Here is a 56754-nt window from a genome sequence, read left to right as displayed (position 1 = left end):
GCCGTGGCCGGCCTTGGTCTCACCGCGCAGGTAGATCGGCGCATCGGGCCATTTCGCCCGCGCCCTGGCGACCCATTTGGCGGTCATCCACGGTGCGACGCGGCGATCGTTCAGGCCGATCATCATCAGCGTCGGCGGCGGGGGGGCGGGGCTGGTTGTGATCATGTGGTAGGCATCCATCGCGATGAGGTCGCGGAACTGCTGCGGATCGGACGGATCGCCGATCTCGGCGAACTGGTTGGCGCCGTTCTCGGCCGCGCCGATACGCGCCGGATTGACGATGCCGACACGGGTGACCATCGCCCCGAAGGCTTCGGGATGGCGCAGCGTGGCGGTGGGCACGAGGACGCCGGCCATGCTCGCGCCGGTCACCAGCGGGCCGCCTTCGGGCGCGATACCCATCGCGGTCAGCGTTTGCGCACAGGCGGCAAGGTCTTCCATCCCGCGCGGCTTGTTGGGGCCGCGCCCGCCTTCGTACCAGTCGCGCCCGCGCTCGCCCCCGCCGCGCGTGCCGCACCAGGCGAAGGCCCCGCCCTTGTCGAGCCAGGCCATCTGTTCGCGGACATAGACCGGCTCAACATTGTCGGTGGCATAGCCGCCATAGCCCTCGACGATGGTCGGGGTGCGCCCGCTTGCGCCCTTGCGGCGCAGCACGACCATCGGCACGCTGGTGCCGTCCTTGCTGGTCGCCTCGACGCGGGTCACGGCGATCTCGCGTGCGCCTTCCCACACCTCGGCGGCAAGGCCGGTGGGGGTGACGACGCCGTCCCTGACCCGCAGTGCGGTGGTGCCATGCGTCCAGCCACCCATCGTCAGGCTTGCGCCCTTGCGGTCGGCATCGGCAGAGAGCCCGAAGATCGAGCCTTCGAAGGGCAGGGCGACCTCGCGTGCCGGTTCGCGTCCGTCCGCCAGGAACCACAGCTGGGCTGCACCATCCCGCGAGGCGCTGATATAGATCCCGTCGCCGGTGCTTTCGAAGCCGCGCAGCAGGCGTTCGGGCGAGCCTTCGAACACCACTTCGGGCGTGCCCGGAGTGCCGTCCGCGCCGAGCCGATAGCGCAGCAGCGTTCCGGCGGGGTTGGTCCTGGTGGTCTGCACGAACAGGTCATGGCCGCGCGCGAAGGCAAAGGTGACCTTGTCCTCCAGCCCGGCGACCTTGCGCCATTGCGGCTCTCCGGCGAGGAGCGAGGCGGCAGGGGCAATCCAGAATTCGTTATCGGCCCGCGCGCCGGCCCCCGCGCCCAGCACGAAGGGCTCGCCCGCGGGCGCGACCACCAGCGGGAAGGCCTCCGGCGGCACCAGCATCCCGTTGCCCAGCACCTGCACCGGGCTGCCGCCGGTGACAGGGGCGATAAAGGCGGTCATGCCCAAGATCGGATCGACCCCTTCGGCGGGCACCGCCATCTGGGTGTAGAGCACCTTGTCATCGCCGATGAAGCTGACCGAGAATTCGCCCCAGATGCGCTCGATCGCCGGGCCGATTGGCTGGCCGGTGGCGATGTCGATCAACAGCACCTTGCCCGCTTCCGACCCGCCGCTCGACACGTGGATCGAAAGGCGGCGGCAATCGGGGGCGATTTCATAGGCTCCGAAGGCCGCCAGCGGATCGCCGGTCAGCACCGCCGGATCGAGGAAGGGGCGCTCGCCCGCGGCATCGCGGATGTGGAGCTTGGGCAGACGGTCGCCCGCACCGGTGCGGGTGAACAGCGCGATCTCGCCGCACTGCTTGTAGCCGCCGATGCGTTCAAGGTTGGAGGAAATCTCGCCCAGCCGCTGCGCGAACCACGCACGTTCGGGCAGGGCATCGAACATGGCGCGGGCGCGGGCGTTTTCCGCCTCGACGAAGGCGAGCATCTCGTCGCGGTTGGCCGGGTCTTCCATCCAGCGGTATTCGTCGGTGAGGGTGATGCCGTGCACCGTCTCGGTGACAGGTTCGCTTCGCACCGGCACGGGCTGCGCGGCAAGGCCGGCACTGATCGCGCTGGCCCCTGCGGCCACCAGCAGCGCGGCGCAGCGCGCCCGGAAAGTCTGTTGCATCACCTTTAAACCCCCCTGTTCGAAAATCCCCGCGCCAGAATAGCGGAGGCAAGGCGCTGTCGTCACGCCAGAATTACGGCATAATTGGTCTGATCCGCCGGATCGATTCTGACCCTGAGCGCACCGCTTGCAAGCAGCGGGGCGGGATCGGTCGGCAGTGGATCGCTGACAAAGCGCAGCGCCGCGCCGGTGGTGGGCCAATCGGCCTCGCAGGCGATCCGGAACCAGCGCCCGCCGCTGTCGGAGACATTGGCGTCGAGAAAGACCTCGATGAGGCGCGCGGGCAGATCGATCCCCCGCCGCGCCAGCACCCGCGCCCGGCGGCGCGTGGCGAGGGCGGAGCGGATGGCGCGCCACGACATCCACAGCAGCAGCAGCCCCATGCCGCCGGTCAGCCCCGGCCCAAGCGCCCGCGCCGACCAGCTGTCGATCACCGCTTCCTCGGGCGCGGCAGGATCATAGCGCACCGCCACCTCCTCACCCCGGCGATACCCCGGCGGATTGCTGCCGAGGGTGCCGGTAAAGCGATGCTCGGCCCCGGCAGCGTCGCGGTAGGTGACGACAGGATAGTAACTCGCCTTGCCATTGCCGGTGGTCGACCGCTCCAGATCGACCACCGTCCCGGTCGCCTCAGCCCCCGCGCCTGAGAACAGCGGATCGCGGCTCAGCATCCACCCGGCAATGAGGAGCATCACCGCCCCCACCGGCACGAAGATCACCGAAAGCCAGCCGATCGAGGCGCGGGGGGAGGTCATGGCCTACTTGCCCGTCAGACCGAAGGTTTCACGCCGCCCGTGCGCGCCTTGGACGCGTCAATCTCGGCCTGAAGCTTGGGGACATACAGCTTGCCCACCGCACTTTGCACCTCGAACCGGCTCTTTTCCGGATCCTGTTTGAGGTTGCCCGCAACCACGCTGGCCATCGTGTCGGTGATTTTCTTGACGCCGCCGGCGCACGGCACGTCGTAGCAGCGCTTGGTCCATACCGCCTGAACGAACTGGTAGAAGCTGTCGACGCTGGCCTTGGTGATTCGATCCTGGCTTTCCTTGACCCCCAGCTGTGCGAATTTCTGCGCTTCCGATCCGGGCGCATCCAGCGCGGCGAGTTCGGCCGGGATGCCTCCCGCGTTGCTCCCCAGTTTCTTGATCGAGGATAACTTGGTGCCGAAGCTGGTCAGCTTGACCACGACCCGGCAGGTCTCGTCCTTGCACTGCGGCAGCCACTTGGCGTTGAACTTGCCCGCCCAGCTTTCCAGCGCAAGGCCGACCTGGCCTTCCGGTGTGGCCGGATCATATTGCGGTTCAGGGCCAGCGGTGACCTTCACCCCTTCGGGCGACACCGCAAAATTCTGCGTGCACCGGGTCTGGAAGTGGCAGTTGAATTCGGCCCCGCCGGGGGGCAGCTTCACTTCAAGCTGGGGCAGTAGCAGGGTGTAGTCGAAGCTGGTAGACCACACTGCCAGATCAAGGAAAAGATTGGCGGTGATCCCTGGCGTCACGCCGATGCTGAAGTTGTAACGCGGGTCGCCGATCGAAAACTGGCTCGACTGGTTGTCTCCCCTGACTGTCAGCGGCACCTTCTCGCCCGAGGTGATCGCGCGCGGGCCGGTGCCGGCGAGCATATCCTCGAAGTCGAAGGTGAACTTGTCGCTGTGCAGCGTCACCTGCACCGCCGGATGCAGCTTGGCCCCGATCACCCCGAGATTGCCGCGCGTGCCGAGAAAGTCGATCTCGCGGATCGGATGGGGTTTGCCGACGGTCGGCTCGCCAGGCGCAGGCGGCAGGAAGTTACCCCCTTTGAGCGGTTCCGGGAAAAAGGTGGTGAGATCGATCGAGGTGCCGATCGGCGGGGTTTGCAGCACGCCGACCACCGGCAGCTTGGCCTGAAGCCCGGCGCTGAACCCGACCTCGGCAACGAACTCCTTGCCGCCGAACAGTTTTTCGTCCGGCATCCCGGCGGCCTTGAAGTCCGCCACGCCGCCGTCGATCGGCCTGAAATTGACTGTGAGAGCTGCCTTGTCCTTGCCTTCGTAGGCATAGGTGCCGTTCACCTCCATCGGGAAACGCAGCCCGAGGCCATAGTTGAACTCGACCCAGCCCTCGGCAAAATAGGTCTCCTTGCACCCCAGCAGGCACCAGTTGATCGACTTCTGGATGCGTTCGCTCCAGCGATGGGTGCGGCCGAGTGTAAACCCGGCGACGAACATTTGCCGGTCGAGCTGCGTGGTAGTGGGCTTGTACTTGTCGGCAATCGGTGCTGCGATCATCTTGGCCTTGGGCGCGGGCAGGCTGCTTTGCGACAACACGTTCTTGCCCAAGGCAGAGGTCGCAAGGTCGATTGCGTCGATCTCGGGTATGAAGATCGCCTGTTCGATGGTGGTCTCGCCGCTGTTGGCCAGCTCGTTGGCGAGTTCATCGTCCGTCATTTTCTCGTAGCGGGCCAATTGCTGCGCTCCGATCTTGGCATTGATCTGCGCGCGGGTGCCGGTTCCGGCCATCTGCTTGCGGAGTTCAGCCACGTGAGCCATCACCTTGGCACGCTCGGCAGTGCGCTGCTGGCGGGTCTTGGCGATCATCGCCGCGCGGTCGCGCCCCTCCACGAAGCGCGGGCTCTTGGGATCGGCCATCTCCGCTTCGAGCCGTTCATCGGTCACCAGCGACGCGCAAGGCACCCCGGCCTGCGCCAGACGGCTGCGATTGGCTGGCGTCGCGCAGGCGCCGGGCTTGAGTTCGTAGCGCACGATCGACTGGACAATCAGGCCGCGCTTGCCCTCATAGGTTCGGGTCTGTTCGCCGCGGACGTCGGCCAGATCGGTCATGCCGCGCAGGCGGTTCGCGATGTTGAGCGCCAGCCGCTGATTGCCGAGCAGAGGTTTGAAATCGACCTTGGCATCGCCCAGCCGGACGTTGGTGGCTGTGCGCATCTGGTCCGCGTTGAGAGTGCGGGTGACCCCGAAACTGGGCAGTTCGTCGCTCAGTGTGCGGCGGCCGATGATGATCGATCCAGGCAGGCGCTTGGCCGTTGCCTCGGGCGGCGGGATGATTTCGAGCGATTCGGCAAGAGCGGTCGCCTTGGGATCTACCTTGATGTTCGCCGCCTTGACCTGCTGCTGCGGCGGGACGGTGGGCTGCGTCGCGCTTGGCGCGGGCAATGTCCGCACCGGCCTCCCTCCCGGAGCGGTCTGGGCGGCGAGGCCCGAAAGGCTGGTGCTGGCCGCCAGCGTGAACAGCACGAGGCGCAGGCCGGATGAAGTCTTCGTCATGATTACGTCCCCCCGATGATGGTCGTCACCGGGGTAGACGCAGACGGGCGGCACAGCCGGACAGGCCGGCGAAGAAATATTCTGCCGTTCTGCGATCGCGCTTGCCTAACCGCTTTGGCCAAGGCACAAATATCCCTGTCTTTTCAGACTGTCGGGGGGATGATGGCCGAGGGGGACGGAATGATGCGCGCGCCCTCGTCCGAGGCGCTCATCAAACTGCTCTATGACGAACTCCACCAGATCGCGCAGCGTGAACATCGCTGGGCGGGCAGCCCCGGCACGCTTCAGCCGACCGCGCTGATCGGCGAGGCCTATCTCAAGATCAAGGGACGGGCGGACTGGCAGAGCAAGGCGCATTTCCTCGGCTGCGCGGCAACCGCGATGCGGCACGTGCTGGTCGATGCGGCCCGCGCCCGGCTGGCGGGCAAGCGCCATGGGGAACGCACCAGCCTGACCGGCGCGCTCGAAACACTCGCCGCCGAAAGCCATGACGATGAACAGCTGGTGGCGCTGGGCGATGCGCTGGCGGACCTTGCGAAGCACGACCCCGATCTTGCCCGGCTGGTCGATTGCCGGTTCTTCGTCGGCCTCAGCGAAGCCGAGACCGCCGAAGTGCTCGGCATCACCGACCGCACCGTGCGGCGCTGGTGGGTGCGCGCAAGGGCGTGGATCCATGCGCAGATGGCCGAAGGCGGCAGCGCACCGCCGCCCGCCGCCTAGGGCAGCTTCGCCACCCGCTCGCGGGTCTTGGCGACGCCTTGCAGGCCGAAAGTGGCCACTGGGCCGAGCGCTTTCCATTGCTCCTCGGCTTTGTCGAGCGCTGCCGTCGCGGCGGCTTTGTCCCCATTCTTCAAGGCGATGATCGCCTGCGTCAGATCCAGCTGGGGCTTGAGCGGGCTGCCGGGCGGGAAAGCGCCGATGATCGGCTCGGCCCGCGCCAGCCGGGCCCGGGCTTCGGCGATCTTGCCCAGTTCGGCGGCGGTCTGGGCGCTATAGATGTCCTGCATCACGACTGGCTGCGACTGTTCGCCCAGAAAGCGCGCAAGCATCGGCCGCGCCTCATTGCCTGCCGCTTCGGCAGAGGCGAACTTGCCCTCGGCCAGTTGCTGGCGCGAATAGAGCGAGAGGTCCGAGGCCAGCGCCGGGCTTTCCCCGTATAGCCGCCGCCGCCGCTCGATCAGGCGGCGCAGCACGTCGCCTGCCTGCGTGTTGCGATCGGTGCGCATCATCACCGCCGCGCGCAGCTGTTCGATGCCGAGCGCCTGGATCGTGTCGCCCAGCCCCGCCTGCGCCATCAGCCGGTCTGCCCGCGCGAACACCGCAGCCGTCTCTGACAGACGGTTGCCTTCGATCAGATAGACCAGCAGGTTGGTATAACGGACCTGCAATTCGGTCTGGTTGCCGGAATAGGCCCGCTCGGCACGGTCCAGATCGCCGATCAGCGCAATCGCCTTGTCCAGATTGCCCTCGCGCCGCGCAAGGCTGGCGCGGGTGCCGATGACTTCCTCCTTGATTTCTGCGGCGTCCGGCGCGTCGGGGGGCAGCAGCGCTTCGGCTTCATCGAGCAGACGGGCCACCCTGTCAGGCTTTCCGGTGAACAGTTCGGTGTTGGCGAGACTGTTCATGAGCCGCGCGGTTTCCACCGGGCTGTCCTTTCCGATGCCTTTTTGAAGGGCAGTGTCGAGGAACGACTGCGCAGAGGCAGCATCCTGAATGAAGATATACAAATCGGCGACGGCATTGGCGCTCGCGCCTGACCGTTCGCTGCCATCGAGCGTTTCGAGCAGGCGCTTGGCTGTCTGGTCGAGCGACTGGCGGAAGGTGAGGTCGCCCGACAAACTGCCCTGCGCCAACGCCAGCGTCATGGTCTGCACCATCGAATCCGTCCGCCGCGCTTCGGCCAGCGCGCGGTCGCGTTCGTCCTCGGCGATGTTCGCTTGCCGGGTGGTGGCGATGATCCCGCCGGTCAGCGATACCAGCACGGCGGCAGCGGCGGCGGTCTGCCAGCGGTAGCGCCGCAGGAAGCGCTTCACGCGGTAACCGGTGGTTGCCTTGCGTGCCGCGACGGGGCGGAATTCGGTATAGGCGTCGAGGTCTGCCAGCAGCGCCGCGACGCCGGGATAACGCTCGGCCGGGTCCTTGCGCAGCGCCTTCAGCACGATCGCATCGAGATCGCCCGCCAACCGCGCCGCGGGAATCGCGGCAGGCCCGCGCGCCTCGGCCCGGCTCGGCCCGCGCACTTCATCCTCGACGATCCGGCGCACCAGCGTCGAGAGCGGGCTGCCATTGTCGCCCCATGGCTGGGTGTCGGCGAGCAGGGTGTAGAGCACCAGCCCCAGCGCGTGGATATCGGTCGCCACGGTCACCGGCCCCGCGGTTAGCTGTTCAGGCGAGGCGTAGTGCAGCGTCAGCACGCCGCCGGTGATCCCCGACCGTTCCGGATCTTCGGCGAGCGAGGCGACCCCGAAATCGAGCAGCCGCGCCCGCCCCTGCCGGTCGATCAGGATGTTGGACGGCTTGATATCGCGGTGCACGATCAGGTTGGCATGGGCATGGGCAGCGGCCTCGCACACCTGCCGGAACACCGCGAGGCGGGTTTCGAGCGCGGGGTTGGTGCGCGCCACCCAGGCGCCCATCGTCTCGCCCTCGACATAGGCCATCGCCATCCACATCCGGCCTTCGGGTGTGATCCCGCCGTCGATGAAATGGGCGATGTGCGGGTGATCGAGCCGCGCCAGCATCCGGCGTTCGCGGGCGAACAGCTTCTCGTCCACCGCCATGTCGACCCGCAGCAGCTTCAGGGCAACCTGCTGGCGGAAGGAGGGATCGTCGCGGGTGGCAAGATAGACCTCGCCCATGCCGCCGCGCCCCAGCAGGCGGTCGATCACGAAGCCGCCGATCTTCGTGCCTTCGGCCAGCGCGGCCGGCTGCGGCGCGTGACCCCCACCGATACCCGGCGGCCCGCCATCGAGCACGCCGGTGAGTTCGGCAGCGGCGAGCATCCGTTCCACCTGCGCCGCAATCTCGGGCGTCAGCCCGGAGAGCGCTGCCGTGCGCGCCGCGCTGTCCAGCGGCGCGATCCTGTCGAACGCCGCCATGATCGCTTCCCAGCGACCGGAATCCGTATCTGCCATAATCTGTCCCCCTGCCGCCTATCATGCTGCGAACGCGGCACTTTCGTCAATTGTCAGCGTTTGGCGGCAGGCCCGTACCAGTAGCCCAGCCGCCAGCGGCCATCGTCGCTGCGGTGGGTTTCGGCGCCGTCGGGCGTGAAGGCGATTTGCGCGTCGTGCGGCCCGGAGAGCAGCAGGCGCATCCCCTCCATGGTCCAGCGATTCATGCGTGCGAGCGCCTTGCTGCGGCACTTGCGCACGCTCACGCGCCCGCCCTCTTGCGGAGCGGCGAGATTGGCGGGCGGGCCGAACTGGAGGATGCAGGGGCGCTGGCCTTTGGCGGTAAACTGCCATGGCCCCTCCCACTCGCCCGGCTGGCGCAGGCGTTCGAACCCCTTGATGGCGGGCACAAGGTAGAACTGCGGCGCGGCAACGCCGGGGCTGGCGGGGAGCGCGGTCTCGTCCTCCTCGAAGCGCATCAGGGTCGCCCCCCTGGCATCGAGCAGCCGCATCCCGTCCTCGAATGTCCAGCCGGTGGCTTTTGCAGCGGCGGGGGCATAGGTCGCACAGGGCGCGCCTGCCGCCGCCTGCCACCCGCCGCGTGCCGGTTGGAGGGTGAGGGTGACAGGGCAGACGGGCGCGCCATCGACGGGGACGATCTGCCAGTCTCCGGCGAGATCGGCGGCCATGGCGAGGCTGGTGCCCGCGTCCTCCTGCGCCGCCGCGCCCGCCGCCAGTGCGAGCGCCAGCAGACCTGCCAGCCGGATCACGGCGCGACTGCGCGGGCCACCGCGCTCGCCTGTTCCAACGTGGCGTCACGCCCCGATAGCGTCACCACCACCGAGCGGCGTTCGTCGTAGAACACCTGAAGCGTCTTCGCCATCGGTGCCGCCCGCCACAGCGCCGCCTTGCCGAGCCCCGGCACATCCTCGGCCGGTTCCATCGCCCCGTCGCCGGTGCGCGATTTCTCGATCTCTTCGGGCGTGGCATCGTCATAGGGCGCCTCGCGGGTCAGCACCGTCGCCATCGCCCCGCCCGCGCCGCTGTATTGGCACATCGAGGTCGCCGCCGTGTTCTCGGTCATGGGCGACATCGGGGTGAGGTTGGCGGTCTCGAAAGCCATGCCGGTGAGCCCCGAAAGCTTGCCGACATCGAGCATCGCGCAGGCCTGCGTCGCATCCCAGCCGCTGGCGGTGGGAGCCGACGCGGCGCCCGCTGCGCTGTCTTCCCCGCCGCACCCGGCCACCCCTGCCGCCAGCGCGGCCATGATCATCATGCGCTTCATTGTCTCAAACTCCGAACAAGGTGCCGCGCTGGTCCCGCGCAATGCAGCGCGCGCCGCCCGAAACCAAGGCACCATTGGTCTCGTTGGAGACCGTCATCTGCCACCACATGCGACCGTCGGTGTTTTGCTTGGCACGGATCTGCACCGCTTCGCCGTAGCCCTGGAACTTGCCCGAGATCATGGTCAGCCCGCACAAGGCTTCATCGACCGGCACCAGCCACGCGGAGCCGTAGTCACCCAGCATCTCACCCCCGAGCGTCCGGCTAAACCATCCGCGGTATTCGGTGGTGGCCCCAAGCGTGAAGGTGGCCGCGTTGGCATCGATCGTGCGGCTCGATTGGGTGCGATAACGCACCATCGGCCAGATCGCGTCACCGTGCGAGGTCATGCCGCCGATCACCATGCCCGAACAGCCCCAGCCGTTCAGCCGCTCGTCGTTCTTCACCGGGGTCGCCACCAGCGCCTCGCCGCCGCCATTGAGCTTGCCGCCGATGGTCGAGAGGAAGATGGCGTGCTTGGGATGGCCGCCCTTCTGGACCAGTTGCTGCCCGGCATCGCAGGTGCTGAAGACCCGCTCGGGCCAGTGCTTGACGATGGCCGTGCCCTGCTTGTCGGCAATCGGCACGAACTTCTCGCGCCCGGCACAGATCGCCGTCGCCCGGGTCTGGCCCGAGCTGGAATCGCCCCGCAGAACATAACGCGCCCCGCCGCTGGCGCCCTTGTCGACCAGCAATTGCACCCGCTCGCCGGCACCCTGGAACTTGCCGGAAACCTCGGTCAGAAGGCAGATATGGGTTTCGACCTTGGGCAGCAGCGTCGGCGGATCGCCAACCTCCCACGAGAAGGTCTGCGGCTGGAGCGGCTGGGTTAGCACCCACTTGAAGATTTCCTCCGGTTCGCCGACCGAATCCTTGCTTTCCTGCGGCTTGGCGGCGGGCTTGGATGGCGGGGCGGCTGGCTTTTCGGCGCCGGACGACTGACCGCCGCCGCCGCCGATCTTGATCCCGACCAGAGGCGGGGGCGGGGTGACGTCGAGGTTCTTGATCTCCCCCGATTGCGGCGTCGGTTCGGGCGTTGGCGTCGGCGCGGGAGCCGGCTTCCTGATGCGGATCGGCTGCGCGCCCTGCTGCGCTTCTGCCGCTGTGACACCCGTCATTCCGCCCGCCAGGATCAGCCCCAGCGCGCTCATCAAGCCCGCCATTCGCAGCCGGCTTGTCCTTTTCCGTCCCTTTGCCATGCGCCTTCCCTTTCGAAGTCATGCGCCCGGCGGAACCCCGTGTCCCGTTCCACACGCGCATCACCCTTGAAGACGCACTGGCTGCGCCGAACCGGACACACGATCAGCCGGACGGGAAGAATTCCGGCCACTTCGCGCGTCGTGCTGCGCGCATGAACCGGCCCGCCATCCGCCAGCAGCGGACAGCGGGCCGGGGGGAGGGGGCGATCAGTGCGGGGTGTTTGCGGCTTCGGCCTCAGGCAGCGGGGCGGAGACCGGCTCTCCCGCGCTGCCGCGGGCCTCGCCTGCAACCAGCGCATTGCCGGACGCGCTGAACATGCCAGCGGGCAGCGTGCGCGTGACCTTGCCCTGCCTGACGATCACCTGCTGCACTTCACCGCGCCCGTTGGCGATCACTTCGCGCACCTTGCCCAGCGATGCGCCGTCCGGGGTCATGACCGGCATGCCCGGCGAGACGGTGGCCATGCCCTGCCCCGCTGCCGCCGCCGAACCGGCCACAGCCAGCGCAGGTGACAGCAGCGACGCCGCGCCAGCACCGCTGGCTCCGCCGCTGCCCTCGCCCGCGATCCCGCCGGTGGCGGGCATGGCGGGCAGGGCAGGCACGGCTGCGTTCTGCACCGCGCCGCGGGCTGCTCCGGTCGCGGTGCCAGCGGCGTTGGCGGCGAAGGCCCGTGACGCGCCCGCCACCGGGGCGAGCGTGCCGGTGACAGCATCGGTTCCGATCAGCTGCGCACTGGCGCTGCCCTCACCGCTCGCCGATCCGCTACCGCTGGCCTGCGTCATCGCACCCATCGGCGGCACGACCAGATCGGCAAGGCTCGCGGTCGAGCCGGTGAGCGAGCCTTCGGCGCTGCGTTCGGCAGTGACGCTGCCCTTGCGCGCATCGACCGACTGGCTCCCGCGGGTGGAACCGCGACCGCTAACGGTGCTGTCAAGCGTGCCGCGCACGGTGGTGGTGGTGCGTTCGATGCTGCTGCCAAGCGTGCCGCCGAGACCGCCCCCGAGGCCGCCCCCGAGGCCGCCGCCAAGGCCGCCTCCACCAAGCAGCTGCGCCTGTGCGGCAACGGGGATCAGCGCGATGGCGCTGGCGGCGAGGATAAGCTTTTTCATGTCTGTCTCCTTTCACGTGTCCAGCGGGCCTTCGCTTGCCCGCCCGAAAGGAAAACGGATGGGGCGACGCGCCTAATGCATCGCCTGTGCGAAAAATCACTTCCGCCGCGCGCAGCCTTCGCACAGCAGGCCGCGGCCGTAGGTCGTGTCGGTTCCCCGCGGGCCGAGATCGCGGGCCTCGGCGTCCACTTGCGCACGCCATGCGCCCCCGTTGCCGAACGCCGCCGCCACCCGTGCAGCCGCAAGCGGCGCGGCAAAGCTGGTGCCGCGCCATGCCCTGATCCTGCCACCCGCATCGCGGGCATGGACCCCTGCGCCGGGTGCGGCATAATCGAGGTTCAGCGCCCGCCCTGCCTCGATCAGGGCGCGTCCCTTGCGGTCCACCCCGGTGATCGCGATCACGCCGTCATAGGATGCAGGGTAGGCGGGCGGCGCGGCCGGGCCGTCATTCCCGACCGCAGCGACCACCACCACGCCCTTGCGCCGCGCCGCCTGCACCGCCTTCTCCACCAGACCATTGCGCGGTCCGACGAGGCTGACTGTCACCACCCGGCAGCCGTTCGCGGTCAACCAGCCCAGCGCCCGCGCGATGGCCGAGGCATTGCCGCCCGCCGGGTCTGTCCCGTAGACATCCGCCGCCCACGGCAGGGCGGCACCATTCTCGTGCAGCAGGCTTGCCACCGCGCTGCCATGGTCCGAGGGGTGCGGCGCGCCGGCGGCGAAGCCCTTCTGCGCAGCGACCGGCACCGCCTTGCCGACCCCGCCATCGATCATCCCGACCTTGACGCTGCCGGTGCCGGTTGCCGCCTGTGCCCATGTCGCCAGCGGCAAGGCGCGGGGGGACATGTCCGCTCCTGCGCCGAAATGGAGCGTGTCCGCATCCAGCTGCATCGCGGGCGCAAGCTCTGCCGCACGGGCCTGCGCCGCCGCCAGTGTCATCCCTGCCGGAACCGCAAGGCGGGCAAAGGCAATGTCGAGCCCTTCGATCTGTTCGCGGCCCAGCACCCGGAATCCGGCCTGTTCCAGCACCATCAGCTCCGCATCGCTCGCCCCGGAGGCCAGCAGTTCGCCGCGCCGGGCAAGATCGCCGCTCCGGTCACGTTCGATCGCCTGCGGATTGGCGCGCAGCAGCCGGTCGAGCGTCCGCTCGCGCAGGCGCAGCAGGCGGCGGGCCTCGCGTGCGGTAAGCGCGCCCGCCTCGTCCACCGTCCGGTCAAGCTGCCCGGTCACATCGCCAAGCACCCCGCCAACCTGCGGCACGCGGACCGGCACGCCCGGCACCTGCAACTGGGCCGCCAGCGGAACCGCCAGCATCGACGCCAGCACCGCTATCGCCAGAAGTCTCGTCACACCGCCCATCATTGCCTCTTTCCGTCAATCAGCATTAAGCATGGATGAAACGGACAGGCCCATCCGTTTCATCCGCAGAAAGGCACAAGTTGTCCCGAAGCTTCGAAAACCAGGTGCTCGAACTGCTGCCGCGTTTGCGGCGGTTCGCGATCGGGCTGGCCGGGTCGAGGGCAGACGGCGACGACCTGTGCCAGATGACGATCGAGCGCGCCCTCGCCCGCCGTGAGCAATGGCAGGAGGGGACGCGGCTCGACAGCTGGATGTACCGGATCATGCGCAACATCTTTATCGACGAGGCCCGCGCCACTTCGCGACGCCGGGAGACCTTCGTGGACGCGGAAGCGGGGCTGGCCGTGGGCGGCGCGGGAGCGCAGGAAGCGGCGGTCGAGCTGTCGCTGGTGGACCGCGCCATGGCCCGCCTGCCCGAAGAGCAGCGCGAGGCGGTGCTGCTGGTGATGGTCGAGGGCTGGTCCTACAAGGAAGCTGCCGAGATTGTCGGCTGCCCGGTGGGCACACTCAATTCGCGGCTGGTGCGCGGGCGCGACGCGCTGCTGGCGATGCTGGAGAATGCGCCATGAGCGTGACGGAAGAAATGCTCGCCGCCTATGCCGATGGCGAGCTTGGCGCGGCAGAGCAGGCCGCGGTCGAGGCGGCAATCGCGCAAGATCCGGCGCTGGCCCGCAAGGTCGAGGCCCATCGTGCGCTGAGGGCGACATTGTCCGCGCATTATGCGCCGCTTGCCGCCGAAGCGGTGCCGCCTGCCCTTGCGGCGCTGCTGGCTTCGCATACGCCTGCCAGCGATAGTGGCGGCGGGGCAGAGGTCGTGAGCCTTGCTGCGGCGCGGCAGAAGCGCGGCCTTGCGCCGGTGATGCGCCGCTGGGCACCGGTTGCCGGTCCGGCGCTGGCAGCCTCGCTGGTGCTGGCGGTGCTGCAACCGTGGCAGGCGCGCGCGCCCGAAGGCTATGCGCAGGGCGACCTGGCAGCAGCGCTCGACACGCAGCTCGCCGCGACCCAGCCGGATGGCGCGGCCACCCGGATCCTCGTCAGCTTCGAACGCGAGGGCGGGGGCCTGTGCCGCGCATGGCGGGGTGAGGGCAGCGGCGGGATTGCCTGCCGCGATACCACCGGCTGGAAGATCGAACGGCAGTTTGCGCTGGGCGAGACGCAGGGCACCGCATTCCGCCAGGCCGGCAGCGAAGCGGACCTGCTCGCCGCAGCCCAGGATATGGCGGCAGACGGGGCGCTTGATGCCGCAGGAGAGCGCGCTGCCCGCGATCGTGGCTGGCAGCAGCCCTGATCCGGCCGGATGCAAAAAAGGGGCCGGCGTTCGTGCCGACCCCTTTTCCGGTGCCTCGGTGGAAAATGCGGCGGCGGATCAATCCACCGTCACGGTGCCCATGCGATAGCCGCGCTCGGCCATTTCCTTGATGTAGTGCTTGCGCTCCTTGCGCAGCTCACGGGCATATTCTTCCCACGCATCGCGCAGATCCTCGATGTCGCTGGCCCGCCTGAGGTCCGCGCTCAGTTCCTTCTGCGCTTCGGTGATGTCGATACGGTAATCGAACCACAGGCTGTTCTGGATGCCGGCGATCGGTGCGGTGAGGATCAGGCGTTCCTCCTCGCGGGCGAGGCGTTCTTCATAAAGATCCGCGACCGCAGCCTGCCCGGCCGTAGCCAGCATGGCGAGAGCGATGATCGGAGTGGCAAGCGCAAGTTTCATATCGTGTCTCCTGACTGTTCATCCTGCCCCGGCGGAGCAGTCAGACAGGAAACGGATGGGCCGCGCGATTTAATGCATGACCCCGGCGATCACGCCCGCAGGCGGCGATGATACCCGGCATCGTCGCGCAGGAGAGCCATCACCTCTTCCGCGCCAACCGGTTTGGAGAACAGGTAGCCCTGGACATTGCGGCACCCTTCGCGTTCGAGCGCTTCGAACTGTGCCATGTCCTCGACGCCCTCGGCCAGCGTGTCCATGCCCAGCGCATCGGCCAGCGTGGTGATGGCGCGGATCACGGCATGGCCGTTGTTGCTGGAGCCCAGATCATCGACAAAGGTCTTGTCGATCTTGACCTTGTCGAAGGGGAAGGCGCGCAGGTAGTGCAGCGTCGAATAGCCGGTGCCGAAATCATCGAGCGAAATGCGCACGCCGAGCTTGCGGATCGCGGCAAGGATGGCGGTGACCTTGGTCGTATCGGCGGTGAAGATGCTTTCGGTCACCTCGATTTCGAGCCGGTGCGGCGCAAGGCCGCTGTTCGACAGCGCCTGCACGATCATGGCCGGCAGGCCGCTGTAATTGAAATGCTTGGGCGTGATGTTGACCGACACGGTGAGATCGCCGGGCCATGTGCTGGCCTGACGGCAGGCTTCGCGCAGCACCCATTCGCCCAGCGGCAGGATCAGCCCCGTTTCCTCCGCCAGCGCGATGAAATCCCCCGGCGCAACCAGACCGCGGGTCGGATGGTGCCAGCGCACCAGCGCCTCGAACCCGGTGATGCGCTGCCGGCCCAGCGAATAGAGCGGGTGATAGACCAGCTCGAACTCTCCCCGCTCGATCGCGGCGCGCATGTCCTGTTCGGTCTCGCTGCGCTGGCGGGCATGGGCATCGAGCGCCGGTTCGAAGAAATGGAAGGTCGCCTTGCCCTTGTCCTTGGCGCGGTAGAGCGCAAGGTCGGCGCGCTTCATCAGTGTGCTGACCTCGTGGCCATCAGCCGGCGCCACGGCGATGCCGATGCTGGCCGAACAGTCGGCCTTCTGCCCTTCGACCGGGATGGAGGCGACCAGACTCGCCTTCAGGGCTTCGGCCAGCCTTTCGAGATCCGCGGCCTCGTCCAGTCCGTCGAACATGATCGCGAATTCGTCGCCGCCGAACCGCGCGATCAGGGCTTCGGGAAAATCCTTGCGCAACTGGTCGGCCACCGCCCGCAGCAGTGCATCGCCCGCCGGATGGCCGAGCGTGTCGTTGACCACCTTGAAATTGTCGAGATCGACGAAGGCCAGCAGCAGCCGGCTGTCGGGGCGGGTCTGCAACAGCGCCAGCCCCAGCCGTTCGACGAACAGCTTGCGCGTCGCCAGCCCCGTCAGGCTGTCGTGCAGGCCGATATGGATCTGCCGTTCGCGCTCCTCGATCGCTTCGACCATGCTGACGAAGCTGCGCGCCAGCCTGCCGATTTCGTCATCGGTATCGATGCCGAGCGCGATTTCCCGCCGCTGCCCGATCATCCGGGTGGCCTCGTCCAGCTGCTGCAACGGCCCGGTCAGGCTGCGGGCCACCTGCCAGCTGAGACCGAGCACCAGCACGATCCCGCCCATCGCCAGCATCACCAGCAAGCCGTTCAGCCGCGCAAACTGGGCGAGCGACTGTTGCAGCGAATGGCGCAGCACCAGCCGCGGGGCGATGCCGTCCTGCAATACGGCAAGATCGGAGACGTAATAGAGCGCAGGCTCGGCCTCCTCGCGCTTTGTCACGCCGCCGGTGCGGGCCGATTGCAGCCAGCGCGGCAGATCGCCGGCCTCGACCACGCGGGCCTCCAGCGCGATCGGTGCCAGTTCGACCAGCCGGTCAAGTTCTGCCCGGTCAAGCGGCTGGGCAATGACCAGCCAGCCGATCAGGTCGGGTGCCTCGATCGGGGCCGCGGCGGCGAGCGCCAGCCCCTTGCCCGATGCGATGATGCCGTTCCTGCCGCCCGCGTCGAGCCGCGCCCACAGGTCTTCGGGCGCGGGAATGCCCGTGCGGTCGGCGGCCAGCACCGTGCCGTCCAGCGTCAGCACGAAGGCCGCGTCGCTGCGCACCCGCGCTTCGAGACTGGCGAGCGCGCTGGCGATGGTGGCGGCATCATCGGTCGCCACCGCCTCGCGGAACCCGAAATCGCGCGCCAGCACATCGGCCTGATCGCCCATCTGACGGGCGCGGGTAGCGAGAATTTCGTCGAACACACGCGCATTGGCCGCCAGATCGCGCGCCGCGCCAAGCTCTGCAAAGCGCGACACCTCGTTGCTGGCGATCGACACGATCAGCGCCAGCACCGCCGCAAACAGCGAGGCATAGAGCACCGCGATCCGCGTTTGCAGCGAACCGAAGCGCCGTCGCCGCAACAGTGTCAGCATGCGCTGCGCAAGGCCCGGCAGCGGGATCATCGCAGGTTGACCCGGACCGTGTGCGACTGCGCACCGCCGCGCACCACCAGCGCCGAACGGCTTTCGTTCGAAGGGCTGCGCAGCTGCGGGTGCCATACCGTCAGCCCCGCATCGCCCGCTGCCATGCCTTGCAGCGTGACATAGCCGTTGTGATCGGTCTTGGCCGCAAACGGCGTGTCGGTCACGCGGATATAGCCGCGCATCTCGTCATGGATGTTGCAGCCCAGCTTGACGCTGCCTGTCACCGGGAAGGTATGCGTGCGGGTCTGGTCGCGGCCGTAAAGCTCGATTTCGAACCGCGCGGGCTTCGAAAAGCTGTAGATCGAATGGCGCACGCTATCGAGGTTCGGGAAGGCGACCGTGCTGCCCCTGGCGATCACCAGCGTGCCGGGCACAAATTCCCGCCCCTTCTGGGCCATCCCCATCTTCCAGGGGAAGCGGATCGGACCGGCTGGCGCGCGTTCCGGGCGCAGTTCCACCACCGCATCGCGCACCGGCATCCCGTCGGCATCGATCACCTGCACCCGCAGGCTGGCGGGGGCGGTCGAAGCGACAGCAAGGCTTCCGCCTGCAAGCAGGACGAGGCTGGCAATCGCTGCTGATCCGAGCAGCCGGTGAGACAGGAAATGGAGCATGGCCGAGGCCGCATCATGCTACCGGAATCCTTAAGAATCCCTCGACGGGCGATTCAAGGAGAGTTTACCACTCCCCCCTATGGCTGCCGGAATGCCGATAGTTCCGCTCTGCCTTGCTGCGCTGTGTCAGACCGTGCCGGGTGCGGGCGAGGCTGCCGGAGGGACACAGGCACCGCCGCAGATCGCCTATGCCGCGGTGCTGGACGAACAGCCCGAGCCGGCGCCGCATATCGCCGTCGCGCCGGTCGGGATGGACGCAGAACCCACCCAGCGGGCGCTGGCGCCGGTCAGGGCAGCCAGCGGCTTTGCGGACGAAGGCATGCGGATCGGCAGGGTCGATGTGATGAAGGGCGGCAAGCTGCTGCTCACCAACGGGGTCAGCACGGTCGAAGGGTCATCGGGCGGGGGCCTCGCGCGGTGGGCGACGATTGCCGGACGCCAGATGCCCGGCGGGATCGGCCTTTCCGCCCACGGGACCATCGTGGAGCTGCCGGATTTCGGCTGGCGATCCTATGGCGCGGCGATCGGCTTTGGCGACCGGCTGGAGCTTTCGGTGGCCCGCGCCGCTTTCGATACCCGCGATGTCGGCGCCTTGCTCGGGATCGGGCAGGGCTACACCTTCGATGTCGACACCTACGGCGCCAAGCTGCGGCTGGCGGGCGATCTGGTCTATGGCGAAAGCTGGCTGCCGCAGGTTGCCATCGGGATCGAGCACAAGCGCAGCCGCGACGGCGCGCTGGTCCGTGCGCTGGGGGCCGCCGATGACGACAGCACCGATTACACCCTCAGCGCCACCAAGCTGCTGCTCGCCCGCAGCCTGCTGGTGAACGCCACGCTGCGCTATACCGAGGCCAACCAGCTCGGCCTGCTGGGATTCGGCAGTGCGGCGGGGGAAGGCCACAAGCTCCAGTTCGAAGGCTCGCTGGGCTACCAGCTGTCGCGCCGCGCGGTGCTGGGGGCGGAATATCGCACCAAGCCCGACAATCTTGGCCTCGGCGAGGATGACTGGATGGACATCTTCGCCGCCTATGCCCTGACCGATCATCTCACGCTGACGGCGGCCTATGTCGATCTCGGCACGATTGCCACCATCACCGGCCAGCGCGGCGGCTATCTGTCGGCGCAGGTTGCATTCTGATCGCGGGACCATGACCATGACGATGATCACAGCCACCGCCGCCGCCCTGCTGATGCTGATGCAGCAGGCGCCCGCCGAAGGCACCGATTGGGACGCGGAATTCGGCGTCGAACAGAAACAGCGCGATCCTGTCACCGGAGAATTTCCGGTCGATCCTTACGAACAATCCAATGCCAACGCCGGCGCCGCGCCCTATGACAATGCGCGGCTGGTGGCAGCCTTCGGCGGACGCGAGGGCATTCGCCGGATCGCGCTCCGCACGGTCGAGTTGAGCGAGGCCGATCCGCGCATCGCCGAAATCTTCGCCGCGCACGACATGATGCGGCTGAAGCGCACGCTGGACGAACAGTTCTGCTACCTGCTTGGCGCAGGCTGCGATTACACCGGTCGCGACATGCGCAGCGCGCATGACGGGATGGGTGTGACCAAGGCAGACCTCAACGCGCTGGTCGAAAACCTGCAAACCGCAATGCGCGAGGCAGGCGTGCCCTTCGCCGCACAAAACCGCCTGCTGGCAAAGCTCGCCCCGATGGCGAAGGATGTGGTCGGGAAGTGAGGCGACAGGCGCGGCGCCAGACACCGCCCAGGTCGCTCCAGACCCCCTCTAGACCCCCGCTAGGCCCCTTTTAGGCCTGTTTTGCGGGGTATTCGGGCAATGTTTCACGTGAAACATTCTTGCCCTTGCCCTGATCGGGAAAAGCACATCGCTCTGACGGGAAGTGGCGGAGACGGAGGGATTCGAACCCTCGGTACCCTGATAGAGTACGGTTCCTTAGCAGGGAACTGGTTTCAGCCACTCACCCACGTCTCCGGGCAACAGCGTTGGCTGTGAGGGCGGCGCTATAGTCGGCCTGTGTGCCAGCGGCAAGGTGGCTTGCAAGAAAAACAGCAGGGATGCTGCGCCTTGCCCTGCAACTTCGCAAGCTTGACCCTGCCGGAACGGGCAATTCGGCCACCATTCAGCCTCGGCGGCATAGCCCCGAACGGTTCGTCGCAATTCCGATTCGCTCCGGCGACAAGCGATTGCGGTGGCGACGCAACGCGATTCTGCTGCACTCTGGAACACTCCGGGGCTGACACGTTCCTGCGAAAGGCTGCATGATGATCCCGATGACCGCACGACCCACCGACCTCCGCCGCCGGCTCGCAGGCCTCGCGCTCGGGCTGTTTGCGAGCCTTGCGCTCGCGGCGCCTGCTGCGGCGCAGGAGCTTGAGAAATTCGATCCCGATCAGGCCTATAGCGCGCAGGGCACGGCCCCCGCAGCCGGGATCGATGCCGATCTGATGACTCCGCAGCCGCCGGCAACGCCTGCTCCGGCCGAGCCCGGCTTCGACAGCGAGTTCGGCGATTATGCCGCTGCGCCTCCGGCCGAAGCCGCCGCGCCTGCTGCCGAACCGGTTCCGGCGGCCACCGCCACCCCGGCCGCGGCCAGCAGCGCGACCTATGGCGAGGATGATCTGATCGGCGCGGCCGAAGGCGTGTTCGGCAAGGGCGCCGAAGGCCTCGCCAAGCTGATCGAGGACCTGCTCAGGAAGCAGGGCGAACCCAATGGCTATATCGTCGGGCGCGAGGCGGGCGGGGCTTTCATCGTCGGCGCACGCTATGGCTCGGGCACGCTGCACCACAAGGTCGAAGGCGAGCGCAAGGTTTACTGGACCGGCCCCTCGATCGGGCTAGACGCCGGGGCCAATGCCGCCAACACCTTCGTGCTGGTCTACAACCTCTACGACAGCGAGGACCTGTTCAAACGCTTCCCGGCGGGCGAGGGGCAGGCCTATTTCGTCGGCGGGCTGCACGCCAGCTATCTGCGGCGCGGCGATGTGGTGCTGATCCCGATCCGCGTCGGCGCGGGGCTGCGGCTCGGTATCAACGCGGGCTACATGAAGTTCTCGAAGAAGCAAAAGTGGATGCCTTTCTGAACCGCTAGGCGCAAACCCGGTTGCGATGCGCGGGCGTCCGCGCCATGGCGCTGCGCATGATGCTTGAACGACTCAGCCCGCAGGCGCCTGACGCCCTCCTCGCCCTGATCCGTCTCCACGCTGCCGACCCGCGCGAGGACAAGATCGATCTGGGCGTGGGCGTGTATCGCACCGAAGATGGCGCCACCCCGGTGTTCGCCGCTATCAAGGCGGCAGAACAGCGGCTGGTCGATACGCAGGACAGCAAGTCCTATCTCGGCCCCGAAGGCGACACCGGCTTCGTCAACGCCCTTATGCCCTATATCTTCGGTGCCGATCCGACGATGGGCGGGCGCATTCAGGGGATGCAGACGCCGGGCGGGACGGGCGCGGTGCGCCTTGCGCTGGCGCTGGCGCACAAGAGCGGCATCAGGCGCGTCCATATGGGCGTGCCGAGCTGGCCGAACCATGCGCAGATCCTCGCCGATCTCGGCATGGAGCTGGCGCCGTTCGATCACGCCAATGCCGATGGCACCGCCAACCTCGATGCCGTGCTGGCCGCGATCAACAGCGCAGGGGATGACGAGGCCGTGCTGCTGCACGCCTGCTGCCACAACCCCACGGGGATCGATTACACCGCCGACCAGTGGGCCGCGATCGCCGATGCCTTTGCCGCCAGCGGCACCTTCCCGATCATCGATTCGGCCTATCAGGGTCTTGGCCACGGGATGGAGGAAGATGCCGCCGGGATGCGCGCGGTGCTCGCCCGCGTGCCAGAGGCGTTCATCGCCTATTCCTGCGACAAGAACTTCGGCCAGTATCGCGACCGCGTGGGCGCGTTCTACATTCTGGCCGATGGTCAGGCGACGCTCGACACGGCGTTCAGCAATGCCAACGCGCTGGCCCGCGCCGCGTGGTCGATGCCGCCCGATCACGGCGGCGCGGCGGTGCGGATCATTCTGCGCGATCCCGACATGACCAAGGCCTGGCTGGCAGAGCTCGACACGATGCGCGCACGCATGCGGCAGGTGCGCGATGCGCTGGCGGCAGCGGGCACGGCGGGGCGGATCGATCTGGCTCCGCTCGCGGCGCAAAACGGGCTGTTTTCGATCCTGCCGGTCACCAAGGACGAAGTGGTGCGCCTGCGCGAGGATCACGGCATCTACATGGCCGCATCGGGCCGCATCAACATTGCCGGGCTGACCATGGCGAACCTGCCGAAGTTCATCGCGGCAGTGGCGGCGGTCGCGGTCTGATTCTCGCGTCCCGGCGTTAACCTTATCCGGCCCAAAAATGTTACCGCGTTAATTTTTCGCGGCCCTGCTGCCGCGCCTTCCCGCCAAGCCCCTGTTTTCACGAGAATCCGCTGGAAATGCGGGTGTGCGGCGCTGTGCGCTGCGCCGTGATGCAAACGATGATCACAGCACTTTGTTAACCATGCCCGATTAACGCTTGCCCTCGGGGAAACACGTAGGGGCCTTAGCGCGTGGCACGTATTCTGATTGCCGAGCCTGACAGGCACACAGGCGAGACCATCGCCCTGTGTCTGGAGCGCCATGGGCACGAAGTGATGCAGGTGGAAAATGGCGCTGCCGCGATTGCTTACATCGCCCGGCATGCGCCCGAACTGGTGCTGACCGAAATCATGCTGCCGATGCGGTCAGGCTATGACATCCTCGCCAGTGTCGAGCGGCTTGGCCTGGCGGCACATCTGCCGGTGCTGTTCGTCACCGCCTGTTCAACCGAACGCGAAATGGACCGCGCCCTTGCCGCAGGGGTGAGCGATTACATCCTCAAACCGTTCCATCCCGGCGAGCTGACAATGCGTGCCAATCTGGCGCTGGTGCGGCGCGCCGCGGCGGTCACGCCTGCGCTGGTGCGCACACCTGCCGGAAAACTCGGAGTTGCTGCATGATCTTTCTGCCCGATGCACTGCGAAAGATGGCGGCGCTGATTGCCGCTGCCGTGTTTTTTGCCGCGGTGCCCGCCGCTCCCGTGCTGGCGCAATCCGCCGAGGCAACGGTCGAGGGGCAGCAGGCCGGCGAACCGGAGGCCGGGAGGCAGCCTGCGATCCGTTCGGTCTTTGCCTCCGGCTCGATCGCCTTTGTCGAACTCAACGGGCAGGATCGCACCTGGTCGCTGGTCGGCGGCGGAGCGGCGATCAACACCTCGGCAAGCGGCGTGACCACGGCAGAGGTGCAGCGCGCCGGGCGTCCGGGCCTCGAAAACCTGCGCGGCTCGGTGCGGCATGACGAACAGCTGTCGAAGGACACCAGCGTCTATCTTCAGGCTTCGGCCAGCACGGGCGATCCCCTGCGCGAGGACTGGGGGGTCGGTGCCGGGATCGTGCAGCGCCTCAGCCGGCAATTGCAGCTGACGCTGGATGCCCGCGCGGCGCGCTATTCCACCCCCGATCCGGCAGCGCCGCGCCCGAGCTTTGTCGGGCTGGCGGTCAATCCCGGCGTGATCCTGTCACCCAAGGGCACGCCGCTGGAGCTGTCCGCACAGGCCATCGTGCTGCGCAACGACCGCAAGCAATGGCAGGTCGGCGGCGCGGTGCGGGCGCTCTATTACACCGGCGACCGCGATTTTTTCATGGCCGGAGCCTCGCGCTATCCCGAAAACGAACTGGGCGTGGTGCGGCAACTGACCTCGGCCTATGTCGGGTTGCGGCGCGAGCTGGGCGGAGGGATCGGCCTGCGCGTCACCGCCGAATACGCCGACCTCGAAGGTGCATGGAAAGCCCGGACGGTCAGCGTCGGGCTCGAAAAGAGGTTCTGACGGCACAACCGACACAACATGCCATCGCTCTCCGCTATCCTTGTCGATCTGGCGACCCTGCGGCTTCCCGCGGGCCTGATCGGCTTGCTTGTGGGGAGCCTGGTTCTGCTGGCGGTGATCGCAGCGTGGCTATTGGTGCGGCGCGTGATCGCGGCGCGGCGGCATGACGAGCGGCAAAGCGCCAGCCTGTTTGCGGTGCGCGAGATCGGGTCGCTGGTGCTGGGCGATGGTCCGGTCGATCTCGATCATCTGCGCACCGTCTTGCAGGCGGCACCGATTGCGGCGGTGCTGCAATTCCTGCGCCTGCATCGCGGTGCTCCGCAAGCGCTGGTGATCGGTCAGGCCGAACTTGCAGGCGTGTTCGATCCGGCGTTGAAGGCGCTGGGCTGCGGCATCGCCTCGCGCGAGGCCGAGGCGCTGAAGCAGCTGCAATATGCACGGGCACCGCGCTTCCGGTCGGCGGTGCTGCGACAGGTCATGCGCGGCGCGACGCCGCAGCTGCGATGCGAGGCGCTCTACACTTTCATAGCCATGGGCAGCACGCCATCCGAGGTGGCGCTGGCGGCATGGCTTGATGCCACCGGCCCAACCCTGACGCCACGCCATGAGGCCCTGTTCCACCTGATCGCCGAGCGGATGCCCGGCGTTTTGCCGCATCTGGCGCGCGCGGTGGAAAGCCCGCAGTTCCAGCCATCGCTCGCGGTGCTCGCCGCACAGAGCGAAAACTGGCACCACCCTCTGCCAGCACTGGGCCTTGCGGCACGCTGGCGTGCGCCCGCGCTGCGATCCGGCGGGTTGATGTGACGGGCGGTCCGGCGAGCATGATCAGCGATGGTGCGCTGGCGGTCTATGACCTGCTGGTGCTGATCTGCGTATTCACAGTGGTGCTGCGCAACGGCGCGGCGGTGATCCAGCTGGGTGTCGCCTGGTGGGGCACCCTGCGCGAGGCGAAGCCGACGATGGACGCCTTCGATCTGTGGCAGCGCACCGAACCCCATGCGCCGCGCATCTCGGTGATCGCGCCGGCCTATAACGAGGAGCTTTCGATCGCGCAGAGCATCCGTTCGCTGCTGTCGCTGCAATATCCCGATCTTGAGGTGATCGTCGTCAATGACGGGTCGAAAGACCGGACGATGGCCATCCTGCAAGACGAATTCGCGCTGTTCCCAGTCGAGCGCGAGATCGACCGCGCGCTGCACAACACCCGCGTGCGCGAGCGCTACGCATCGCCGGATTACGATAACCTGCTGGTGATCGACAAGGAAAACGGGCGCAAGGCCGACGCGATCAATGCCGGGATCAGCTATTCCAGCGGCGAACTGATCTGCGTGATCGATTCCGATTCCGTGATCGACCCCGAAGGCCTGTTGCGCGCCGTTCAACCATTCATCGAAGGCGACGGGACCGTGATCGCGGTGGGCGGCAGCATCCGCATCGCCAATGGCTGCACGATCGAGGACGGACACGTGGTGAAGGTCGGCACCGGGCGCGACTGGTTGCCGCTGTTCCAGACACTGGAGTATTTCCGGGCTTTTCTGGCAGGGCGGGTCGCCTCGGCGCGGCTGTCGATGCTGCTGCTGATCTCGGGCGCATTCGGCCTGTTCCGCCGCGATGTGCTGCTGGAGGCGGGGGGCTACCAGCATGATTCGCTGGGCGAAGATCTGGAACTGCTGGTGCGCCTGCAACGCATCGCGTGGGAGGAAGGGCGCGCCCATACGGTCGCCTATCTGCCCGAAATCTGCTGCTGGACCGAAGCCCCTGCCTCGATCGAAGGCGTCCGCAACCAGCGCACCCGCTGGCAGCAGGGCGGGCTTCAGGTGTTCTTCAAGCACCGCAAGATGCTGTTCAATCCGCGCTACGGGCGGCTGGGGATGATCGCCTTTCCGTTGCTGGCGCTGGAAGACCTGATCGGGCCGATTGTGGAGCTGCTGGGCTATGTGCTGATGGCTGTCGGACTGGTGCTGGGCATCATCGATCCGGCGATGGCGGTGCTCTATTTCCTGCTGACCTGCATGTTCGGCACGCTGATGAGTGCCGGCGTGCTGCTGATCGAGGAAGTCCAGCCGCGCCCGATACACGGCGGACGCGAGCTGGGCTGGCTGCTGCTGGCCGCGATTGCCGAGAATTTCGGCTATCGCCAGCTGATCCAGTATTACCGCCTGCGCGGGGTGGTGCATTTCCTGCGCAAGAAAACCGCCTGGGCTGCTGTGCCACGGGTCGGCTTTGGCGGTGGTTCTCCGCCTGCACCGCCTGCCGCAGCCGGTGTGGAGCGCCGGAAGGTCGACCTGACGATTGCCCATCGCGGCAATCCGGTTTGAGCCGGAAAGTGCTCTAATCGCCGTCGAGATCCCCCGGCGTTCCTTCGTGCGGGGCTTCGTGGGTCGCCCATTCCACCCCTTGGGCCGGAGGCGGGGGTGCGCCGGCCGGACCGGGCGGCTCGGACAGCTCGCCCGATCTCAGCCGGTGGAGGTGCACCTTGGCAATCATGTTCGCCGCAATCGGGGCGGTCACGAACAGGAACAGCGACACCAGCAGTTCGTGCGTCGTCCAGACACCCCGCACCAGCTGGAAATAGACGACCGAAGCGAGCAGCAATCCGCCCAGTCCCAGCGTGGTCGCCTTGGTCGGGCCGTGCAGGCGTTCCATCAGCGAAGGCAGCCGCACCAGCCCCCAGCTGCCGACCAGCGCAAACACGCCGCCCAGCACGATCAGCGCGCTGACGAGCACTTCGGCGAAGGGAGCCCCGGCGCTCATTCGATGATGTCTCCGCGCAGCAGGAACTTGGCATAGGCGACCGTGCCGACAAAGCCGACCATTGCCAGCAGCAGCGCCGCTTCGAACGAGGTGCCGCTGCCGCCTGCAATGCCAGCCAGAACGATCAGGCCGATGACGTTGATCACCATCGTATCCAGCGCAAGGATGCGGTCGGCCACGCCCGGCCCTTTGAACAGGCGCCAGAGGTTCATCGCCAGTGCAAGGCCGAGCGCGACGAAACCGAATGCCACGGCATATGCGATCATGCGAAGATCTCCTTCAGCCGCGCTTCGTACCGTGTCTTGACCTTGGCTATCTCGCCTCCGGGATCGGGTGCGTGCAGGGCGTGCACCAGCAGGAACTTGCCGCAGGCCGAAACATCCGCCGAAACCGTGCCGGGCGTGAGGCTGATGGTGCCGGCAAACACCGTGATCGCTTCGGGTGTGGTCAGATCGAGCGGAATGGTCAGCCATGCAGGGCGCAGATCGCGATTGGGCTTGAACAGGATGATCGCGGCCACCTGGAAATTGGCCACGACGATGTCCCATAGCACCACGCCGCAATAGGCCAGCGCTGGCAGATAGCGCACATGTGGTCGGCCCGGCCACCAGGGCGCGGTCAGCAGCGGGACGGTGACGCCCATCACCAGGCCGAGGAACAGCGCGCCGAACGAAACCTCGTTGACCATCACCACCCACATCACCACCAGCAGGGCGGACAGGCCGGGATGGGGGAGCAGACGGTTCATGGCTGCGCCTCCGCCAGCACCACAGCTGCGCTCTGCGCCGGATCGAGCACCTGCGCGGCAGCTGCATCGGCATAGGCGCTCGCCCGGCCTGCGCCGGCAGACAGCGCAGCGAGCAGCAGCAGCGCGATCAGTGGCGCGGCGAGATCAGTCCGGGCAACCGGGGCGGGCGGGGTGCCGCCCTGCGCCTCGCGTCCGGCCGATTTCCAGAACACCGCGCTGCCCGTGCGTGCAAAGCCGATCACGCCGATGAAGGTGGTGGCGAGGATCACGCCCCACGACACGCCCCAGTCGGGCAGGGCGGCGAGCGATTTGAGGATCAGCAGCTTGCCGATGAAGCCTGACAGTGGCGGCAATCCGCAGGTGGCGATGGCGGCGACCATGAACATCAGCCCCACGCCCTGCCGTTCAGCAAAATCGGCGCCGGGGCTGGCTGTGTCCCCGAACGCTCCGCGCCGGCGCGATACGACATCGGCGACCAGAAACAGCGCGGCTGCGGCAAGGGTGGAATGGACGAGGTAATAAAGCGCCGCCCCGAGGCTCTCCTGCGTCCAGCCTGCCACTGCGATCAGCAGCGTGCCCGCCGATCCGACCACGGCATAGGCCGCCTGTTCCGCCATCGTGCGGGCAACGAACACGCCGGCAAAGCCGACCACCGCACTCGCCATCGCCGCCGGCAGCAACCAGGGTGCAGGCACCCATGCGGCCGCACCCGCTCCATCGCCGAACACCTGCGGAACCACGCGGATCAGGGAATAGATTCCGACCTTGGTCATGATCGCGAACAGGGCGGCCACCGCCGGGGTGGACACCGCATAGGTGCGCATCAGCCACAAGTGCAGCGGAGCCACCGCCGCCTTGAGCGCGAACACGCTGACCAGCAGCAGCGCGGCAATCCGCAGCAGGCCCTGGTCAGCGGGGGCGACTGCGGCCACTTTCAGGCCCATGTCGGTCATATTGAGCGTGCCGGTCAGCGCGTAGAGCAGCCCCAGCGCGATCAGGAAAACCGACGAACCGACAAGGTTGACCACCACATATTGCACCCCGGCCTTGAGCCGCGCCGCGCCCTGCCCGTGCAGCATCAGCCCGTATGAGGCGATCAGCAGCACTTCGAAAAACACGAACAGGTTGAACAGATCGCCGGTCAGGAATGCGCCGTTGAGGCCCATCAGCTGGAACTGGAACAGCGGGTGGAAATGCCAGCCCTTGCGGTCGGCGCGGGTGACAAGCGCGTGGAGCAGCGCGATCGGCGCCAGCACCGCCGCCAGCACCAGCATCATCGCCGCCAGCCGGTCCGCCACCAGCACGATGCCGAAGGGCGCCGGCCAGTCACCCAGCCGGTAGGCGATGATCGTCCCGTCGGCGACCGTCGCCAGCATCGTCAGCGCCGTCGCCAGCTGGACAAGACAGGATGCCAGCGCGATGCCCACCGCCAACCTGCGCCGCCGCCGCATCATCAGCAGCGCGGCGGGCGCGGCCAGAGCGGGGATGGCGATCGGCAGGATCGGAAGGTGATCGGCAAGGGTCACGATTGCCCGCCTCCCGCTTCGCCATCGCTCAGGCCGTCCTGTGTATCGCAAGGGACAGTGTCGCCATCGACATGATCGCTGCCCGTTTCCAGAAAGCTGCGCAGGGCAAGGATCACCACGAAAGCGGTCATGCCGAAGGTGATGACGATTGCGGTCAGCACCAGTGCCTGGGGCAGGGGATCGGTGTATTCGCTCACCGCCTTGTCCCAGATCGGCGGGCGGCCCAGCACCAGCCTGCCGCTCGCGAACAGGAACAGGTTCACAGCATAGGAGAACAGGGTCAGGCCCAGCACCACCTGAAAGGTGCGCGCCCTGAGTGCGAGAAAGATCCCGCCTGCCACAAGCACGCCGATCGCGCTTGCCACGAGGAATTCGTAGGTCATGGCGCGCTGTCCTCCTGCTGTTCCGCATGGGCACGGGCAGCGCGCTGGGCCACGTGGCTGAGCTGCGCCAGCGCCAGCATCACCGCGCCGAAGACGGTCAGGAACACCCCGGTATCGAACAGCATCGCGCTCGCCAGTTCGAACTTGCCGATCAGCGGGAGCGAGAAATACTCGAAGGTCGAGGTGAGGAAGCTTGCGCCGAAGGCCAGCGATCCGAGCCCTGTCGCCATCGCCACCAGCACACCCCAAGCGATCATCCGGTGTTCGCCGAACCGGCGGCGTGCATCCGACCAGTCGAACCCTGCGGCGAGATACTGGACCAGGAAGGCAATCGCCACCACCAGTGCGGCAATGAAGCCGCCGCCCGGTTGGTTGTGTCCGCGCAGAAACAGGTAGATGCCGACGGTCAATGTCAGCGGCAGGATGATGCGGCTGGCCATCACCAGCATCATCGGGTGGCGTTCGGGCGAATGCGGCATATCCTCGCGCCAAGCCCGCAGCCGCGCACCGGCAGCACCCACGGCCGCCGTATCGAGCAGCGCGAAGATGCCAAGGCCCGCAATGCCCAGCACGATGATTTCGCCCAGCGTGTCGAAGGCGCGGAAATCGACGAGGATCACATTGACCACATTGGTGCCGCCGCCGCCCGGTTTGGCATTGGCGAGATGGTAGGCCGCGATGGTGCTGCCGGGATCGCGGGTCAGCATCGCCCAGGCAACCCCGCCCACCAGCACACCGCCCGCCACCGCCAGCGCGCCGTCACGCCACTTGCGCGGGGCAGACGACAGCAAGGGCGGGGTCTTGGGCAGCAGGTTGAGGGCGAGCAGCAACAACAGGATCGTCACCACCTCGACCGAAATCTGCGTCAGCGCGAGATCGGGCGCGGAGAACTGCACGAAGGCGAGGCTGACCACCAGCCCGATCACGCTGACATAGATCAGCACGCGGAAACGGTTGCGGGAATCATTGACCACCGCTGCCGTTGCCGCGATCAGTAGCGCCCAGGCGATGATCGCAGGGGGCGAGGCGGGCAGCAGCGCCCGTCCGCCGGTCAGCACAGCGCCTGCCTGCGCACCATCGATCACCAGCAGCACGATCACCGCGAAACTCGCCAGCAGCATGTTCTGGAGCGAAGGCGTATGCGTTGCCACGATCGCCTTGCGCACCCAGCGGTCGGCAAAGGCGAGCGTTGCCATGAACATGCGCTTGGCATCGGGAAGCGGCATGCGTTCCCACACGCCGAGCAGGCGCTTGTGCTGCCACAGCAGCAGCGCTCCGCCTGCGACCGCGATCAGGCTGAGGATCAGCGCGAGGTTGACCCCGTGCCACAGCGCCAGATCGAATTCGGGCACGCCCGTTCCGGTCACCGCGCCCGCCACCGCTCCCACCAGCGGCGCGGCCAGCAGCATCGGGACAAGGCCAAGCAGCACCGCCAGCACGGTCAGCAATGCGGGCGAGGCCCACATGCCGAACGCCGGATCATGGGCGCGGACAAAGGGTTCCGCCTCGCGCGGCTGGCCGAAGAACAGGTGCACCGCCAGCCGCAGCGAATAGCCGACCGAAAAGGTCGCGCCGATGGTCGCCAGCAGCGGCAGCAGCCACGGCAGGCCCAGCAGCACCAGTTTGGGCGTTTCGTAGAGCATCAGCTCCTTCGAGATAAACCCGCCCAGCGGCGGCAGCCCGGCCATCGATGCCGCAGCCAGTGTCGCCACCAGCGCGGTGACCGGCATCGCCTTGGCCAGCCCGCCCAGCCGCCGGATATCGCGCGTGCCGGTTTCGTGCTCGACGATCCCCGCGCTCATGAACAGCGCTGCCTTGAACGCCGCGTGATTGAGGATGTGCAGCACCGCCGCCAGCGCCGCCGCTTCGAGCGAGAAGCCAAGCAGCATCACCAGCATCCCCAGCTGCGAGATCGTGGAGTAGGCAAGGATGCTCTTCAGATCGTGCCGGAACAGCGCCACCACCGCACCGAGGATCATGGTGATCAGACCGGTGCTTGTGACAATCACCGTGTAAAGCTCGGTGCCGGCCAGCACCGGCCACAGCCGCGCCAGCAGGAACACCCCGGCCTTCACCATCGTCGCCGAATGGAGGTAAGCGCTCACCGGGGTCGGCGCGGCCATCGCGTGCGGTAGCCAGAAATGGAACGGGAACTGCGCCGACTTGGTAAAGCACCCCAGCAGGATCAGCCCCAGAGCCGCCGGGTAGAGCGGCGAGGCGCGCACCGCATCGCCGCGTTCGAGGATTGTCGCCAGATCGAACGATCCCGCGACCACGCCCAGCAGCACCATGCCGCCAATCAGGGCGAGCCCCCCGCCGCCGGTCACCGCCAGCGCCATGCGTGCGCCCTGCCGCCCTTCGGGCTTGTGTTGCCAGAACCCGATCAGCAGGAACGAGGCAAGGCTGGTCATCTCCCAGAACACCAGCAGCAACAGCACATTGCCCGCGATCACGATGCCCAGCATCGCCCCCTGAAACAGCATCAGGCTGGCAAAGAAGCGCCCCGTCGCCTCGCCCTTGTAGAGGTAGAAATGGGCGAAGATCACCACCAGCAACCCGATGCCGAGGATCAGTGCGGTAAACATCAGTCCCAGCGGATCGACCATCAGGGTGAGGTTCAGCCCCAGCGAAGGCACCCACTCCCACGATGCCGTTGGCACCGTGCCGCCGATCACCGGAGCCGCCATGGTCGCCAGCAGGCCAAGCCCCGCCGCACTCGCCGCGCCTGCGATGGCGGAATGCACGGCGCGCGGTGCGGTGTGCACCAGTGCAATCAGCAACGCGGCGACAAAGGGAAGTGCCACCAGCGTCAAAAGCGTCAATGGTTCAGCCATTGGCGGCCCCGGTGGTCCTTTGCGTCAGAAAAAATGCCGTTGCGAATGTGCTGCTTGTGCTCCGGCCAGTCATAGACGAGGCTTTTGCACAAGAACAACCCGCCTTGGCGAAACGTGCGGCCGCCCGGCGGGGTTCCCGCGTGGGCAAGGCTGCGCTTCGGCACGGGCAACCAAAACTGTACTTGTCTTGTGCAGTGCAGCGTGTAGCTGAAAACCATGCGTAGCCTGACCCATCTCGAACGGCTCGAAGCCGAGAGTATCCACATCATCCGCGAAGTCGCTGCCGAGGCGGAAAAGCCGGTTATGCTCTACTCGATCGGCAAGGATTCGGCGGTGATGCTGCATCTTGCCAAGAAGGCATTCTATCCTGCGCCTCCGCCATTTCCTTTGCTGCATGTGGATACCACGTGGAAGTTCAAGGACATGTATGCCCTGCGCGCCAAGGCCGCCGAGGATGCGGGGATGGAGCTGCTCGTCCACCAGAACCCCGAAGCGAAGGAACGCGGGATCAACCCCTTCGAGCACGGCCCGCTCCACACTGACATGTGGAAGACCGAAGGGTTGAAGCAGGCGCTCGACCTCTACGGCTTCGATGTCGCCTTCGGCGGAGCGCGGCGTGACGAGGAGAAGAGCCGCGCCAAGGAGCGCGTGTTCAGTTTCCGCACCGCCAGTCATGGCTGGGACCCGAAGAACCAGCGCCCCGAGCTCTGGAACCTCTACAACGCCCGCAAGAAAAAGGGCGAAAGCATCCGCGTCTTCCCGATCTCGAACTGGACCGAGCTCGATATCTGGCAATACATCATGAACGAGGGCATCGAGATCGTGCCGCTCTATTTCGCTGCTGAGCGCCCGACCTACGAATATGAGGGCGGGCTGTTCATGGCCGACGATCTGCCCCGGCTGGAAGCGGCGATGGGCCGCACGCCCGAAATTACCATGCGATCGATCCGGTTCCGCACCCTTGGCTGTTTCCCGCTGACCGGTGCGGTCGAGAGCACGGCGGCGACGCTGTCGGACGTGGTGCAGGAAATGCTGCTCACCACCACCAGCGAACGGCAGGGCCGGGTGATCGACAAGGATGGCGGTGACGCCAGCATGGAGAAGAAAAAGCAGGAGGGATATTTCTGATGAGCGACCACTCCTCCTTCCAGACCGACGCGCTCATCGCCGAGGACATCGACGCCTACCTCCGGCAGCACCAGCACAAGAGCCTGCTGCGTTTCATCACCTGCGGCAGCGTGGATGATGGCAAGTCGACCCTGATCGGGCGGCTGCTCTACGATTCCAAGATGATCTTCGAAGACCAGCTGGCCGCGCTGGAAAGCGATAGCAAGCGCCACGGCACGCAAGGCCAGGAAATCGACTTCGCGCTGCTGGTCGACGGGCTGGCGGCCGAGCGTGAACAGGGCATCACCATCGATGTCGCCTACCGCTTCTTCACCACCGAAAAGCGCAAGTTCATCGTCGCCGACACACCGGGGCACGAACAATATACCCGCAACATGGTGACCGGCGCCTCGACCGCCGATTGCGCCGTGATCCTGATCGATGCGCGCAAGGGCGTGCTGCAACAGACGCGCCGCCATTCCTACCTCGTGCACCTGCTCGGCATTCGTCATGTGGTGCTGGCGGTGAACAAGATGGATCTGGTCGGCTATGACCGCGCCGTGTTCGACGCGATTGTTGCCGATTACCGCGCTTTTGCCACCAGTATCGGCATCACGGATTTCACCGCGATCCCGATCTCGGGGTTCAAGGGCGACAACATTACCACCGCGCCTTCGGCCGGCACGCCATGGTATGATGGCCCGGCCCTGATCGCGCATCTCGAAGCGATCGAAGTGGATGATGCCGCTGCGCAGGCCTTGCCGTTCCGGATGCCGGTGCAATGGGTCAACCGCCCCAACCTTGATTTCCGGGGCTTCGCCGGACAGATCGCCAGCGGCGCGGTGCGTCCCGGCGATGTGGTGCGGATCGTGCCTTCGGGCAAGACCAGCACAGTGGCGCGGATCGTTACGCACGGCGGCGATCTCGAAGAAGCTGTCGCGGGGCAATCGGTCACGCTGACGCTTGCAGACGAGGTCGATTGTAGCCGCGGCGACATGATCGCGGCTGCCGGGGATCCGCCGCAGGCCTCCGACCAGTTCCGCGCCACCTTCGTGTGGATGGATGAAGAGGCGCTGAAGCCCGGGCGCGGGTACTGGCTCAAGCTCGGCACGCAGACGGTCACCGCGACCGTCCAGCAGCCCGAATACGAGATCGACGTCAACAGCCTCGAACATCTCGCCGCCAAGACGCTCGGGCTCAACGCAATTGGCGTGGCCGACTTCGCGACCGACCGTCCGGTGGTGTTCGAGCCTTACGCCACCAGCCGCCAGCTTGGCGGGTTCATCCTGATCGACAAGTTCACCAATGCCACGGTGGCGGCAGGGATGATCACGTTCAGCCTGCGCCGGGCCGACAATGTTCACTGGCAACCCACCGCGATCACCCGCGCCGATCATGCGGGCATGAAGAACCAGACGCCGCGCGTGCTCTGGTTCACCGGCCTGTCGGGCAGCGGCAAATCGACCATCGCCAACGAGGTCGAGAAGCAGCTGTTCCTGATGAACCGCCACACCTTCCTGCTGGATGGCGACAATGTCCGCCACGGGCTCAACCGTGATCTCGGCTTTACCGAAGCTGACCGGATCGAGAACATCCGCCGCGTGGGCGAGGTGGCGAAGCTTATGGCCGATGCGGGCCTGATCGTGCTCACCGCCTTCATCAGCCCGTTCCGCGCCGAACGTCAGATGGTGCGCGACATGCTGCCTGACGGCGAGTTCATCGAGATCTTCGTCGATACCCCGCTTGAAGTGGCCGAGGGGCGCGATGTGAAGGGCCTCTACAAGAAGGCACGTTCGGGCCAGCTCAAGAACTTCACCGGGATCGACAGCCCCTATGAAGCACCGGAAAACCCGGAAATCCGGGTCAACACGGTGGACATGACCCCCGAGGAAGCGGCGCGCTACATCATCGAGCGGATTCTGCCGCTCAAATGATTGCACCAATGCTTACCGACGCCGAACTCGCCGCAAGGCTTGCGTTCGAGGCGGGCCAGCTGCTGCTCAAGGTGCGGGCTGAAAGCGGGCTATCCGGCAAGGCGCTGGGTGAAGCCGGCGATGCGGCGGCCAATCACCTGCTGTGCGATGCGATCCGCGCCGCCCGTCCGGATGATGGCCTGCTGTCCGAGGAGGAAAAGGACAATCCCGCCCGGCTTGGGAAAGGTCGCGTGTGGATCGTCGATCCGGTCGACGGCACCCGCGAATACGGCGAGGAACGCAGCGACTGGGCGGTGCACGTGGCGCTGGCTATCGATGGTGTGGCAAGCGTTGGTGCGGTGGCCTTGCCGGGCCTGGACGGCGGGGTGGTGCTTCGGTCTGACCAGCCATTGACCCTCGCGACGATGGCGGAGCGTCCGCGCTTTCTCGTCAGCCGGTCACGCCCCGCACGCGAGGCTGAGGCCGTGGCCGCGAGGCTGGGCGGGGAACTGGTGCCGATGGGCAGCGCCGGGGCCAAGGCGATGGCGGTAGTACGCGGCGAGGCGGAGGTCTATCTGCATTCGGGCGGCCAGTATGAATGGGACAGCTGCGCCCCGGTAGCGGTGGCGCAGGCGCACGGCCTGCATTGCTCGCGAATCGACGGGTCGCCGCTGATATATAACCGCGCCGATACCTATATGCCCGATTTGCTGATTTGCCGGACCGAATGGGCGGAGCGGGTGCTGGCCGAAGTGGCGGCGCTCGGTTAGTCGCCTTCGAATTCCATCAGGGCGCTGACCGTGATTCCTGCGGCGCGCAGGCGGTTGGCTCCGCCGAGATCGGGCAGATCGATCACGAATAGCGCCTGTTCGACCACCGCGCCGGCCTTGCGGAGCAATTCGGCCGAGGCGAGGGCCGTGCCGCCGGTGGCGATCAGGTCATCGACGATCACCACCTTCTGGCCGGGCTCGATCGCATCAGGGTCCATCTCCAGCCGGTCGGTGCCGTATTCGAGCGCATAGTCGATCCCGATCGTGGCGATCGGCAGTTTGCCGGGCTTGCGGACGGGCACGAAGCCTACTCCGAGCTGCACCGCCACCGCGGCACCGAAGATGAAACCGCGGGCTTCCATCCCGGCGATCTTGTGCGCGCCCGCGCTATCGGCCCATCGGGCCAGATGGTGGACACTGGCTGCCATGCCTTGGCGATGGCCGATCAGGGTGGTGATATCGCGGAACTGGATCCCGGGATGCGGGAAATCGGGCACGGTGCGCACGAGCGCCTTGAGTTCTTCCGGAGAGAGATGCGGTGCGGTCATGCGAGGCCCCTTCGCATCCCTAAAAGCAGAGCGCCCCGCCATCCGCAAGGGGATGACGGGGCGCGTTGTGTCTTGGCTGGGTGAAGAAGCGGCTTACTTCTTCTTCGGCTTCATGCCGGCCCAGATCTGCTTGTAGCTGAGGAACGCGAGCGCGGTTGCGAACATCAGGAAGATCACCACGAACCAGCCGGTCTGCTTGCGCTCGATCAGCGAAGGTTCGGCGGTCCAGGTCAAGAAGGCGGCGACGTCTTCGGCCATCTGCGGGATGGTCGCTTCGGTGCCGTCGGCATAGGTCACCTGCCCGTCGATCGCGAGCGGCGGAGCCATTGCGATGTTCACGTTGGGGAAGTGCTTGTTGAAGTAGAGACCTGCCGGCGTTTCGAACCCGACCTTCGCCGCCTTTTCCGGATCGGCTTCGCCATAGCCGGTCAGCAGCGAATAGACGTAGTTCGAACCATCATGGCGCGCCTTGGTCATCAGCGAGAGATCAGGCGGGATCGCGTTGTTGTTGGCAGCCGCAGCGGCGATCGCGTTGGGGAACGGCGAAGGGAAGTAGTCGGTCGGTTCGCCAGGACGGGTGGTCGCTTCACCGGTGGCCGGATCGATGCCCGGAACGGTCCAGGTCGCGGCTTCAGCGTCGACCTCAGCCTCGGTGTAGCCAAGTTCCTGGAGGTTGCGGAAGGCAACGAACTTCAGGCCGTGGCAGGCTTTGCAGACTTCCTTGTAGACCTGATAGCCACGCTGCAGCTGGGCATAGTCCCACTTGCCGAAGGCACCGTCGAACGAGAAGCCGCCAGCCGGGCCTTCGCCATGCTCGTAGAAGGCATAGGACGGCTGCTGTTCGGGCGCAGGGCCGAACGCGAGGTTGTAGGCACCGGGCACCAGTGACCAGAGCACCAGCACCGCTGTGATGGCGAGGCCTGCAAGAATGCCTCCGAGACGAATAGACATGACCGAACTCTTTCTCGTTATCGGGTCAGATTTCCTGGGACTGCCGCCGGCCGATCACTCGGCCGGTTGCAGCGAACCTTCGGGCAGGGTGCCGGCGTCGCCGCCGTCAACCGAGCCGGTGCGCGGCGGATTGCCGACATCCGTGCCAAGCACGCCTTCGGTGATCGAGAAGGGCAGCGGCTTGGGCACTTCGATCTGGCTGACGATCGGCAGGATCACCAGGAAGTGCAGGAAGTAATAGGCCGTCGCGATCTGGCTGATGATCACATAGGGCTCTTCCGCCGGCGCGCCGCCGCAGATGAACAGGGCGATCATGCAGGGGATCAGGCCGAACCAGAAGAACTTGCGGAACAGCGGACGGTAGTGGCCCGAACGCACCGGGCTCTTGTCCAGCCAGGGCAGGACGAACCACAGCAGGATCGAACCGAACATCGCGATCACGCCCAGCAGCTTCGCCGGGATCAGGGTGATGCCGGTGAAGGGGATGGTGAGATCGCCGGTGAAGGCGCGCAGGATCGCGTAGAATGGCCAGAAATACCATTCCGGAACGATGTGGGCCGGGGTCGAGAGCGGGTTCGCTTCGATGTAGTTATCCGGGTGGCCCAGCGCGTTGGGCAGGAAGAACACCATCAGGGTGAACAGGATCAGGAACACGCCCAGACCGAAGCCATCCTTCGAGGTGTAGTAGGGGTGGAACGGCACGGTGTCCGATTCCTGCTTCACTTCCACGCCGGTCGGGTTCGACGAGCCGGGGATGTGCAGCGCCCAGATGTGCAGGATCACGACGCCCGCGATCACGAAGGGCATCAGGAAGTGCAGCGAGAAGAAGCGGTTGAGTGCGGCGTTGTCAGGCGCGAAGCCGCCCAGCAGCCACACCTGCAGCGGCTCGCCCACCAGCGGGATCGCGCTGAACAGACCGGTGATCACCTGCGCGCCCCAGAAGCTCATCTGGCCCCACGGCAGCACGTAGCCCATGAAGGCGGTCGCCATCATGAGGAGGAAGATCACCACGCCCAGCAGCCAGATCATCTCGCGCGGGGCCTTGTACGACGAATAGAAGAACCCGCGGAAAATGTGCAGGTAGATCACGATGAAGAAGAAGCTCGCGCCGTTGGCGTGGGCGTAGCGCAGCATCCAGCCGTAGTTGACGTTGCGCATGATGTGCTCGACCGTGCCGAACGCGACCTGCGCGTTCGCGGCGTAGTGCATCGCGAGGATGACGCCGGTGACGATCTGGATCATCAGGCAGAAACCGGCCAGCACGCCGAAGTTCCACATGTAGTTGAGGTTGCGCGGCACCGGATAACCGGCCCCCACCGCATTATAGACCAGACGGGGAAGCGGAAGCTTCTCGTCCAGCCACTTGGTAAGTGCGGTTTGCGGCTCGTACTGCTTGGCCCAGGCGAAACTCATGGCGTTCTCTCGGCTTGATCGGTGTTAAAGGGTCGGGTCGATTGTGATTATCGTCCAGATACGCAGGCTCAGCCGACGCGGACGACGGTGTCGGAGGTGAAAGTGTATTCCGGCACCATCAGGTTAAGCGGCGCGGGGCCTTTGCGGATGCGGCCCGCGACATCGTAGTGCGAGCCGTGGCAGGGGCAGAAATAACCGCCGAATTCGCCCTTGTTCTCGCCTTCGGCCGCGCCCAGCGGCACACAGCCGAGGTGGGTGCAGACGCCCATGGTGATGAGGATATCCTCGTGGCCTTCCTTGGTGCGTTCGGCCAGGGTGGCCGGATCGCGCATGTCGGCGGCGTCATCGGCCTTGGCCTTGGCGATTTCTTCGGCGGTGAGGCGCTTCACGAACAGCGGCTGCTTGCGGAACGTGGTCTTGATGCTCTGGCCGGGCTGGATCGCGCCGACATCGACATCGGTGCTGCTCGCGGCGAGAACGTCCTTTGACGGGGCCATCTGGCTCACCAGCGGGAACAGCAGCGAAGCGCCGCCAACGCCTGCGGTGCTCAGCGCGGCAATGTGGATCCAGTCGCGGCGACGAACGCCATCCTGGGTGCTGAGTTCGCTGCTAGCGGCCGTGTCAGTAGCCATTTCGTCTTACCCTGCTCGTATTGCCGCGCAGGAGATTGACCCGGCGCGGCGTGCTGTTCCAATTCCGGCGGCGATCTGCGCCTCCGGCCTGATCCGTCAGATTATCCCTGTTCCGCCCAGAATGCGCTTTTCTGGCGCAGGCTGCCCGGAACTTGGCGGGGCAATTAACGGCAAACAATCCAGAATCCAACCGTGTTTTGAACAAGGCCCGTTCACCCGCGTGCAAGAGCCGGTCAGGGCAGGGCGATCATGCTGATCTGTCTGCCATAATTGGCCTCGTCCGCTTGCGTGGAGCGCCTGTGGGAGTGGTAACGCTCGACATGTGAGAAAGTATCCCGCGCCGTATCCGCAATTTTGCCGAGCCCCGCCCCGGCGAGCCGCGCCATGATGTAGCCGGGCAGATCGAAGTGCCAGCGCGGGGTCCCTTCCCGGGCCGGCGCGGAAGCGAAAAACGGGTCTGCGGCAGCGTCGAACCGGTCGCGGAACGGTGCATCGACCTCGTAGCTGGCTTGCGCGATTGTCGGCCCGAGCACAGCGGCGGTGTTCTCGCGCCGGGCTCCCAGTGCCTCCATTGCGGCGATGGTGTTTTCGAGCACGCCGTCAACCGCTCCGCGCCATCCGGCATGGGCCGCGCCGATCACCCCCGCCGCCGCATCGGCGAACAGGATGGGGCCGCAATCTGCCGTGACGATGCCGAGCACAATGCCGGGGGTTGCGGTGACGACAGCATCGGCGACCGGGCGGCCCTCGGCGGCATCATCCCAAGCCTCGGCGACCGTCACGACATCGGGGGAGTGCACCTGATGCGGCGCGGCGAGGGTTCCGCCGGCAAGAATCGCCTGCGCTGCGGCGGCCCGTAGCATCCGCACCTCCGCGCCATCGCCCGGCCCGCCAAAGCCGAACTGGTGCACACCGCCCGCACTGCCGAAGAAGCCGTGAGACACGCCTTCGAGCAGTGGATGACGCTCGATCTGGAACGCAGCCACCTCAGCCTTCCAGAGACCGGCTGACCTGCTCGAAGGTATCGCGCGAGAGGTTGCCCGCCGCCATGATCCTCTCAAGTTCACCCTTCATCAGCGCGGCGCGCACCGGCTCGATCCGCCGCCAGCGCCCAAGCGCGGGCACGAACCGGGCGGCGGTCTGCGGGTTGATCGGATCGAGCGCAAGGATCACGTCGGCGACCATGCGATAGCCTTCGCCACTTGCTGCATGAAAGCCCTTGGGGTTGCCCGCAAAGGCCATGTGCAGCGAGCGCACCCGGTTGGGGTTCTTCATGGTGAAATCGGGATGCTGCGCCAGTTGGCGCACATGACCGATCACGTCGGGGTGGAGCGAGAGCGCCTGCAAGGTGAACCACTTGTCGATCACCAGATCATTGCCCTTGTAACGCTGGTAGAACGACGCGAGCCGCTCTGCCCGTTGCGGGCAATCGAGCCCGCACAGCACCATCAGCGCGCCCTGCCGGTCGGTCATGTTGTCCGCCGTGTCATACTGTTCCGCCGCCATCGGGGCAGCGCGGGCAGGATCGGCAGCGGCGATCAGCCCGAGCGCGATGGTCTTGACCTTGCGCGCTCCGCGGCCTGCCGGATCGTCGAGCGCGACAGCCGAGGCGCGGGCGTGAAGTGCGCCGAGTTCGTCCCCCAGCGCGGTGCCGATGGCAGCCTTCAACCCTTCGCGCGCGGTGTGGATCGCGCCGGGATCGGCCTTGCGGTCCCCGCTTGCCATCACTTCGAACAGGTAGGTCTCGGACGGAAGCACCATCAATTCGCCGCGCATCGCATCGTCAAGCGCGCTGTCGGCCAGGCTGGAACGGAACGCACCGATGATCGCCGCCTCGCCCGCGGCCTGTTCGTCAGCCGACAATGTCCCGCTGGCGGTGCCGACGAGGTGGCTGACCGCAAGCTCCTGCAAGGCCTCCGAACGGGCAAAGGGATCATCGTCATGCGCGGCGAGGAACACCAGATCATCGCGTTGCAAGGCCCGTTCGATCACCACCGGGGCGGTAAAGCCGCGGTTGATCGAGACCACCGGATCGGGTCCGGCGAGCGGGAGGGTGAAGCTCTGCTCCGCTTCGGTCAGCACCACCAGCTGCTCAGTGCCGAGCGCGCCGGTCCGCGAATGCACGGCAACCCGCAGCGGGATCGGCATCGGCAGCTTCTCGGGCTGGCCGGGGGTGGCGGGGACGGTCTGCTGCAGCGACAGTTGCAGGGTGCCGCCTTCGACCGACTGCGAGACGCTCACCCGCGGCGTGCCTGCCTGCGAATACCAGCGCCGGAACTGGGCGAGGTCGATCCCCGCCCCGTCCTCGATCGCCTTGACGAAATCCTCGCAGGTCGCGGCCTCGCCATCGTGGCGCTCGAAATAAAGGTCGGTGCCGGCACGGAACCGTTCGACGCCCACCATCGAACGCATCATGCGGATCACCTCGGCGCCCTTGTTGTAGATTGTTGCCGTGTAGAAGTTGCTGATCTCGCGATAGGAATCGGGACGGATCGGGTGTGCGAGCGGCCCGCCATCCTCGGGGAACTGCGCGGCGCGCAGGATCCGCACATCCTCGATCCGCTTGACCGCCTCGCCCCGCATGTCCTGCGAGAACAACTGGTCGCGCAGCACGGTGAAGCCTTCCTTCAGGCTCAGCTGGAACCAGTCGCGGCAGGTGATGCGGTTGCCCGACCAGTTGTGGAAGTATTCATGCGCGATCACGCCCTCGACCGCGTCGAAATCGGCATCGGTCGCGGTGTCGGGGTCGGCCAGAACATACTTCGTGTTGAAGACGTTCAGCCCCTTGTTCTCCATCGCCCCCATGTTGAAATCGCTGACCGCGACGATGTTATAGAGATCAAGGTCATATTCGCGGCCGAACACCACCTCGTCCCACTGCATCGAGCGGTGCAGCGATTCGAGGGCGTGGCCGGTGCGGTCGATATCCTCGGCCCTCACCCAGATATTGCATTCAACCTCGCGGCCCGAGCAGGTGGTGAAGGGCTTGCTGTTCGCCACCAGATCGCCCGCCACCAGCGCGAAGAGGTAGGATGGCTTGGGCCAGGGATCGTGCCATTCGGCCCAGTGGGTGCCGTCGCCAGCCTCGCCTTCGGCCACCTTGTTGCCGTTGCACAGCAGGATCGGGAAGGCGGCCTTTTCGCCGCTCATCCGCACGGTGTAGACCGACAGCACATCGGGCCGGTCGGGGAAGAAGGTGATGCGGCGAAAACCCTCGGCCTCGCATTGGGTGCAGAGCATTCCGTTCGAGGCATAGAGCCCCATCAATTGGGTGTTGGCGCCGGGATCGATTTCGGTTTCGATCGCGATCAGGTGGCTGTCGCCCCGCAGCGGCACGATCAGATCGGCCCCGTCCATGCGCCAGTCGGCAGGCTCGCCATCGACGCTTACCGCCAGCGCTGTCAGGCTGTCGCCATTGAGGCGGATGGTGTCGGCATGATCGGCGCGGGCGTTGCGCTGCACAGTCAGTTCGGCCCGGACGCGGGTGCGCGAAACGCCGAGGTCGAAGTCCAGCCGCACTTCGGGCACCAACCAGCCGAAGGGACGATAATCCTCGCGCAGGATCACCGGCGGTTCGTGCGGGGTGGGCGCGGCATCGGCGAGTTCGGGGTTGGCTTCGGGGCTGATCGGGGTGCTGGCAATATCCATGGGTCACCCCATACCCGTTCGTGTCGAGCGAAGTCGAGACACATAGCGAGCGAAGGCCTCTCGACTTCGCTCGAGGCGAACGGCAAGGGGAGGTCATGGCGCGAATGTTCATCTTTGGCCTCGGATACACCGCAAGCCGCATTGCCCATGCGCTGCGCGAGCGCGGCTGGCAGGTCGATGCCACAGGCCGGGCGGGCAATGTCGATTTCGACGATCCGGACGCGGTCAGGGCGGCGCTGGCAGGCTGCATCCACGTCCTGTCATCCGTACCTCCGGCGAGGGAGACGGGGGATGACCCGGTGCTCGCACGCTATGGCGCGGAGATTGCCGGCAAGCGGATCGGCTACCTCTCCTCCACCGGCGTCTATGGTGATCGCGCGGGGGCATGGGTGGACGAAGCGACGCCGACCATCGCGCAAAGCGGTGAAGGCCGCCGCCAGCCCCGCGCCGAGGCTGACCTTGCATGGATGGAGATGGGCGCACGGGTGTTCCGCCTGCCGGGCATCTACGGGCCGGGCCGCTCGGCGCTCGACCGCGTGCAAGCAGGGCAGGCGCGGCGGATCGACCTTCCCGGACAGGTCTTCAGCCGGGTCCATGTCGACGACATCGTTAGCGGCGTGGTGGCCGCAACCATTCAGGATGCGCCGCCGGGCGCCTACAATCTTGGCGATGATTGGCCATGCAGCGGCAATGCGGTCACCGAACACGCCTGCCACCTGCTCGGCCTGCCGCTACCGCCGCTGGAGTCGCTGGAGGAAGCCAACCTCTCCGCCATGGCGCGCGGGTTCTACATGGAGAACCGCCGCGTCGCCAACGGCAAGGCCAAGCGGGTGCTGGGGTGGTCGCCGAAATATCCGACCTATGTGGAAGGGCTGGCGGCGCTATTGTAGCTCGTCATTGCGAGGAGCCGAAGGCGACGCGGCAATCCATGGGTTGACGTAGAAGCCGGTTGCAACCGCTGGCCATGGATTGCGTCGCCTGCGGCTCGCAATGACGAAGCTACTTCTTCTGCTTTGACCGGAGCGCCAGCCCCATCCCCAGCAGCGCCAGCGCCATGCCGCCCGCCGAGAGCGCGTCCCACTTGAACCCTTCGAACAGGGTCGAAAGCAGCATCGCGACGCACACCGTCACGATGCCGTTATAGGCGGTCTTGCCCGCGCCAATCTGGCGCACCAGATTGTAGTGCAGCGGGAAGGTCACCACCGAACCGATGATCGCGAGATAGGCCGTGCCCGCCCAGAACGCTCCGTTGGTCGGCACCACCGGCGGGCCTGCGGTGAGGAACGCATAGCCCAGATCAAAGATCGTCCCGTACAGCATCGCCCATGCCAGCAGGCTGACCATCGGCACCCCGCGCCCGGTGGGATTGGCCTGCACCACATTGGCAATCGAGGCTGCCAGCATCCCGCCGATCGCCAGCACGATGCCGAGGCCGACGTTGCCACCGAGCGGTGCGGCATTCCATTCGTGCACCAGCAGCATCGCTACGCCTGTAATCGCCACAAGGCTGCCGCCGATGAAGCCGCCTTGCACCTTTTCGCCGATGAACACCTTCGCGAACACCGCATTGGGCACCATCAGCAGCGCGAACATCACCGCGACGATGCCTGAGGTGATGTGCTGTTCGGAATGATAGACGAACAGGAAATTGCCGCTGAACTGCGCGATGCCGACGCCCAGCGCCAACAGGTGTTCGGGCCGGTTCAGCTTCAGCCGGTTGCCCATCACCAACGCCAGCGCGAACAGCGCGGGCGTTGCCAGCATGAAGCGGAAGAACACGCTCCATGCGGCGGGCACATCGGCAATCTGGCCGGTGATCACGAACCAGGTCGATCCCCAGATCGTGCCGGTCAGCATGAAGGGGATCAGCACCTTTGGGCTGAGCATCGACGGCGCGGGTGCGGGGGTCATAGCGCGGCGATGGCCTTGCTGAGTGCCTGTGCATCTTCGTCGCGGGTGTTCCACGCGGTGACAAAGCGGGCCGAGTCAGCACCCCAATCATAGAAGGCGAAATCCTGCGCCCGCAGCGTCTCCCGCTCGGCAGTGGTAAGCCGCACGAACAGCTCGTTCGCCTCGACCGGGTGAAGCAGGCGATCCGCGCACCCTGCCGCCACCTCTTGCGCCGCCGCATTGGCGTGCGCGGCATTGGCGAGCCACAATCCGTCATCCAGCATCGCGAGGATCTGCGCCGCCAGATAGCGGCCCTTGCATTGCAGGTGCCCGGCGCGCTTGCGGCGGTAACGCACCTGCATGGCGGCTTCGGGATCGAACAGGATCACCGCTTCCGCCCCCAGCCCGCCGTTCTTGATGAAGCCGAAGGCAAGGCTGTCGACCGGGCCGCTCGCTGCCCGTGCAGCCTCTTCCGGCGATCCGCCCAGAAACGCTGCGGCATTGGCAAACCGCGCCCCGTCCATGTGGAGGCCCAGATGACGCTCGCTCGCAAAAGCACCCAGCGCGGCGAGTTCGGCGGGGGAATAGGTGCGGCCATATTCCGAGGCCTGCGTGATCGCGATGGCATGGGGCTGCACCTGATGCACATCGTTGCGGACCGGATCGATCAGCGCGGCGATACCGGCAGGTGTCAGCTTGGCGCCTTCGCCTTCTGCCAGCATCAGCTTGGCGCCGTGCAGGAAGAAGCCCGGTGCGCCGCCCTCGTCCACCTCGATATGCGCCTCGCGGTGGCACACCACCCCGCCGTGTGGCGCGCACATCGTGGCGAGCGCAAAGCAGTTGGCCGCCGTGCCGGTCGCCACCCACAGCGCGGCGCATTCGCGCCCGAACAGTGCGGAAAAGCGCGCATCGAGCGCCTGCGACAGCGCATCGCCGTCATAAGGATTGTCGGGCGTATCGGCGGCGCGCATCGCCTCCCACAGCCTGGGGTGGACGGCGGCGGCGTTGTCGGACAGGAAGGGCTTGGCGAGGGTCATGGGACATCGCCTCTAGCTGGCAGCGCCGCCATTACAAGCAGGCACAAGCAGGGAGTGAACGCAGATGGGCGAAGGACGCGCAAAACTCACGATCACCCACCATGTCGCCGGGCAGGGCGGGCGTTATGTCGTGGTGGTCGAAGGCGCTGCGGAGGAAGGCTATCTCGAATGGGAACCGGGCGGCATGATCGAAGGGCGCGAGGTGCGCGTGGCGGCGCACACCATCGTGCCCCGCGCCATCGGCGGGCGCGGCGTGGCGGCGGCGCTGGTTGAACGGATGGTCGATGATGCCCGCCGGCAAGACTTCGTGATCCGTCCCGATTGCTCTTACGTCGCCAGAAAATTCGCGGACAACCCCGACTGGTCGCCCCTCAGGGCCTGATCCGGCGCATCCTCCAGCGGGGCATCGAGCCGCGAATAATCGGTGCCGGTAATGGTTTCGAGCACGCTCGCCCGCAGCCGCCGCGCATCGTCGAGCGGCACGCCGGGGATCGCGAAACTGCCGCCTGCCAGCCCCAGATGCACTGTCGCATAGCCGCGCAGCCGTGCGACCGGCCCCTGAGCGATCTCGACCGAGTGGAGCTTCAGCCGCGTCGCGATCCGGCTGGTGGGGGACATCAGCCCGGTGGTCGAGACAATCTGCGCGTCGTCGAGTGCAAAGCGGCGGAACTCCCATGCGTAAAGGTTCGCCGCCACGGCCACCACGGCGGCACCCAGCGGCAGCAGGAACAGCCCTGTGGGCGCGAAGATCGCGGTCGGGACCGCAGCCAGAGCAAAGGGCAGGGCGCCCGCCACCATCCGGTCAGTGCGCTGGCGCTTGCTGGCGCGCTGCCAGCGGGTCTGCTCGTCGGGCAGACGGAAGCCCGCCGCGCCGACAATCGGGGCGATCTCCTCCATCTGCGCGAAGGGCGCGACCTGGTGACTTTCCTTCCCCGCATCCTGCGCCAGACTGACGAAGCTGAGCGAATGCCAGCCGAAGCGGTAGCGCACGAGGCCGGTGCCGATCACGATCCCCTGCACGCGGTGCGCGGGCATCACCACATCGGTGCGGGTCAGCAGCCCGCGCTGCCGCCGGAACCCGCGCGCCGAGCGGGTCAGGGTGAAGCCCCAGTCCCGCAGCACCGTGCGCACCACGCCGGTGGCAAACCCGACGAACACCAGCCCGATAAGCCCTGCCAGCGCGCCTGCCGCCTGCGCATAGGGGCCGAGCGTGGCGATGACGCTCCCCTGCTCCTCCAGCCAGCCGCGCCAGCGATCGACGTTCCAGACATCGAGATCGATCGCATTGTCGACATATTGCAGCAGACCGCCGAGCACCGCGAACACCGCCAGCGAAAATTCGAACAGGCCGAACGTTACCAGCCGCCGCGGGGTGAGGGCGTAGAGCACCTCGCCCTCATCCGCAGCGGCAGGCGCAGCCTCGGCGGCGCTCGCGGCTGCCCCCTGTTCCTCGTCCCGCCGCTCGCGCACCAGTTGCCGCAGACGCTCGCCCTCGGCAGTGGTGAGGTATTCGAGGCTGAGATCCTCGCCCCCGCCCGCTCCGGTTTCGAACTTCACCGATACCAGCCCGAACAGGCGCGGGAGCGGCTTGGCCTCAAGGCTCACATCCTGGATCCGTTCGTAAGGCACCGAGCGGGCCGAGCGGCTGAGGATGCCGCTTTCGACACGGATATCGGCCTCGCCGATGGTATATGTCAGCCGCCGCCAGCCGAGCCAGCTTGCACCGATGCCGATCGCCGCCGCCGCCAGCCCGACGCCGGTCGCGATCAGGAACCGCCCGTCGCCGCCGATGCCCGAAAAGGCGATGGCGATGGCGGGGATGATCGCGCTGCGGATGCTCGCCAGCGCACCGAGTGCCACGCTGACCGGCGCCGTGCGCCGCGGCCCGTTCACAGGCTCTCCCGCCGGATATGGGCGCGGATCGTCTCGCGCATGTCGCGTGCCAGTTCCTCGCCAAGGCCGGGCAGCGCCACAGAAGCGTTGTGGTTGCCCGCGGTGTGCAGCGTCAGCGTGGCAATCCCGAAAAACCGTTCGAGCGGGCCCTGCTGCACATCGATGTGCTGCACCCGGCCGAACGGCACCACCGTATCCGACCGGAACAAGAGCCCGCGCACCACCCGCAGCCGGTCCGCGCTGATCTGGTAGCCGCGGGCGTTGTAACGGCGCGAAGGCACGCGGATGATTAGTCCCAGCGCAATCAGCATCACCGTGCCTGCGATCGCCCCGGTAGGAAAGCCCGGCTGCCCGGCAAAGGCCCCTTCCAGCACCATGGCCCCGACCAGAAAGGGCACCGAGACCAGCCCTGTCTGCACCCGCAGCGCGCGGGCATAGCCGGGGTGCAGTTTCGTCAGCTCCCCCTCGTCATCAAGCGGCGGGCTGGCGGGCGTAAGCGGCGTGCTCTGATCCATGGTGCCTTAGTGGCGCAACACAGTGCGCCCGCGCAAGCGCTTTTCCGCTGCCGCCTAACGCATTTATGAGGGCGACGGACGGCCCAAGCCCTTCTACAACCGCCCGCAAAATCCATCGGGAGACCTGCGCCATGACCATCCTCCATTCCAGCCTCGGCCCCAACCCCCGCCTTGTGCGGATGTTCATGATCGAAAAGGGACTGGAGGAAGGGCGCGATTTCACCCGAGTGCATTATGACATCATCACCGGCCAGAACCGGCAGGATGCCGGCTACATGGCCAAGAACCCGCAAGGCACCACCCCGACGCTCGAACTCGATGACGGCACCTGTCTCACCGAAAGCTGGCCGATCTGCGAATTCATCGAGGAACTGCACCCCGAACCCAACCTGTTCGGCGAAACCCCGGTGGAGCGCGCCACGGTGCGCAAATGGGTGCGGCTGTTCGATCAGGAAGTGGTCGTGCCGATGACGATGGGCTTCCGCGCCGGTGCCGGCCGCCCGATGTTCGAACCGCGCATGAGCGTCGTCTCGACAGAGGCGGGCGCCGAACTTTCGGCCATGGCGGACGCAAAGTGGCGGATGTTCGACCGGATTCTGGGAGACAGCAACCACATCGCGCTGGGCCGCTTCACCTTTGCCGATCTGATCATCTTCGCCTTCGCCAATTTCGGCTTCACCGTGGGCTGGAAACTGCCGGACGGGACAGACAACCTCGCCCGCTTTGTCGATACCCACAACCAGCGCCCCTGCGCGGGCGTGTGGCAGCAGGCCGAATAGGCCTCGCGCTGCAGGTGACAAAGGTGACACCCTGTCACCTTTTGAGGCTTGAACAATCCCTATGTTTTTCATAAATATGCTCTGCCATCCACGCTGCGGACGGACAGGAGAAGGGGGCCGTGTTTGCCCCGCAGCGGTCCTGCGACCACCCCGCCAGCGATGTGAATGAGCCGGTCCCGGCTTTAACCGCTGGCAGGCGTGTAGGAAACAACCCCAACCCATCGTCGCCCCGTGCCTGAGGCGGGGCTTGGCTCGCTTCTCTTCTGTGGCACAAGAGGAAAAGCTTGTCCCCGGATCAAGTCCAGGGCGACGGTTGAGGTAATGGCGGCTTTGGCCTCGTTTCGGCCAAAACCGGACATTCTGGAAACGATCCCGAATCGGTCGAATGGCGAAGCTGCTTGCGGCATGAGTGGACTTCAGAAATGCTGCCGGTCCAAGATCGTGCAATTTGTGACTGGTGGAACCGAAGCATTGCGTCGTCCGGATGCATGCCACCATTCTGTTAGGCTCAGCATCGCGCGTTAGCAAAAAGTCCAATGCACTTGTGAGACGACTCCCGAGGCAATTGCCGACAACGAGGTTAACTGTTCGGCAAACAGTAAGTGAGTCCGGACTTCGAAATCATGCCGTCCACTGCCCTACAGTTTTTCTTAAGGGCAGCCCGTTTCGCAATTTTCTTCCTTGACTTCAGAGGCTTGGGCAGGCCTTATCAGCCGCGGACGCGGAGAAAACTGTTGCTCAAGAGGGTCGCACCTCATGTCGTCGCTATTTAGGGCAGAAGCACTCGCACATCATGGTAATCGCCTGCACGGCGACGTGGCGCTCTCGCAGCCGCTCTCCACCAAGTTATTCGTCGGCGCGCTGTTCGCCATCGTTGGGATCGCCGCCGTTTGGGTGAGCATTGGCACTTACGCCCGGATTGAAACCGTGCCGGGCATGCTCGTCACCAATGTGCCAAGCGCGAAGGTGGTAGCGCTGCAGCCCGGCGTGGTGAGCGAGCTTCCCGTCCGGGAGGGCCAGCTGGTCCGGAAAGGTGACCGTCTGCTGGTCGTCAACTCAGACCGCGAAGCGGCGGGCGGGGGCGATGTCGCAGGTCGTGGGCTCGGCGCTGTGGTAGCGCGGCAGCAACTCGCGCAGGCGCAGGTCGGCATGGCCAGCGGGATTGCTGCGGCCGAACGATCCCGCCTTGCAAATCTCATTTCATCGGCGGAGCAGCAGGCCCGCGACCTTCGGGACCAGATCGCACTGCAGGAGCAGTTGGTGGCTTCGAACGCAAAGATGTTCGAGCAGGTCACCGCTGTTGTCGAGCGTGGCTTCGTGAGCAAGGTCGAACACGAGCGCCGACGCCAGACGCTCCTGTCTTCGCAGCAATCCCTCGCAAGCCTTAAGCAGCGGCTGACCGCCACGTTGGGAGAGGCGCAGCAGGCGCGCGATGAGCTTGCGTCAGTCTCGATCAATGCCGAGCAGGGTATCGCGCAGATCCGCGAAAGCTTGCAGGCGCTGAACGCCGAGCAAGCCCGGCTCGAAGGCGAACAGAGCTACGTCATTACTGCGCCCATTGACGGACGGGTTACCGCATTGGCGGCAGGGATCGGCCGATCCGTCAATCCAGCCCGTCCTGTCATGGTGATTGTACCAGAGGGGGCGGAGCTGATGGCCGAGCTCTATGCTCCGACCCGCGCGGTTGGGTTCGTCGAGCCCGGCAAGGAGACCCGGCTCCTGTATGACGCCTTCCCCTATCAGCGCTTTGGGAGCTTCGGCGGCACAGTCGCCAACATTTCGCGCATCGCGGTCGATCCGCGTGAGACAGATATCCCCTTCCCGTTCTAGGAGCCGGTTTACCGAATCAAGGTCAGTCTCGACCGTCAAGCGATTGATGCCTTCGGCGAATCGAATCCGCTCCAACCAGGCATGACACTTCAGGCCAATATCGTGCTTGAACGCCAGACTTTCCTCGCATGGCTGCTCCAGCCTCTCCATGCCGTGCTGAACCGTACGTCATGAACAGCCCGCTCGACCTTGTGGAATTTTCCGGGCGACAACGGACCCCCTACATCCCCCAAGGCGAAGCAAGCGAATGTGCCCTCGCCTGTCTTGCCATGGTGGCCGGTTTCCACGGCTACAAGACCGACCTCATCACCCTGCGCCAGCGCTACGGGATGAGCCTCAAGGGCGCAAACCTCAAGCAGGTGATGCATGTCGCCGAGGACATCGGGTTCAATGCTCGGCCGCTGCGGGGCGAGATCGAGGACCTGCCGCATCTGACCATGCCGGCAATCCTGCACTGGAACCTCAATCACTTCGTGGTGCTGACCGCAATCACGGGCGGCATTCGCGGCAGGCGGTACCACATCCATGATCCGGCACGGGGGGCCGTCGTGCTCGGCGAGGCCGATGTCTCGCGCTCATGGACTGGTGTTGCGCTCGATCTGCTGCGCTCGGAGAGCTTCAAGCCAAAGATCGAGCAACGCCAGCTCAACATCACCCAGCTCTGGTCGAAGGTGACCGGCTTCTGGAGCACAATCCGCCAGGTCGTGCTGCTGTCACTGGTGATGCAGCTGGTGGTGCTGGCAACGCCGTTCTTTCTGCAGATATCGATCGATACCGTGTTTCCGGCTTTCGACAGCGACCTGCTGCTTATGTTGGCGCTCGGGTTTGGTGGGCTGACGGTTATCAACCTGATGGCGAACTGGCTGCGCTCGCTCATCCTGGTGACCCTGTCGAACTCCCTCGCCTACCAGGTGATCGTCAACCTGTTCAGGCACCTGATGCGGCTTCCACTCGACTACTTCGAGAAGCGGCATGTGGGGGACATCATATCGCGGTTCGGTTCGACCCAGCCTATCAGCCAGCTGATCAGCCAGGGGATGATTGCCGCCTTCATCGACGGGTTGATGGCAGTGCTGACGCTGGCGCTTATGTTCGTCTACTCGCCGGTGCTGGGCGCAGTGGCCTGCACCGCCCTTGGATTTTACATGGCCTTGCGGTTCGCATTCCTCCAGGCGATCAAGCTTCGCAATCTTGATGTCATCACCGCCACTGCAAAAGAAAACTCCCACTTCATCGAGAGCGTGCGCGGGATCGCCGCGATCAAGGCCTTCGGGCAGGAAGGCAACCGCCAGCGCCTGTGGCAGAAGAGCAAGGCCGATGCGGTCAACGCGCAGGTCAAGCTCGGGCGGCTGACTGCAGCGTTCGACGCGCTGTGTCAGTTCGTGATCGGTGCCGAGCGTGTGCTGTTCGTCTATCTCGCCATCGGGCTTGCCTTTGAAAGCGTGCTCACCGTCGGCATGATCTTCGCCTTCCAGGCCTACAAGCAGCAGTTCCTCGATGCTGGCATGCGGCTCACGGAGCAGGCGATCAACTACCAGGTCGTCAAGGTCCACCTCAGCCGCATTGCGGACATCGCGCTATCGCCCATCGAGGAAGGCGATGCCGAGAAGAGCAATGAGGAGCCGGACTTCATCAAGCCGCTGATCCTCGACCGCGTATTCTATCGTTATGGCACCAACGAACCGATGGTGCTGAACGGCGTGAGCCTGAACATTCAGCTCGGTGAGTTCATTGCCATTACCGGCCCCTCGGGTGGTGGCAAGACCACGCTCATGAAAATTCTCATGGGTCTGTTCGAGCCGACCAGCGGTTCGATCCGGCTCGGCGACCGGCCGATCTCCTCCTAGCGCAAGGGGAAGTATCGCCGCTCGATCGGCTCGGTTGCACAAGGCGACATGCTCTATGCAGGCTCGCTGGCCGAGAACATCGCCCTCTTTGACCCCGAGATCGATATGGAGCGCGTGCGCGAGGTTGCCCGCATGGCGCAGATCGATGGCGAGATCGAGAAGATGCCGATGGGCTACGAGACCCTGGTCGGCGATATGGGCTCGGTGCTGTCCGGTGGGCAGTTGCAGCGCGTGCTGCTCGCCCGGGCGCTTTATCCCGAGCCTAAGGTGCTCATCCTCGATGAGGGTACTGCCAACCTTGATGCCGAGAACGAGCGCAAGATCCTTGATGTGCTCCGGTCGCTCAGGATCACCCGAATTGCGGTCGCTCATAGGCCGGCGACGCTCGAAGCGGCAGGGCAGGTCTATAGTGTCAAATCGGGAACCCTCAGCGATCTGCTGAGTGCGAACAATGCAACCCTGCTCGCCAAACTTCGTGCGGTCGGTCCCATCTTTGCAGCGCACCTTCCCACTGATGGAACAGATGTAGTGTCAACAGAATAGCCAGGGTCCTTCCGCGCCACCTTGGCTTCCTGTCGCAAGGCGTGGTCACCATCGAAAGGAAATGTCATATGCTTGAAAAAAAGTCATTGACGCAAGAGGCTTCAGGCTTCTCGACGCTACTGAGCTGGATTCTGTGTCCGGCGGTCAAGATGAGACCACTACGATCACTGTGACAGCCGACAGACCTGATGATCCGTGGGTAACCAGTGTCAGTCCTGACGATCTTGCGCTTTTCGGTAATTTCCTCAGCGGGATCAATTTTGACCTCGGTGACACGATCGGAGTTTATGGCCCGCCCGCGGAGGGCACGACGTCCGCGCCCGATCCGGATGAAGACTATAGCTTGCCCGAAGCCGAGCAACCAACCGTACCTCCTTCGGAGATTGAGGAGCTCATCGACAATGTGGCCGATATCGTGGCTATTGAAGATGGCTATTTCTTGGTCGAATTCAGAGACGGGTCTCGCGTAGGCTTCAATTCCGATGGCGGAGTTAGGGTAATTTATCCGTATTGATGAAACCCCTGAGGGAACGTGTAATGAAAATTCGCGATATCTTTTTCATTGTTGGGGCTTGCCTCGGCTTGTTTGCATCCGTTGCGCGTGCGGAAAATCTTGAAGAATACTCGAAGCTCGCGCTGGAGCTCCGCACGTTCCCTCTAACCCTGATTTCCGCTGAAGGAGAAATGTACAGCTCTTCCAGCGAAGGAATGCGGGGTGAGGCGCGGCAATTTATTGTTCGTGATCAGGCAAACAAGCTGATCGGGCTACCTGAAGCCGCGACACTCTATGCCGTTCCCGAGCAGCCTGGAGGATACCTCGTCAGGGGCAGGGTTGCGGGACAGACAACAGTCTGGAATGCCGTATTGACCGACGGCGAACTTAGGCTCGGACAGTCTGTGACATCGGTGCCCAATGAAAGTGCAGTAATTGCGCTCGGCCATGGGATATTTGCGGCTCATCGCCTTGACCGCAACACTGATGGGTATATCTACTTTTACGACGTCGATAGAAATGCCGAACCTGTGAAGCTGGCAATCGGCTACAACGCAAGAGCGATTGGTGCGGTTATTCACCCTGTGAGCGGCGAAGTCGGAATAGCAATATCGCCGTGGAGCAACTCCAATCATGTCGATCTTTACTTTGCGTCTTCGAAAGAGATAAAAATCCAGTTTCCACCTGTTGTCAGTGTTTTCGATGCTTCTGATCGAGGTATACTTGTTGGCGTTAGACGACGAATATGTGAGAATGACCCTGGATCACCGGAGGGTTTGTGCAGTCCAGATCTGTTTATTGTCACGCCCCCGAAACAAGACGCCCAATATCAGCGCGAGGATATTGCAACTTTCAGGCACGTTGCGATCCAGGTCCCAAACGTAACTTTTGGTTTCGACAATCCGCTTAAGACAGACACCGACTTCAAAATGGTTGGTGACCGCCTTCTGGTTATCGCAAGGAGGGGACCGCAACAGGAAGTGCTGGAATTCAGCCTGTTGCAACGGATTGACCCTGTGGTCAGGATGCCGATGGAAGACGGGATCGAATTGCAGTTTGGTGTCGCAAGCGGCCCGATTGGCAAGGAAACCGTGACTGTCACTTCAAGGTCGTATCTGAGACCCTTGAAGACCATGGGCATCCAGATGGGTTCCGGTGATGTCAAGTTGGCTTCCGAGGGGAAACCGTTTCAGCGAATAGAAGCGCTTGATCTCGCAGTAAAAACCGTCAGCACGAGGGTGACTGAAGGATTACCGCCATTCACGCTTGTTGGTAAACGCAGTTCCGTGGAGAACGGGGTTTGTGCCGGTGGCCCGGCTTTGATCGAGGCTTATGGTGCCTCACGCGTGCCGTTGGACCCGTTCAATGTGCTCGGACTGGTCCCCAGCCTGTTCGACCACGAAGGGGTATATGTCGCTGCTCACATTGGCGGGAGTGGAGGATTTGGCCAACCGTGGGGGCAAAGGGGCAACTACGCTGAGGCGCCCCGTCAAATCGAGGAGATGGTCAATCTTATTGACGAGCTCCGTAGGAAGGGATGCAATGAGATCATTGTGACCGGCCAGAGCTTTGGCGGAAACGTGGCGCTGAGAGCCGGGCTATTGCATCCCGGAAAGGTCGATCGGATCATTGCCGCAATTACTCCTCTTGATATTTCAAAGGAGTTTGCAGTTGGCAATCGGGCGATCAGCGCGCTTTTGCCTCGCGACTGGTCAAATGTCGGTGCTGCTGAAATCGCAGCAGTTTCCCCCCGTGCTCTAGCTCTGCAGGCGACGGATCTGTCGAGCTTGTCGATCACTTTGATACAGGGAGAATTCGACGATCAGATATCGACCGGGAAGGACGAATCAAGCATTCAGGCAATGCGCGAAAAAGGCGCAAAAGTGAGATTGATTGTACAGCCCGGTCTTGGACACAGTCGCTTTGTTACGCCTGAGCAATGGTCGCAATACTGGTTCAACGTCGGGCAGGCACTAGCCGACTGAGATCGAATCTGCGCAGACAAACGCTTCTTCTGACAGATGACAATTGTAATTCAGGGACGCGCTGAGCACTTGCCCTTCGAAAATCAGTCGTTCGATGCCGATGGCAATTTTGACTATCAACCATTGGCCCGACGAGGCTGCGGGCTTGCGCCAAATGAGGAGAGTGACGCATGAGCCAATTATGCGGCTTACCTTTGATCCTTCGCACCGGCCGTGGTTGGAAGACTACCTGCCCGAACTGATGACGCTCGACGCACGTCAAATGGCCAAGATGCCCCTTTATGCCGAATGGCTCACCTCGGTGACGATGGAGCCAGTCTTGGTTCCGCATGATTGCACGGACGGTTTCCTGTCCGCTTGTTGGTGCCGGATGGAGGCATATCTGGACCAGCGGATCAGGTCGGGGAGCTCTTCGATCTGATCGCTTCAGGGGCTGGAGCAGGGCCTTGCGCGATTGTCGGATGATCTGGAAACCGGACAGTGGGACACCAAGCACGGACATCTTCGCGATCAGCACGAATATGATGTCAGATATCGACTGGTGATAGGCAATCTTCCGCCTTTCGCCTCTCCACCCACGAGCCGCCATGAGCCGGGCTGAGGCGCGATCCCAAAAGCGGCGTGGCGGCTTTGCCACGCTCGCGAAAAATTCCTGTCCTTCAGCAAGCGACCCCATCTCAGTCATAAGCTTGGTCGTTGTGCGAGCTCTACAACGGAAACTTCGCCTCAGG

At 65.5% G+C, this 56754-nt stretch carries 50 protein-coding genes, 1 tRNA gene and 1 pseudogene (1 of these 52 only partly in view); 22 read left to right on the top strand and 30 right to left on the bottom strand.

From position 1 onward, the window contains the following. The 3 genes from ACU0AG_RS15215 to ACU0AG_RS15205 all read right to left on the bottom strand — a co-directional run. On the bottom strand, nt 1–2037 hold the 5' portion of the coding sequence (locus ACU0AG_RS15215; protein ID WP_482783129.1) for a prolyl oligopeptidase family serine peptidase. Its footprint begins 78 nt before the window's first position; the window shows 2037 of its 2115 coding nt (coding positions 1–2037); the start codon lies at nt 2035–2037; its stop codon lies off the left edge, out of view. A 62-nt stretch (nt 2038–2099) separates the two neighbouring features. Continuing rightward, on the bottom strand, nt 2100–2792 hold the full coding sequence (locus ACU0AG_RS15210; protein ID WP_482783128.1) for a DUF3592 domain-containing protein: 693 nt from the start codon (nt 2790–2792) through the stop codon (nt 2100–2102). A 14-nt stretch (nt 2793–2806) separates the two neighbouring features. Beyond that, nucleotides 2807–5299, bottom strand: coding sequence for a hypothetical protein (locus ACU0AG_RS15205; RefSeq protein ID WP_482783127.1), 2493 nt, complete (start codon nt 5297–5299; stop codon nt 2807–2809). A gap of 180 nt (nt 5300–5479) precedes the next feature. Between ACU0AG_RS15205 and ACU0AG_RS15200 the strand changes: the two genes are divergently transcribed. Continuing rightward, a complete protein-coding gene (locus tag ACU0AG_RS15200) occupies nt 5480–6019 on the top strand; it encodes an ECF-type sigma factor (protein WP_482783126.1) in 540 nt (179 codons plus the stop codon). On the opposite strand, the gene ACU0AG_RS15195 is transcribed toward ACU0AG_RS15200, so the two are convergent. The 6 genes from ACU0AG_RS15195 to ACU0AG_RS15170 all read right to left on the bottom strand — a co-directional run bounded on the left by ACU0AG_RS15195 (nt 6016) and on the right by ACU0AG_RS15170 (nt 13394). Continuing rightward, nucleotides 6016–8433 carry a serine/threonine-protein kinase gene (locus tag ACU0AG_RS15195; protein ID WP_482783125.1) on the bottom strand — a complete coding sequence of 806 codons (2418 nt, stop codon included), beginning with the start codon at nt 8431–8433 and terminating at the stop codon, nt 6016–6018. The genes ACU0AG_RS15200 and ACU0AG_RS15195 overlap by 4 nt on opposite strands. 53 nt (nt 8434–8486) lie before the next feature. Next, entirely contained in the window at nt 8487–9182 is a 696-nt protein-coding gene (locus tag ACU0AG_RS15190; protein WP_482783124.1) for an AprI/Inh family metalloprotease inhibitor, read from the bottom strand. Then, entirely contained in the window at nt 9179–9697 is a 519-nt protein-coding gene (locus ACU0AG_RS15185) for a hypothetical protein (RefSeq protein WP_482783123.1), read from the bottom strand. Before ACU0AG_RS15185 ends, ACU0AG_RS15190 begins: the two co-directional genes overlap by 4 nt. A 4-nt stretch (nt 9698–9701) precedes the next feature. Continuing rightward, complete coding sequence (locus ACU0AG_RS15180) at nt 9702–10898, bottom strand: hypothetical protein (RefSeq protein WP_482783122.1); 1197 nt, start codon at nt 10896–10898, stop codon at nt 9702–9704. Nucleotides 10899–11141: 243 nt separating this feature from the next. Continuing rightward, nucleotides 11142–12044, bottom strand: a complete 903-nt coding sequence (locus ACU0AG_RS15175; protein ID WP_482783121.1) for a hypothetical protein — start codon at nt 12042–12044, stop codon at nt 11142–11144. A 96-nt stretch (nt 12045–12140) separates the two neighbouring features. Beyond that, nucleotides 12141–13394, bottom strand: coding sequence for a S8 family serine peptidase (locus ACU0AG_RS15170; RefSeq protein ID WP_482783120.1), 1254 nt, complete (start codon nt 13392–13394; stop codon nt 12141–12143). Between the two features lie 44 nt (nt 13395–13438). On the opposite strand from ACU0AG_RS15170, the gene ACU0AG_RS15165 reads away from it, so the two are divergent. Together ACU0AG_RS15165 and ACU0AG_RS15160 are read left to right on the top strand one after the other, a co-directional pair. Then, nucleotides 13439–13972 carry an RNA polymerase sigma factor gene (locus ACU0AG_RS15165; RefSeq protein WP_482783119.1) on the top strand — a complete coding sequence of 178 codons (534 nt, stop codon included), beginning with the start codon at nt 13439–13441 and terminating at the stop codon, nt 13970–13972. Continuing rightward, nucleotides 13969–14691 (top strand): zf-HC2 domain-containing protein, encoded by a 723-nt coding sequence (locus ACU0AG_RS15160; RefSeq protein WP_482783118.1) that lies wholly within the window; start codon nt 13969–13971, stop codon nt 14689–14691. The genes ACU0AG_RS15165 and ACU0AG_RS15160 overlap by 4 nt, the downstream gene beginning before the upstream one ends. Nucleotides 14692–14769: 78 nt before the next feature. Here ACU0AG_RS15160 and ACU0AG_RS15155 read toward each other — a convergent pair whose 3' ends face one another. The 3 genes from ACU0AG_RS15155 to ACU0AG_RS15145 all read right to left on the bottom strand — a co-directional run bounded on the left by ACU0AG_RS15155 (nt 14770) and on the right by ACU0AG_RS15145 (nt 18166). Continuing rightward, nucleotides 14770–15114 (bottom strand): hypothetical protein, encoded by a 345-nt coding sequence (locus tag ACU0AG_RS15155; RefSeq protein ID WP_482783117.1) that lies wholly within the window; start codon nt 15112–15114, stop codon nt 14770–14772. Between the two features lie 89 nt (nt 15115–15203). After that, entirely contained in the window at nt 15204–17501 is a 2298-nt protein-coding gene (locus tag ACU0AG_RS15150) for a putative bifunctional diguanylate cyclase/phosphodiesterase (RefSeq protein ID WP_482783116.1), read from the bottom strand. 26 nt (nt 17502–17527) lie between these two features. Further along, nucleotides 17528–18166 (bottom strand): cupredoxin domain-containing protein, encoded by a 639-nt coding sequence (locus ACU0AG_RS15145; RefSeq protein ID WP_482783115.1) that lies wholly within the window; start codon nt 18164–18166, stop codon nt 17528–17530. Nucleotides 18167–18257: 91 nt separating this feature from the next. Here ACU0AG_RS15145 and ACU0AG_RS15140 point away from each other — a divergent pair, with 91 nt between their 5' ends. Then, complete coding sequence (locus ACU0AG_RS15140; RefSeq protein ID WP_482783114.1) at nt 18258–19304, top strand: DUF3034 family protein; 1047 nt, start codon at nt 18258–18260, stop codon at nt 19302–19304. Between the two features lie 16 nt (nt 19305–19320). Beyond that, nucleotides 19321–19860, top strand: coding sequence for a group I truncated hemoglobin (locus tag ACU0AG_RS15135; RefSeq protein ID WP_482783113.1), 540 nt, complete (start codon nt 19321–19323; stop codon nt 19858–19860). A gap of 164 nt (nt 19861–20024) precedes the next feature. On the opposite strand, the gene ACU0AG_RS15130 is transcribed toward ACU0AG_RS15135, so the two are convergent. Beyond that, nucleotides 20025–20115 (bottom strand) — tRNA-Ser (locus ACU0AG_RS15130). Between the two features lie 290 nt (nt 20116–20405). On the opposite strand from ACU0AG_RS15130, the gene ACU0AG_RS15125 reads away from it, so the two are divergent. From ACU0AG_RS15125 to ACU0AG_RS15100, 6 genes are all read left to right on the top strand, one after another. After that, entirely contained in the window at nt 20406–21224 is an 819-nt protein-coding gene (locus ACU0AG_RS15125; RefSeq protein ID WP_482783131.1) for a DUF1134 domain-containing protein, read from the top strand. A gap of 59 nt (nt 21225–21283) precedes the next feature. Further along, a complete protein-coding gene (locus ACU0AG_RS15120; protein ID WP_482783130.1) occupies nt 21284–22459 on the top strand; it encodes an amino acid aminotransferase in 1176 nt (391 codons plus the stop codon). Nucleotides 22460–22689: 230 nt separating this feature from the next. Continuing rightward, nucleotides 22690–23118 carry a response regulator transcription factor gene (locus ACU0AG_RS15115; RefSeq protein ID WP_482783112.1) on the top strand — a complete coding sequence of 143 codons (429 nt, stop codon included), beginning with the start codon at nt 22690–22692 and terminating at the stop codon, nt 23116–23118. Then, nucleotides 23115–23984 carry a YaiO family outer membrane beta-barrel protein gene (locus tag ACU0AG_RS15110; protein WP_482783111.1) on the top strand — a complete coding sequence of 290 codons (870 nt, stop codon included), beginning with the start codon at nt 23115–23117 and terminating at the stop codon, nt 23982–23984. The genes ACU0AG_RS15115 and ACU0AG_RS15110 overlap by 4 nt, the downstream gene beginning before the upstream one ends. Nucleotides 23985–24002: 18 nt before the next feature. After that, nucleotides 24003–24788 (top strand): hypothetical protein, encoded by a 786-nt coding sequence (locus ACU0AG_RS15105; RefSeq protein WP_482783110.1) that lies wholly within the window; start codon nt 24003–24005, stop codon nt 24786–24788. Nucleotides 24789–24805: 17 nt separating this feature from the next. Continuing rightward, nucleotides 24806–26302 (top strand): glycosyltransferase family 2 protein, encoded by a 1497-nt coding sequence (locus tag ACU0AG_RS15100; RefSeq protein ID WP_482783109.1) that lies wholly within the window; start codon nt 24806–24808, stop codon nt 26300–26302. A gap of 13 nt (nt 26303–26315) precedes the next feature. Here the strand turns inward: ACU0AG_RS15100 and ACU0AG_RS15095 are convergent, their stop codons facing one another. Genes ACU0AG_RS15095 through ACU0AG_RS15065 form a run of 7 tightly spaced genes read right to left on the bottom strand, consistent with a single transcriptional unit; the run spans nt 26316 to nt 32447 of the window. Beyond that, nucleotides 26316–26738: a Na+/H+ antiporter subunit G gene (locus tag ACU0AG_RS15095; RefSeq protein WP_482783108.1), complete on the bottom strand. Its 423-nt coding sequence runs from the start codon at nt 26736–26738 to the stop codon at nt 26316–26318. Continuing rightward, entirely contained in the window at nt 26735–27004 is a 270-nt protein-coding gene (locus ACU0AG_RS15090; protein WP_482783107.1) for a K+/H+ antiporter subunit F, read from the bottom strand. Before ACU0AG_RS15090 ends, ACU0AG_RS15095 begins: the two co-directional genes overlap by 4 nt. Continuing rightward, nucleotides 27001–27486, bottom strand: a complete 486-nt coding sequence (locus ACU0AG_RS15085) for a Na+/H+ antiporter subunit E (protein WP_482783106.1) — start codon at nt 27484–27486, stop codon at nt 27001–27003. The genes ACU0AG_RS15090 and ACU0AG_RS15085 overlap by 4 nt, the downstream gene beginning before the upstream one ends. Then, nucleotides 27483–29012, bottom strand: coding sequence for a monovalent cation/H+ antiporter subunit D (locus tag ACU0AG_RS15080; protein ID WP_482783105.1), 1530 nt, complete (start codon nt 29010–29012; stop codon nt 27483–27485). The genes ACU0AG_RS15085 and ACU0AG_RS15080 overlap by 4 nt, the downstream gene beginning before the upstream one ends. Next, on the bottom strand, nt 29009–29395 hold the full coding sequence (locus ACU0AG_RS15075) for a Na+/H+ antiporter subunit C (protein ID WP_482783104.1): 387 nt from the start codon (nt 29393–29395) through the stop codon (nt 29009–29011). The genes ACU0AG_RS15080 and ACU0AG_RS15075 overlap by 4 nt, the downstream gene beginning before the upstream one ends. Further along, a complete protein-coding gene (locus ACU0AG_RS15070) occupies nt 29392–32229 on the bottom strand; it encodes a monovalent cation/H+ antiporter subunit A (protein ID WP_482783103.1) in 2838 nt (945 codons plus the stop codon). Before ACU0AG_RS15070 ends, ACU0AG_RS15075 begins: the two co-directional genes overlap by 4 nt. Further along, nucleotides 32214–32447: a hypothetical protein gene (locus tag ACU0AG_RS15065; RefSeq protein WP_482783102.1), complete on the bottom strand. Its 234-nt coding sequence runs from the start codon at nt 32445–32447 to the stop codon at nt 32214–32216. The genes ACU0AG_RS15070 and ACU0AG_RS15065 overlap by 16 nt, the downstream gene beginning before the upstream one ends. Between ACU0AG_RS15065 and cysD the strand changes: the two genes are divergently transcribed. The 3 genes from cysD to ACU0AG_RS15050 are packed head-to-tail and all read left to right on the top strand — an operon-like array spanning nt 32446 to nt 36019. Continuing rightward, on the top strand, nt 32446–33357 hold the full coding sequence (gene cysD / locus ACU0AG_RS15060) for a sulfate adenylyltransferase subunit CysD (protein ID WP_482783101.1): 912 nt from the start codon (nt 32446–32448) through the stop codon (nt 33355–33357). The two genes, ACU0AG_RS15065 and cysD, sit on opposite strands and share 2 nt — an antisense overlap. Next, nucleotides 33357–35270, top strand: a complete 1914-nt coding sequence (cysN, locus tag ACU0AG_RS15055) for a sulfate adenylyltransferase subunit CysN (RefSeq protein ID WP_482783100.1) — start codon at nt 33357–33359, stop codon at nt 35268–35270. The genes cysD and cysN overlap by 1 nt, the downstream gene beginning before the upstream one ends. Nucleotides 35271–35278: 8 nt before the next feature. After that, nucleotides 35279–36019, top strand: a complete 741-nt coding sequence (locus ACU0AG_RS15050; protein WP_482783099.1) for a 3'(2'),5'-bisphosphate nucleotidase CysQ — start codon at nt 35279–35281, stop codon at nt 36017–36019. On the opposite strand, the gene ACU0AG_RS15045 is transcribed toward ACU0AG_RS15050, so the two are convergent. The 6 genes from ACU0AG_RS15045 to pepN form a co-directional block, all read right to left on the bottom strand. Next, entirely contained in the window at nt 36016–36567 is a 552-nt protein-coding gene (locus ACU0AG_RS15045; protein WP_482783098.1) for an adenine phosphoribosyltransferase, read from the bottom strand. The two genes, ACU0AG_RS15050 and ACU0AG_RS15045, sit on opposite strands and share 4 nt — an antisense overlap. Before the next feature lie 93 nt (nt 36568–36660). Continuing rightward, nucleotides 36661–37518: a cytochrome c1 gene (locus tag ACU0AG_RS15040; protein ID WP_482783097.1), complete on the bottom strand. Its 858-nt coding sequence runs from the start codon at nt 37516–37518 to the stop codon at nt 36661–36663. Nucleotides 37519–37572: 54 nt separating this feature from the next. After that, a complete protein-coding gene (locus tag ACU0AG_RS15035; protein WP_482783096.1) occupies nt 37573–38931 on the bottom strand; it encodes a cytochrome b in 1359 nt (452 codons plus the stop codon). 68 nt (nt 38932–38999) lie between these two features. After that, a complete protein-coding gene (gene petA, locus ACU0AG_RS15030; protein ID WP_482783095.1) occupies nt 39000–39563 on the bottom strand; it encodes a ubiquinol-cytochrome c reductase iron-sulfur subunit in 564 nt (187 codons plus the stop codon). Between the two features lie 233 nt (nt 39564–39796). Further along, nucleotides 39797–40549 (bottom strand): peptidoglycan editing factor PgeF, encoded by a 753-nt coding sequence (gene pgeF, locus ACU0AG_RS15025; protein WP_482783094.1) that lies wholly within the window; start codon nt 40547–40549, stop codon nt 39797–39799. Nucleotide 40550: 1 nt separating this feature from the next. Next, nucleotides 40551–43211, bottom strand: a complete 2661-nt coding sequence (gene pepN / locus ACU0AG_RS15020) for an aminopeptidase N (protein ID WP_482783093.1) — start codon at nt 43209–43211, stop codon at nt 40551–40553. Between the two features lie 95 nt (nt 43212–43306). On the opposite strand from pepN, the gene ACU0AG_RS15015 reads away from it, so the two are divergent. Beyond that, nucleotides 43307–44101 (top strand): Rossmann-fold NAD(P)-binding domain-containing protein, encoded by a 795-nt coding sequence (locus ACU0AG_RS15015; protein ID WP_482783092.1) that lies wholly within the window; start codon nt 43307–43309, stop codon nt 44099–44101. A 109-nt stretch (nt 44102–44210) separates the two neighbouring features. Here ACU0AG_RS15015 and ACU0AG_RS15010 read toward each other — a convergent pair whose 3' ends face one another. Both ACU0AG_RS15010 and ACU0AG_RS15005 read right to left on the bottom strand, forming a co-directional pair. After that, nucleotides 44211–45122 (bottom strand): DMT family transporter, encoded by a 912-nt coding sequence (locus ACU0AG_RS15010; RefSeq protein ID WP_482783091.1) that lies wholly within the window; start codon nt 45120–45122, stop codon nt 44211–44213. Further along, a complete protein-coding gene (locus tag ACU0AG_RS15005; RefSeq protein WP_482783090.1) occupies nt 45119–46138 on the bottom strand; it encodes a threonine aldolase family protein in 1020 nt (339 codons plus the stop codon). Before ACU0AG_RS15005 ends, ACU0AG_RS15010 begins: the two co-directional genes overlap by 4 nt. Before the next feature lie 64 nt (nt 46139–46202). Here ACU0AG_RS15005 and ACU0AG_RS15000 point away from each other — a divergent pair, with 64 nt between their 5' ends. Then, on the top strand, nt 46203–46520 hold the full coding sequence (locus ACU0AG_RS15000; protein WP_482783089.1) for a GNAT family N-acetyltransferase: 318 nt from the start codon (nt 46203–46205) through the stop codon (nt 46518–46520). On the opposite strand, the gene ACU0AG_RS14995 is transcribed toward ACU0AG_RS15000, so the two are convergent. Further along, nucleotides 46466–48031 (bottom strand): PH domain-containing protein, encoded by a 1566-nt coding sequence (locus ACU0AG_RS14995; RefSeq protein ID WP_482783088.1) that lies wholly within the window; start codon nt 48029–48031, stop codon nt 46466–46468. The two genes, ACU0AG_RS15000 and ACU0AG_RS14995, sit on opposite strands and share 55 nt — an antisense overlap. After that, the gene (locus ACU0AG_RS14990) at nt 48028–48546 is read right to left on the bottom strand and encodes a PH domain-containing protein (protein ID WP_482783087.1); all 519 of its coding nucleotides are present in this window, start codon (nt 48544–48546) and stop codon (nt 48028–48030) included. The genes ACU0AG_RS14995 and ACU0AG_RS14990 overlap by 4 nt, the downstream gene beginning before the upstream one ends. A 131-nt stretch (nt 48547–48677) precedes the next feature. On the opposite strand from ACU0AG_RS14990, the gene ACU0AG_RS14985 reads away from it, so the two are divergent. The 6 genes and pseudogenes from ACU0AG_RS14985 (at nt 48678) to ACU0AG_RS14960 (ending at nt 56444) form a co-directional block, all read left to right on the top strand. Continuing rightward, nucleotides 48678–49325, top strand: a complete 648-nt coding sequence (locus ACU0AG_RS14985; protein ID WP_482783086.1) for a glutathione S-transferase family protein — start codon at nt 48678–48680, stop codon at nt 49323–49325. Between the two features lie 756 nt (nt 49326–50081). Further along, nucleotides 50082–51155 carry an HlyD family secretion protein gene (locus tag ACU0AG_RS14980; RefSeq protein WP_482783085.1) on the top strand — a complete coding sequence of 358 codons (1074 nt, stop codon included), beginning with the start codon at nt 50082–50084 and terminating at the stop codon, nt 51153–51155. 170 nt (nt 51156–51325) lie between these two features. Next, nucleotides 51326–53545, top strand: a pseudogene (locus tag ACU0AG_RS14975) (peptidase domain-containing ABC transporter). A 169-nt stretch (nt 53546–53714) separates the two neighbouring features. Continuing rightward, nucleotides 53715–54059, top strand: coding sequence for a hypothetical protein (locus ACU0AG_RS14970; RefSeq protein WP_482783084.1), 345 nt, complete (start codon nt 53715–53717; stop codon nt 54057–54059). Between the two features lie 23 nt (nt 54060–54082). Next, a complete protein-coding gene (locus ACU0AG_RS14965; RefSeq protein WP_482783083.1) occupies nt 54083–56023 on the top strand; it encodes an alpha/beta hydrolase in 1941 nt (646 codons plus the stop codon). Between the two features lie 100 nt (nt 56024–56123). After that, on the top strand, nt 56124–56444 hold the full coding sequence (locus ACU0AG_RS14960; RefSeq protein WP_482783082.1) for a hypothetical protein: 321 nt from the start codon (nt 56124–56126) through the stop codon (nt 56442–56444). Nucleotides 56445–56754: the final 310 nt, after the last annotated feature.

The organism is Erythrobacter sp. RANMB8 (genome assembly GCF_056848235.1).
Note: the sequence above shows the minus strand (reverse complement) of the source record. Positions and strands in the feature narration are given on the sequence as shown.

Bases quoted from the DNA above. Each gene is read 5' to 3' on its own strand.
- ACU0AG_RS15045 (WP_482783098.1), bottom strand. From the start codon at position 36,567: ATGACCGCACCGCATCTCTCTCCGGAAGAACTCAAGGCGCTCGTGCGC.
- ACU0AG_RS15015 (WP_482783092.1), top strand. From the start codon at position 43,307: ATGGCGCGAATGTTCATCTTTGGCCTCGGATACACCGCAAGCCGCATT.
- ACU0AG_RS14985 (WP_482783086.1), top strand. From the start codon at position 48,678: ATGACCATCCTCCATTCCAGCCTCGGCCCCAACCCCCGCCTTGTGCGG.
- cysD (WP_482783101.1), top strand. From the start codon at position 32,446: ATGCGTAGCCTGACCCATCTCGAACGGCTCGAAGCCGAGAGTATCCAC.
- ACU0AG_RS15085 (WP_482783106.1), bottom strand. From the start codon at position 27,486: ATGAACCGTCTGCTCCCCCATCCCGGCCTGTCCGCCCTGCTGGTGGTG.
- ACU0AG_RS15205 (WP_482783127.1), bottom strand. From the start codon at position 5,299: ATGACGAAGACTTCATCCGGCCTGCGCCTCGTGCTGTTCACGCTGGCG.
- ACU0AG_RS15180 (WP_482783122.1), bottom strand. From the start codon at position 10,898: ATGGCGGGCTTGATGAGCGCGCTGGGGCTGATCCTGGCGGGCGGAATG.
- cysN (WP_482783100.1), top strand. From the start codon at position 33,357: ATGAGCGACCACTCCTCCTTCCAGACCGACGCGCTCATCGCCGAGGAC.
- ACU0AG_RS15090 (WP_482783107.1), bottom strand. From the start codon at position 27,004: ATGATCGCATATGCCGTGGCATTCGGTTTCGTCGCGCTCGGCCTTGCA.
- ACU0AG_RS14965 (WP_482783083.1), top strand. From the start codon at position 54,083: ATGAAAATTCGCGATATCTTTTTCATTGTTGGGGCTTGCCTCGGCTTG.
- ACU0AG_RS15160 (WP_482783118.1), top strand. From the start codon at position 13,969: ATGAGCGTGACGGAAGAAATGCTCGCCGCCTATGCCGATGGCGAGCTT.
- ACU0AG_RS15155 (WP_482783117.1), bottom strand. From the start codon at position 15,114: ATGAAACTTGCGCTTGCCACTCCGATCATCGCTCTCGCCATGCTGGCT.
- pepN (WP_482783093.1), bottom strand. From the start codon at position 43,211: ATGGATATTGCCAGCACCCCGATCAGCCCCGAAGCCAACCCCGAACTC.
- ACU0AG_RS15040 (WP_482783097.1), bottom strand. From the start codon at position 37,518: ATGTCTATTCGTCTCGGAGGCATTCTTGCAGGCCTCGCCATCACAGCG.
- ACU0AG_RS15010 (WP_482783091.1), bottom strand. From the start codon at position 45,122: ATGACCCCCGCACCCGCGCCGTCGATGCTCAGCCCAAAGGTGCTGATC.
- ACU0AG_RS15110 (WP_482783111.1), top strand. From the start codon at position 23,115: ATGATCTTTCTGCCCGATGCACTGCGAAAGATGGCGGCGCTGATTGCC.
- ACU0AG_RS15150 (WP_482783116.1), bottom strand. From the start codon at position 17,501: ATGCTGACACTGTTGCGGCGACGGCGCTTCGGTTCGCTGCAAACGCGG.
- ACU0AG_RS15195 (WP_482783125.1), bottom strand. From the start codon at position 8,433: ATGGCAGATACGGATTCCGGTCGCTGGGAAGCGATCATGGCGGCGTTC.
- ACU0AG_RS15210 (WP_482783128.1), bottom strand. From the start codon at position 2,792: ATGACCTCCCCCCGCGCCTCGATCGGCTGGCTTTCGGTGATCTTCGTG.
- ACU0AG_RS15065 (WP_482783102.1), bottom strand. From the start codon at position 32,447: ATGGTTTTCAGCTACACGCTGCACTGCACAAGACAAGTACAGTTTTGG.
- ACU0AG_RS15135 (WP_482783113.1), top strand. From the start codon at position 19,321: ATGACGATGATCACAGCCACCGCCGCCGCCCTGCTGATGCTGATGCAG.
- ACU0AG_RS15165 (WP_482783119.1), top strand. From the start codon at position 13,439: ATGAAACGGACAGGCCCATCCGTTTCATCCGCAGAAAGGCACAAGTTG.
- ACU0AG_RS15140 (WP_482783114.1), top strand. From the start codon at position 18,258: ATGCCGATAGTTCCGCTCTGCCTTGCTGCGCTGTGTCAGACCGTGCCG.
- ACU0AG_RS15005 (WP_482783090.1), bottom strand. From the start codon at position 46,138: ATGACCCTCGCCAAGCCCTTCCTGTCCGACAACGCCGCCGCCGTCCAC.
- ACU0AG_RS14990 (WP_482783087.1), bottom strand. From the start codon at position 48,546: ATGGATCAGAGCACGCCGCTTACGCCCGCCAGCCCGCCGCTTGATGAC.
- ACU0AG_RS15035 (WP_482783096.1), bottom strand. From the start codon at position 38,931: ATGAGTTTCGCCTGGGCCAAGCAGTACGAGCCGCAAACCGCACTTACC.
- ACU0AG_RS15000 (WP_482783089.1), top strand. From the start codon at position 46,203: ATGGGCGAAGGACGCGCAAAACTCACGATCACCCACCATGTCGCCGGG.
- ACU0AG_RS15105 (WP_482783110.1), top strand. From the start codon at position 24,003: ATGCCATCGCTCTCCGCTATCCTTGTCGATCTGGCGACCCTGCGGCTT.
- ACU0AG_RS15185 (WP_482783123.1), bottom strand. From the start codon at position 9,697: ATGAAGCGCATGATGATCATGGCCGCGCTGGCGGCAGGGGTGGCCGGG.
- ACU0AG_RS15175 (WP_482783121.1), bottom strand. From the start codon at position 12,044: ATGAAAAAGCTTATCCTCGCCGCCAGCGCCATCGCGCTGATCCCCGTT.
- petA (WP_482783095.1), bottom strand. From the start codon at position 39,563: ATGGCTACTGACACGGCCGCTAGCAGCGAACTCAGCACCCAGGATGGC.
- ACU0AG_RS15075 (WP_482783104.1), bottom strand. From the start codon at position 29,395: ATGACCTACGAATTCCTCGTGGCAAGCGCGATCGGCGTGCTTGTGGCA.
- ACU0AG_RS15070 (WP_482783103.1), bottom strand. From the start codon at position 32,229: ATGGCTGAACCATTGACGCTTTTGACGCTGGTGGCACTTCCCTTTGTC.
- ACU0AG_RS15050 (WP_482783099.1), top strand. From the start codon at position 35,279: ATGCTTACCGACGCCGAACTCGCCGCAAGGCTTGCGTTCGAGGCGGGC.
- ACU0AG_RS14980 (WP_482783085.1), top strand. From the start codon at position 50,082: ATGTCGTCGCTATTTAGGGCAGAAGCACTCGCACATCATGGTAATCGC.
- ACU0AG_RS15145 (WP_482783115.1), bottom strand. From the start codon at position 18,166: ATGCTCCATTTCCTGTCTCACCGGCTGCTCGGATCAGCAGCGATTGCC.
- ACU0AG_RS15120 (WP_482783130.1), top strand. From the start codon at position 21,284: ATGCTTGAACGACTCAGCCCGCAGGCGCCTGACGCCCTCCTCGCCCTG.
- ACU0AG_RS15200 (WP_482783126.1), top strand. From the start codon at position 5,480: ATGATGCGCGCGCCCTCGTCCGAGGCGCTCATCAAACTGCTCTATGAC.
- ACU0AG_RS15125 (WP_482783131.1), top strand. From the start codon at position 20,406: ATGATCCCGATGACCGCACGACCCACCGACCTCCGCCGCCGGCTCGCA.
- ACU0AG_RS15095 (WP_482783108.1), bottom strand. From the start codon at position 26,738: ATGAGCGCCGGGGCTCCCTTCGCCGAAGTGCTCGTCAGCGCGCTGATC.
- ACU0AG_RS14960 (WP_482783082.1), top strand. From the start codon at position 56,124: ATGGCAATTTTGACTATCAACCATTGGCCCGACGAGGCTGCGGGCTTG.
- ACU0AG_RS15100 (WP_482783109.1), top strand. From the start codon at position 24,806: ATGATCAGCGATGGTGCGCTGGCGGTCTATGACCTGCTGGTGCTGATC.